Annotated in this window: 44 protein-coding genes and 1 pseudogene (1 of these 45 cut by a window edge); 24 read left to right on the top strand and 21 right to left on the bottom strand. The window is 71.0% G+C overall.

What is annotated here, in order from left to right:
- Nucleotides 1–397 carry the 3' portion of a hypothetical protein gene (locus ACH4B3_RS30415; RefSeq protein WP_398468290.1) on the top strand. It extends 23 nt beyond the left edge of the window, so only the last 397 of its 420 coding nucleotides appear in the window; the start codon falls outside the window, past its left edge; its stop codon occupies nucleotides 395–397.
- 298 nt (nucleotides 398–695) lie between these two features.
- Nucleotides 696–904, top strand: a pseudogene (locus ACH4B3_RS30420) (IS110 family transposase); the annotation flags it as partial.
- Between the two features lie 237 nt (nucleotides 905–1,141).
- Here the strand turns inward: ACH4B3_RS30420 and ACH4B3_RS30425 are convergent.
- Nucleotides 1,142–1,516 carry a VOC family protein gene (locus ACH4B3_RS30425; protein WP_398468292.1) on the bottom strand — a complete coding sequence of 125 codons (375 nt, stop codon included), beginning with the start codon at nucleotides 1,514–1,516 and terminating at the stop codon, nucleotides 1,142–1,144.
- Between the two features lie 65 nt (nucleotides 1,517–1,581).
- Between ACH4B3_RS30425 and ACH4B3_RS30430 the strand changes: the two genes are divergently transcribed.
- Nucleotides 1,582–2,532, top strand: coding sequence for a helix-turn-helix transcriptional regulator (locus tag ACH4B3_RS30430; RefSeq protein ID WP_398468294.1), 951 nt, complete (start codon nucleotides 1,582–1,584; stop codon nucleotides 2,530–2,532).
- A gap of 204 nt (nucleotides 2,533–2,736) precedes the next feature.
- Here ACH4B3_RS30430 and ACH4B3_RS30435 read toward each other — a convergent pair whose 3' ends face one another.
- On the bottom strand, nucleotides 2,737–3,324 hold the full coding sequence (locus ACH4B3_RS30435) for a TetR/AcrR family transcriptional regulator (protein WP_398468296.1): 588 nt from the start codon (nucleotides 3,322–3,324) through the stop codon (nucleotides 2,737–2,739).
- A 96-nt stretch (nucleotides 3,325–3,420) separates the two neighbouring features.
- Here ACH4B3_RS30435 and ACH4B3_RS30440 point away from each other — a divergent pair, with 96 nt between their 5' ends.
- The 3 genes from ACH4B3_RS30440 to ACH4B3_RS30450 all read left to right on the top strand — a co-directional run bounded on the left by ACH4B3_RS30440 (nucleotide 3,421) and on the right by ACH4B3_RS30450 (nucleotide 4,295).
- On the top strand, nucleotides 3,421–3,816 hold the full coding sequence (locus tag ACH4B3_RS30440) for a nuclear transport factor 2 family protein (protein ID WP_398468297.1): 396 nt from the start codon (nucleotides 3,421–3,423) through the stop codon (nucleotides 3,814–3,816).
- Between the two features lie 168 nt (nucleotides 3,817–3,984).
- Nucleotides 3,985–4,134, top strand: coding sequence for a hypothetical protein (locus tag ACH4B3_RS30445; RefSeq protein WP_398468299.1), 150 nt, complete (start codon nucleotides 3,985–3,987; stop codon nucleotides 4,132–4,134).
- Nucleotides 4,131–4,295, top strand: coding sequence for a zinc-binding dehydrogenase (locus tag ACH4B3_RS30450; RefSeq protein ID WP_398468301.1), 165 nt, complete (start codon nucleotides 4,131–4,133; stop codon nucleotides 4,293–4,295). Before ACH4B3_RS30445 ends, ACH4B3_RS30450 begins: the two co-directional genes overlap by 4 nt.
- Nucleotides 4,296–4,698: 403 nt before the next feature.
- On the opposite strand, the gene ACH4B3_RS30455 is transcribed toward ACH4B3_RS30450, so the two are convergent.
- From ACH4B3_RS30455 to ACH4B3_RS30475, 5 genes are all read right to left on the bottom strand, one after another.
- Nucleotides 4,699–5,049, bottom strand: a complete 351-nt coding sequence (locus ACH4B3_RS30455) for a dihydrofolate reductase family protein (RefSeq protein ID WP_398468303.1) — start codon at nucleotides 5,047–5,049, stop codon at nucleotides 4,699–4,701.
- A gap of 292 nt (nucleotides 5,050–5,341) precedes the next feature.
- Nucleotides 5,342–6,166, bottom strand: coding sequence for an MBL fold metallo-hydrolase (locus tag ACH4B3_RS30460; protein WP_398468305.1), 825 nt, complete (start codon nucleotides 6,164–6,166; stop codon nucleotides 5,342–5,344).
- Nucleotides 6,159–7,043 carry an NAD-dependent epimerase/dehydratase family protein gene (locus ACH4B3_RS30465; protein WP_398468307.1) on the bottom strand — a complete coding sequence of 295 codons (885 nt, stop codon included), beginning with the start codon at nucleotides 7,041–7,043 and terminating at the stop codon, nucleotides 6,159–6,161. The genes ACH4B3_RS30460 and ACH4B3_RS30465 overlap by 8 nt, the downstream gene beginning before the upstream one ends.
- Before the next feature lie 152 nt (nucleotides 7,044–7,195).
- Nucleotides 7,196–10,027 (bottom strand): AAA family ATPase, encoded by a 2,832-nt coding sequence (locus ACH4B3_RS30470; RefSeq protein ID WP_398468309.1) that lies wholly within the window; start codon nucleotides 10,025–10,027, stop codon nucleotides 7,196–7,198.
- Between the two features lie 151 nt (nucleotides 10,028–10,178).
- The gene (locus ACH4B3_RS30475) at nucleotides 10,179–10,907 is read right to left on the bottom strand and encodes an SMI1/KNR4 family protein (protein ID WP_398468311.1); all 729 of its coding nucleotides are present in this window, start codon (nucleotides 10,905–10,907) and stop codon (nucleotides 10,179–10,181) included.
- A gap of 526 nt (nucleotides 10,908–11,433) precedes the next feature.
- Between ACH4B3_RS30475 and ACH4B3_RS30480 the strand changes: the two genes are divergently transcribed.
- Nucleotides 11,434–11,832: a DUF5958 family protein gene (locus ACH4B3_RS30480; protein ID WP_398468313.1), complete on the top strand. Its 399-nt coding sequence runs from the start codon at nucleotides 11,434–11,436 to the stop codon at nucleotides 11,830–11,832.
- Nucleotides 11,833–11,855: 23 nt separating this feature from the next.
- Here the strand turns inward: ACH4B3_RS30480 and ACH4B3_RS30485 are convergent, their stop codons facing one another.
- Entirely contained in the window at nucleotides 11,856–12,692 is an 837-nt protein-coding gene (locus tag ACH4B3_RS30485; protein WP_398468314.1) for a S1 RNA-binding domain-containing protein, read from the bottom strand.
- A 506-nt stretch (nucleotides 12,693–13,198) separates the two neighbouring features.
- Between ACH4B3_RS30485 and ACH4B3_RS30490 the strand changes: the two genes are divergently transcribed.
- Nucleotides 13,199–13,453, top strand: coding sequence for a hypothetical protein (locus tag ACH4B3_RS30490; RefSeq protein ID WP_398468316.1), 255 nt, complete (start codon nucleotides 13,199–13,201; stop codon nucleotides 13,451–13,453).
- A 188-nt stretch (nucleotides 13,454–13,641) separates the two neighbouring features.
- A complete protein-coding gene (locus tag ACH4B3_RS30495) occupies nucleotides 13,642–13,809 on the top strand; it encodes a hypothetical protein (protein WP_398468318.1) in 168 nt (55 codons plus the stop codon).
- A gap of 255 nt (nucleotides 13,810–14,064) precedes the next feature.
- On the opposite strand, the gene ACH4B3_RS30500 is transcribed toward ACH4B3_RS30495, so the two are convergent.
- From ACH4B3_RS30500 to ACH4B3_RS30515, 4 genes are all read right to left on the bottom strand, one after another.
- Nucleotides 14,065–15,534 carry an oxygenase MpaB family protein gene (locus tag ACH4B3_RS30500; RefSeq protein ID WP_398468320.1) on the bottom strand — a complete coding sequence of 490 codons (1,470 nt, stop codon included), beginning with the start codon at nucleotides 15,532–15,534 and terminating at the stop codon, nucleotides 14,065–14,067.
- Complete coding sequence (gene uppS / locus ACH4B3_RS30505) at nucleotides 15,531–16,241, bottom strand: polyprenyl diphosphate synthase (RefSeq protein ID WP_398468372.1); 711 nt, start codon at nucleotides 16,239–16,241, stop codon at nucleotides 15,531–15,533. Before uppS ends, ACH4B3_RS30500 begins: the two co-directional genes overlap by 4 nt.
- A 770-nt stretch (nucleotides 16,242–17,011) precedes the next feature.
- Nucleotides 17,012–17,863 (bottom strand): DUF3592 domain-containing protein, encoded by an 852-nt coding sequence (locus tag ACH4B3_RS30510; protein ID WP_398468322.1) that lies wholly within the window; start codon nucleotides 17,861–17,863, stop codon nucleotides 17,012–17,014.
- Nucleotides 17,864–18,113: 250 nt separating this feature from the next.
- Nucleotides 18,114–18,536: a hypothetical protein gene (locus ACH4B3_RS30515; protein WP_398468324.1), complete on the bottom strand. Its 423-nt coding sequence runs from the start codon at nucleotides 18,534–18,536 to the stop codon at nucleotides 18,114–18,116.
- Between the two features lie 233 nt (nucleotides 18,537–18,769).
- On the opposite strand from ACH4B3_RS30515, the gene ACH4B3_RS30520 reads away from it, so the two are divergent.
- The 4 genes from ACH4B3_RS30520 to ACH4B3_RS30535 all read left to right on the top strand — a co-directional run bounded on the left by ACH4B3_RS30520 (nucleotide 18,770) and on the right by ACH4B3_RS30535 (nucleotide 25,178).
- Nucleotides 18,770–20,134 (top strand): hypothetical protein, encoded by a 1,365-nt coding sequence (locus tag ACH4B3_RS30520; protein ID WP_398468326.1) that lies wholly within the window; start codon nucleotides 18,770–18,772, stop codon nucleotides 20,132–20,134.
- Nucleotides 20,134–21,441, top strand: a complete 1,308-nt coding sequence (locus ACH4B3_RS30525) for a hypothetical protein (RefSeq protein ID WP_398468328.1) — start codon at nucleotides 20,134–20,136, stop codon at nucleotides 21,439–21,441. Before ACH4B3_RS30520 ends, ACH4B3_RS30525 begins: the two co-directional genes overlap by 1 nt.
- Before the next feature lie 3 nt (nucleotides 21,442–21,444).
- Nucleotides 21,445–24,372, top strand: a complete 2,928-nt coding sequence (locus tag ACH4B3_RS30530; RefSeq protein WP_398468330.1) for a hypothetical protein — start codon at nucleotides 21,445–21,447, stop codon at nucleotides 24,370–24,372.
- A 164-nt stretch (nucleotides 24,373–24,536) separates the two neighbouring features.
- Nucleotides 24,537–25,178, top strand: coding sequence for a histidine phosphatase family protein (locus ACH4B3_RS30535; RefSeq protein WP_398468332.1), 642 nt, complete (start codon nucleotides 24,537–24,539; stop codon nucleotides 25,176–25,178).
- A 153-nt stretch (nucleotides 25,179–25,331) separates the two neighbouring features.
- On the opposite strand, the gene ACH4B3_RS30540 is transcribed toward ACH4B3_RS30535, so the two are convergent.
- Nucleotides 25,332–26,192, bottom strand: a complete 861-nt coding sequence (locus ACH4B3_RS30540; protein ID WP_398468334.1) for an AAA domain-containing protein — start codon at nucleotides 26,190–26,192, stop codon at nucleotides 25,332–25,334.
- Nucleotides 26,162–26,494 carry a hypothetical protein gene (locus ACH4B3_RS30545; protein WP_398468336.1) on the bottom strand — a complete coding sequence of 111 codons (333 nt, stop codon included), beginning with the start codon at nucleotides 26,492–26,494 and terminating at the stop codon, nucleotides 26,162–26,164. The genes ACH4B3_RS30540 and ACH4B3_RS30545 overlap by 31 nt, the downstream gene beginning before the upstream one ends.
- Before the next feature lie 343 nt (nucleotides 26,495–26,837).
- Here ACH4B3_RS30545 and ACH4B3_RS30550 point away from each other — a divergent pair, with 343 nt between their 5' ends.
- The 3 genes from ACH4B3_RS30550 (at nucleotide 26,838) to ACH4B3_RS30560 (ending at nucleotide 28,630) form a co-directional block, all read left to right on the top strand.
- Entirely contained in the window at nucleotides 26,838–27,317 is a 480-nt protein-coding gene (locus ACH4B3_RS30550; protein ID WP_398468338.1) for a diadenosine tetraphosphate hydrolase, read from the top strand.
- Between the two features lie 243 nt (nucleotides 27,318–27,560).
- On the top strand, nucleotides 27,561–27,959 hold the full coding sequence (locus ACH4B3_RS30555) for a hypothetical protein (protein WP_398468340.1): 399 nt from the start codon (nucleotides 27,561–27,563) through the stop codon (nucleotides 27,957–27,959).
- On the top strand, nucleotides 27,956–28,630 hold the full coding sequence (locus ACH4B3_RS30560; RefSeq protein WP_398468341.1) for a hypothetical protein: 675 nt from the start codon (nucleotides 27,956–27,958) through the stop codon (nucleotides 28,628–28,630). The genes ACH4B3_RS30555 and ACH4B3_RS30560 overlap by 4 nt, the downstream gene beginning before the upstream one ends.
- Before the next feature lie 285 nt (nucleotides 28,631–28,915).
- Here ACH4B3_RS30560 and ACH4B3_RS30565 read toward each other — a convergent pair whose 3' ends face one another.
- Complete coding sequence (locus ACH4B3_RS30565; protein WP_398468343.1) at nucleotides 28,916–29,548, bottom strand: TetR/AcrR family transcriptional regulator; 633 nt, start codon at nucleotides 29,546–29,548, stop codon at nucleotides 28,916–28,918.
- A gap of 148 nt (nucleotides 29,549–29,696) precedes the next feature.
- Between ACH4B3_RS30565 and ACH4B3_RS30570 the strand changes: the two genes are divergently transcribed.
- The 3 genes from ACH4B3_RS30570 to ACH4B3_RS30580 all read left to right on the top strand — a co-directional run bounded on the left by ACH4B3_RS30570 (nucleotide 29,697) and on the right by ACH4B3_RS30580 (nucleotide 31,126).
- Nucleotides 29,697–30,431, top strand: coding sequence for an SDR family NAD(P)-dependent oxidoreductase (locus ACH4B3_RS30570; protein WP_398468345.1), 735 nt, complete (start codon nucleotides 29,697–29,699; stop codon nucleotides 30,429–30,431).
- Between the two features lie 184 nt (nucleotides 30,432–30,615).
- Nucleotides 30,616–30,930, top strand: coding sequence for a transposase (locus ACH4B3_RS30575; RefSeq protein WP_398468347.1), 315 nt, complete (start codon nucleotides 30,616–30,618; stop codon nucleotides 30,928–30,930).
- A 40-nt stretch (nucleotides 30,931–30,970) separates the two neighbouring features.
- Nucleotides 30,971–31,126: a transposase gene (locus ACH4B3_RS30580; protein WP_398468374.1), complete on the top strand. Its 156-nt coding sequence runs from the start codon at nucleotides 30,971–30,973 to the stop codon at nucleotides 31,124–31,126.
- A 146-nt stretch (nucleotides 31,127–31,272) separates the two neighbouring features.
- On the opposite strand, the gene ACH4B3_RS30585 is transcribed toward ACH4B3_RS30580, so the two are convergent.
- The 4 genes from ACH4B3_RS30585 to ACH4B3_RS30600 form a co-directional block, all read right to left on the bottom strand.
- Nucleotides 31,273–32,298, bottom strand: a complete 1,026-nt coding sequence (locus ACH4B3_RS30585; protein WP_398468349.1) for an SGNH/GDSL hydrolase family protein — start codon at nucleotides 32,296–32,298, stop codon at nucleotides 31,273–31,275.
- A 449-nt stretch (nucleotides 32,299–32,747) separates the two neighbouring features.
- A protein-coding gene (locus ACH4B3_RS30590; protein ID WP_398468351.1) for an IS5 family transposase occupies nucleotides 32,748–33,624 on the bottom strand; the annotation gives its coding sequence in 2 pieces (ribosomal slippage) (nucleotides 32,748–33,330 and nucleotides 33,329–33,624; 879 coding nt in all).
- Nucleotides 33,625–33,666: 42 nt separating this feature from the next.
- Nucleotides 33,667–34,536 (bottom strand): class I SAM-dependent methyltransferase, encoded by an 870-nt coding sequence (locus ACH4B3_RS30595; RefSeq protein WP_398468353.1) that lies wholly within the window; start codon nucleotides 34,534–34,536, stop codon nucleotides 33,667–33,669.
- Entirely contained in the window at nucleotides 34,533–35,585 is a 1,053-nt protein-coding gene (locus tag ACH4B3_RS30600; RefSeq protein WP_398468355.1) for a saccharopine dehydrogenase family protein, read from the bottom strand. Before ACH4B3_RS30600 ends, ACH4B3_RS30595 begins: the two co-directional genes overlap by 4 nt.
- Nucleotides 35,586–35,649: 64 nt before the next feature.
- Here ACH4B3_RS30600 and ACH4B3_RS30605 point away from each other — a divergent pair, with 64 nt between their 5' ends.
- Nucleotides 35,650–36,276, top strand: a complete 627-nt coding sequence (locus ACH4B3_RS30605) for a TetR/AcrR family transcriptional regulator (protein WP_398468357.1) — start codon at nucleotides 35,650–35,652, stop codon at nucleotides 36,274–36,276.
- A 385-nt stretch (nucleotides 36,277–36,661) separates the two neighbouring features.
- Here ACH4B3_RS30605 and ACH4B3_RS30610 read toward each other — a convergent pair whose 3' ends face one another.
- Nucleotides 36,662–37,567: an NADP-dependent oxidoreductase gene (locus ACH4B3_RS30610; RefSeq protein WP_398468359.1), complete on the bottom strand. Its 906-nt coding sequence runs from the start codon at nucleotides 37,565–37,567 to the stop codon at nucleotides 36,662–36,664.
- 663 nt (nucleotides 37,568–38,230) lie between these two features.
- Entirely contained in the window at nucleotides 38,231–38,647 is a 417-nt protein-coding gene (locus ACH4B3_RS30615; protein ID WP_398468360.1) for a hypothetical protein, read from the bottom strand.
- An 824-nt stretch (nucleotides 38,648–39,471) separates the two neighbouring features.
- On the opposite strand from ACH4B3_RS30615, the gene ACH4B3_RS30620 reads away from it, so the two are divergent.
- The 4 genes from ACH4B3_RS30620 to ACH4B3_RS30635 form a co-directional block, all read left to right on the top strand.
- On the top strand, nucleotides 39,472–43,242 hold the full coding sequence (locus ACH4B3_RS30620; RefSeq protein WP_398468362.1) for an AAA family ATPase: 3,771 nt from the start codon (nucleotides 39,472–39,474) through the stop codon (nucleotides 43,240–43,242).
- Between the two features lie 325 nt (nucleotides 43,243–43,567).
- Nucleotides 43,568–44,437: a hypothetical protein gene (locus ACH4B3_RS30625; protein ID WP_398468364.1), complete on the top strand. Its 870-nt coding sequence runs from the start codon at nucleotides 43,568–43,570 to the stop codon at nucleotides 44,435–44,437.
- 1,023 nt (nucleotides 44,438–45,460) lie between these two features.
- Nucleotides 45,461–45,991, top strand: a complete 531-nt coding sequence (locus ACH4B3_RS30630; protein WP_398468366.1) for a GNAT family N-acetyltransferase — start codon at nucleotides 45,461–45,463, stop codon at nucleotides 45,989–45,991.
- Nucleotides 45,992–46,424: 433 nt separating this feature from the next.
- Nucleotides 46,425–46,679 (top strand): transposase family protein (locus ACH4B3_RS30635; protein WP_398468368.1); only part of this gene is annotated, 255 nt, incomplete at its 3' end.

Genomic DNA, 46,679 nt, shown 5'->3' on the forward strand with positions numbered 1-46,679 from the left:
CGAATGCCAGGTGCCGCCTCAGCGTGCCGTCGACGACGACTGGAACGTCTACTACTCCTGGTTCTCCGTGCCCGTTACCTGTGGGGTCGACAAGGAGAGGAACGAGAACCCGCACAACGGCCTGCACCCCCGCTACCGGACCGCCGCGGATATCCCGCCCGCGGTGAAGAAGACCGCTCGTACGGTGACCACCCCGCTCGGCCCGGCGCGGGTGTTCACACAGAAATACTGGAGAGCGACCAACGAGTATCGCTCCTTCCGCGAACCGTTCGTGGTCATTACCCTGGACAAGCCCGCCGACCCTGAGCACCCGACCCTGGTGTTCACCTCGGAGGAGGCCGAGATCACCGAGAGCGACCTGGTCCGAGTCGTCACCAAGGACCTGGCTCCCCGCTGACGGTGGCCGCGGCCGCGAGGCGCGGGTCCACCAGGCCACAGCCCTGGCCATGGCGCCCGTGGGGCCGAAAATGACGTGGTGGCGAGCTGTGGAAGCGGCGGCCGGGTCGAGCGTGCGTGGTGAAAGCCACCGCATTCGCGGGGTCTGTGATGGTGGTAGGAAGGACACGGGACAGCCGACCGTCACGGTCCACGCCAAGGGTGCCTCCGGCACCAGGACCGCGACGTACACCCTCACGGTGGCGACGGGGGCGGCACCGAAGGGCCCAGCGCGGCTTCGACGCCCAGACGGAGCGGATGTCCTCCTGAAACGCGTGATGTTCCTCTCCGCGTTCGCCGCCCTGCACGACCGCCTCCCGCGGCTGCTACGACCGCTGCCGGGCCCGCGGAAAGACCCACACCCAAGCCCTCCTCCCGCCTGGCCCCCCACCGCATCAGCGTCCTCTTCGCCATGCTCCGCGACGGCGCCTTCTACGAATCCCGCAACCCCGGATCAGCCACAGCATGACCAGCTCGGCCTTGAGGAAGGACATGGAGGCACTCCCCGGATCACCGCGCGCCCGTTGAGGGAGCCCGCGCGGTGCGGTGCGGCCGGGTGAAGCCGGGGCCGAGGCCGCGCTACCGGCCCCGGCCCCGGGGTCCCCTGCGGAACCGTCGCTCCCGCACCCCGGGGCGGAGCGGGCCGCCCCTTCGTGCGTGCCCCGGCCTCGTCGTGGGGGGGGCCGGAGGCAGTGCGGGGACGGGCTCAGTTCGTGTGCGTCGACAGGCAGAAGGGATGACCTGCCGGATCCAGGAGCACCCGCCACACGTCGGGCCGCGGCTGGAAGGACGGCAGGACGGCACCCAGGGCGAGCATCCGCTCCTGCGCGGCGTCCAGGTCGTCGACGCCCAGTTCGAGGTGGGCCTGCTTGCTGTGGGCAGGATCGGGCCAGGCCGGGGGCTGGTAGCCCGTCTGACGGATGAAGCCGAGCCCAGGGGCTCCCGCCCGTCCCAGCAGGACGAAGTCCTCACTGCGGTACAGCACGGGAAGGTCCAGGGCATCACCGTAGAAGCGGGCCAGCTCGGCCGGGTCGGGGCAGTCGAAGTCGAAGGACAGCAGACGGATCGTCGGGCTACTCATGGAAGCGGACCGTAGGCCACGACCCTGACAGAACGTGTCCTGGTCATACGGGACACTGGCTGACTGTGATCAGGACCTCCTCCCGTCTGCTGCGCCTGGTGTCGCTGCTGTCCGCGCGCCCCGAATGGACCTGCCGTCAACTGGCCGAACGGATGGAGGTCACCGACCGCACGGTCCGCCGGGACATCGCCCGGCTGCGGGACCTCGGCTACGGAGTCGAGTCCATCCCCGGCCCCTGGGGCGGCTACCGGCTCAGCCCCGGCGTCCGGGTGCCGCCGCTGGTACTGGATGACGAGGAGGCCCTGGCCGTCGCCGTCGCCCTGCGCGAAGCCGCACTCAGCGGAGTGCTCGGCACCGGGCAAGCCGCCCTCTCCGCGCTGCTCAAACTCCGCCAGAGCCTGCCCGCACGCCTCGCGGACCGACTGAGCACACTGGACAGGGCCCTCGAACACACCCCCCGCTCCGGCGAACCGCAGATCGACACCCTGGTGCTGCTGGAACTGGCGCGAGCCTGCCACAGCGCACTGCGCACCACCCTCGCCTACCGGGACCACGCCGGCCGAGCCTCCGTGCGAGCCGTCGACCCGTACCGCCTGGTCCACACCGGCCTGCGCTGGTACCTGGTCGCCCGGGACGTCACCAAACAGCAATGGCGCACCTTCCGCGCCGACCGGGTGGTGAGCGTGCGCGCCACCACCGAACCAGCCGACCTGACCGATCCGCCCGACGCCGCGGCACTGGTCTCCAGCGGGATCGCGAGCGTCGTGTACCCGGTGTACACGACCATCCGCCTCCCGCTTCCCCTGGACCACGCCCTGCAAAAGGTCCCCTCCACCATCGGAACCCACAGCCCCGACGGCCCCGAGGCCACCGTGGTCCACATCGGCGGCAACAGCACCGAACAGCTCGCCGCCTACCTCCTCGGCCTGGCCACACCGCTCACCGTGCTGTCCCCGGACCAGGTACGGCAGGCACTCGTCCGCCACGCCCACGCTCTCCTGACGGCCCATCACTGACAGCCGTCACCTGCGCAGTGCTGCTGATGGAGGCATGACAGAGCCGAGCACGCACAGCCGCCGGGGACCTCGCCCGTTCGGGGGATCCGGTTTCGAGCTCGTGCGCTTCGGCGCGCAGCAGGTGGCCGGGGTGCTCGGTGACGATGACCTCTTCCGCGGCCGCTTCCCTTCTGTCCTCACTGCGCCTGACGTGGGGGGTTCGTGTCATTGCACTGGCTGGGGGAGCCCGGCGTCGATGATGTGCTCGGCGAGTTCGCGGGCCGCGGCGGCGGGTGGCCGGTCCTCGGGGCGGGCCGTGCCGGTGGCGAGCAGGCCGTCGACGAGGATGAGCAGTTGGTCGGCGGCGTAGTCGGGGCGCGCGTGTCCGAGAGTGGCGAGCTCGTCCGTGAACAGCCCGCGGAGGGTGCGCCGGTAGGCCCGAGTGACCTCGTGGCCGGGATGCTCCCGGTCGGTGAGTGCGAGGTCGGCGGCGAGGTAGCGGCAGCCGCGGAAGTCCGGGCCCGCGGCGATGCGGCCGAGCCGGTCGATGACCGCGAGGAGCCGGGTCCGCGGGTCGTCGCCCGCGGCGTCCATGGTGGCGCGGTACTCCGCCACGTCCTCGGCGGTGCTGCGGCGCAGTACCGCGGCGATCAGGCCGTCCTTGCCGCCGAAGTGTTCGTACAGGGAACGGCGTGCGACGCCGGCCGCCTTGAGCAGGGTGTCCACGCCGACACCGACACCGTGCGTGTAGGTCAGCTCCTGGGCGGCGAGCAGCAGGCGTTCGCGGGGGCCAGGCTTGGCGGAAGCGGTCATGGCGTGATTGTGCCAGCACTTGACGCGGTAGATCAATCGGTCTATCTACATCTCGTAGGCGATAGATCGACTGGTCTATCTGTTCGAGGAGGCGTCATGTCCGTGCGCAGCACCGCCGAAGTCATCGACCGTTTCAACCGCGCTTTCACCCATCGCGATGCAGCCCTCCTGACCGACCTGGTCGCCGAGGACTGCGTCATGGAGAGCGTCCAGCCCGCGCCCCGGGGGGAGCGGGTCGTCGGGCGCGAAGCCTGTACGGAGTGGTGGACGGCCCTCATCGACGACCTCGCCACACAGTTCACCCCACAGGAGGTGATCGTGGCGGGCGACCGCGCGACGATCGTGTGGAACTACCGCTTCGGGGACGGCCCCGACCAGTGGGTGCACGGCGTCAACGTCATGCGTGTGACGGACGGACGGATCGTGGAGGCCCTCGGCTTCAGCAAGACCGTCGGCGAGGTTCCGCTGGCCACCGAATCCGACGGCGCGTGAAGCGGCACTGAACCGTCGGAGCCGACCCGGCTCCGGCGCACCCGCATCTCCAATGACCCGCGTACCACCGACGTCATGAGAAGGGCACTCCCCAGATGCTGAGTTACCACCTGTCGCACAAGTGGTGCCGGGCTGTCCGGCCTTGCCGTCCGCGAGCACGACATGCCCGTGCCCGGTCCAGGCCAGGCCCTGGTGGCGGTGCGAGCGACGTCCCTGAGCTTCCGCGAACGCATGGTGCTCGACGGGACCTACGTGCTGCCGGTCAAGCCCGACGTCGTCCCCGTCTCGGACGGGGCCGCGCTCAGTTCACCGCGATGAACGCCTTCATCGGGACGCACGGACTGCGGCCTGTGATCGACCGTGTCTTCCCCTTCGACGCGGCCGTGGACGCCTACCGCTACTACGCGGCCGGCGGTCCCTTCGGCAAGGTCGTCGTCAGCCACTCCCAAGCCTCCCCGCCGGCCCGTATCCGGGGATGACCTTAGGTCGGAGTCTCAGGCGGTCCGGCGTGGCCGGACGGCCTGAGGCTGCGAGGAACGTGCCGACTGGAGGCGAACTCCGCCACTCCGCCGGGGTAGTGCCGCCGGAGCCGCGGGGCGAGCCCCTGGTCCCGACCTCTACAGGGCTCGGCCTACGCCTCGACGAGGCGAGGAAGCGGAGCTGTTGTACTACCTCGCGGGTCGTGCGGTGCCGGGTGGCGCCGTGAGCCGGCCTTCCCGGTGGTCACGCGGGGTGGTCGGTGGTGAGCGTGGTGATGTCCTCGACGTCGGACGGCAGGATCGTGACCCGGCCCGGCTCGGGCACAACGCACCGCGGCCGTGACGGTGTTCGGTCGGCGGTGTCGGATCGACTGCCACAGCATCGGCCCGCCCGGATGTGCCACTACTTCTCCACGCTGTAGCGCAACTGCGCGAAGCCGCCGACGTCGGCGACCGAGTCCAGGTGAAGAGGGACGTCCTCGGTCAGCTCGCCGAAGAGACGGTGACCAGCGCCGATCAGGACCGGGGCGACACTGATGATGAACGCATTGACGCGTCCGGCGCGGATGAAGCTTTGGATGAGGCGTCCACCATCGGGGTAGACATGCTTGATCCCGCGGTTGTCGAGGGCGGCGACAAGGCTGTCCATGTCGCGGTAGACGGTGATGCGCGGGTCGGCGTCCTCGGGAAGGGTGGTGCTCAGGACGCCGACATGGCGGCCGTCGTAGTGCCAGTTCTCCTCGCCGAAGCCCACGACCTTGTCGTAGGTGTTGCGACCCCGCGCGGCACGTCCGTGCCGGACGGGAACTCGCCTCTCGTGACGGCGTGGCGAGTAGCGAAGAAGAGCCAGTGCCGCTCGCCGGCCACCGTCATGCGGATGCTGCGCGAACACGACGAGCAGGCCGCCAAAGCGGCGGCGAACACGTGACCAGGTCTCGTCGAAGTGGGCGGTCCGTTCGTCCGGGTCGTCGCGCGCGATCTCATGACGGGGATCGGCGCGGCGTCGGCGGCCAGTGCCGACGCCGCGCCGACGGCCGGCACCCGTATCAGTCGCCCGGGACCGTGCCCTGTTCGAAGCGGAGGTAGCGTTCGACGGACCGGGCCAGAACCTCGTTGCCGTGAGAGGTGACGACCCGGTGCCACCAGGCGCCGTAGATCCGCTCGAAGCGGTAGCCGGCGAGCAGGTCCGCGGCGGCGCGGACTGCGTGGGGGCGCTCCGGGATGTGGTTGGCGTAGCTGTACATGAGGGTGACCCAGCGGTTGTCCGGGCAGACATTGACCACGTCGCCGGTGAACAGGGCCCCGTCGCCCGCGCTCCAGTGCAGGACCGCGCTGCCGGGGAAGTGCACGCCCGGGTTGATCAGGGTGAGCTCGTCGGTGAGCTGGAGTGCGCGGCCGTTCCAGAAGCGCACGGCCGGGTCCGGGCGGCCCACCCACTGACGGTCGGCCTCGTGGAGGTGGACCGGGGCGTCGAAGGCGTGGGCCCACTCCACCATCGAGGAGTAGAAATGGGGGTGGCTGATGGCGATGTGGTCGATGCCGCCGAGTTCCTCGACGGCCCGAACCATGGTGTCGTCGAGGTAGGGAACGCAGTCCCAGAGGACGTTGCCGGCGGCGGTGCGGACGAGCAGGGCTCGCTGGCCGATGGCGAACTGCGGGGTGACGCCGACACCGAGCACACCGGGACCCTGCTCCTCGAAGAGGCCGGTGTGGCCCTCTTCGCGCAACTCGGCCAGTGTCGTCCACCGTTGGCCGGCCGGGCTCACGTACTGCCGCTCGTCCAGGCAGACCGGGCAGTCCGGGCGCGGGGCGGCGTACTGGGTGCCGCAGGTGCGGCAGATCGGGGGCGTCAGATCGGCGGTGTCAGCCACGGGTGCCTCCAGCGAGTTCGGTCAGGACGTACGGGCGGCTCGGCCGCCACCCCAGCTCTTCGACGGCGCGCCGCCCCGACACCACCTGGTCGAGCGCGAGCGCCTCGGCGAACGGCGCCCCGAGCACCTCGGCGGCTTCCGCGAGCGGCCACGGCTCGGCCCGGCCGGTGCCGCCCGCGGCGACGTCGGCGGCCGCCGCGACCGCGGCCGCCGGGACGGACTCCCACGCCACGCCGTGCACGAGGTCACCCGCGCGGCCCTTGGTCAGCGCGAGGGCGTACAGCTCGGCGAGGTCGTCGACGTGCACCATCGGCCAGCGGGTCGCGACCGGACCCACGTAGCGACCCGTGCCGTGGTCCCGGGCCCAGCCCGTCATCAGGGCAGGAATGCCGCCGTCCCGGCCGTACACGATGCCCGGGCGGATCACCAGGGCCCGCACGTCGTCCCCGGCGGTGGCCAGCACTTGCTGCTCGATCCGGGGCCGGTAGCCGACGATCGCGATCGGGTCGGTGCCGACGTCCTCGGTCAGTGGGGCGTCCCCGGAGGCGCCGAGCACCCAGACGCCACTGGTGTAGACGAAGGTCCGGCCCGTGCCGCGCAGCGGCGCGAGCAGTGCCTCCATGGCTGCGGTGTCCACCGCCTCGTCACCCGTCGGCGTGGCCAGGTTCACCACCGCGTCCACCTCGTCCGTCACCGCCGCGCGGAGTGACGCCGGGTCGGCCAGATCGCCGACCCGCGCCGGCACGTCGGGATGCAGCGCGGTTGCGTTCTTCACCAGGGGCACCACGTCGTGGCCCTCCAGTGTCAGTCGCGACACCACCGCGGAGCCGATGTAACCGGTGGCACCCAGCACCAGGACCTTCATGAACCCTCCCACACGGACGTTCCTCGAACAGGACAACCGTAGGAAGCGCGCCCGGACCTGCGGATCCGTCGAATGACCGGGTGTCGTACCGGCGTGCATACCGATGAGGCCGAAGGGGTGAGCAGGTCGACTGGGGTGACGGGAGTGCCGGGGTGAGGCGGATGTCATCCCAGGTTGAGCGCTCCCAGTGCGGCCCGCGACGTCACCCCGAGCTTCGGGTAGGCGTTGGACAGGTGGTAGCCGACCGTGCGCGGGCTCAGGAACAGGCGGGCGCCGATGTCCCGGTTGCTCAGGCCCGTCGCCGCGAGCCGGACGACCCGTAGCTCCTGCGCGGTCAGCCGGTCGACGATGTCCGCGGCCGCCGCCGGCGTGGCCGGGGCGGCGCCGACGGCCCGCAGCTCCGTGCGGGCCCGGTCAGCCCACGCGGCCGCCGGCATCCGCTCGAACGACTCCAGTGCCACGGTCAGCGCCTCCCGGGCGGCGGCCCGGCGCTTGGCCCGGCGCAGCCACTCCCCGTACAGCAGCCGGGTGCGCGCCTCCTCGAACGGGCGGCCGTCCCCCTCGTGGGCGGCGAGCGCCCGCGCGTACAACTCCTCCGCCCGCGCGTTGTCGGCGGCGAGCAGGGCGCGGCACCGCAGCTCCACCGCCCCTGCCCACGCGGTCCCGGTGGCCCCGGCCCAGTGCGTGAACCGCTCGGCGGCCGCCCCGGCGTCGGCGGCCCGGTCGATCCGGACGGCGGCCTCCACCTGGTCGGGCAGGCTGTGTACGGAGACCATGAGGTGCCGGTGCGGCCCGCCGGTCAGTACGGCGAAACGCTGCAGCGCCCGGTCGTAGCGGCCGAGCCCGAGGTCGAGCAGGCCCTGCGCCCTGGTCAGCCAGACCGGGAACGGCGGGACACCGGGGCTCAGGTACCGCCCCGTCCGCCCGGCGGGACCCTGCCGGTCCCCGCTGCCCGGCCCTGCGGTCCCTCCCGGCCCCGCCATGCCGCCCGGCTCCTCCCCGTCGAGCGCGGCCAGCACCACCAGGACGCCATGGAACATCGCCGCGAGATGGCGCTGACCGGTGTCGCAAGCGATCTCCAGGCCCTCGACCGCCGTCGTGTACGCGTCCCGGTGGCGGCCCAGGAACAGCCGCAGCCGCGCCAGCCGCAGCAGCACCCGCGGCAGCACGCCGACGGCACCCTCCGCACGGCACTCCTGCTCCAGGGCCACGGCCTCTTCGTGCACCGTGCGGTACTCGCCGAGCAGCATGTCCCAGCCGTGCAGCCGCACCTGATCGGTCAGGCTGCGCTCCCGCCGGGTCCGCACGACGTAACCGGCGAACTCCCGTATCGCCGCCGCCCCGCCTGCCGGATCACCCGCCATCGTGTCGAGCACCCCGGCCGCGCCCCGGTGCACGGGATGCTCGCCGAAGTCCAGACCGGCCACCCGCGCCCGGGTGTCGCGGGCCGCCGCGACCGGGTCCGGCGCGTCCCAGGCCATCGCGGCCGACTCGAACAGCAGCCATGCCCCCGTGGCGGGACGGTGTGCCGTCACCTCGGATATCGCCTCGACGAGCAGCAGCCGGGCCGACTCCGCGCGGCCCTGCCCGTGTTCGAGCGCCGCCCGGACGCTGGCGAGCCGGGCGACCGCCGACGGGCTGCTCACCGGCCCCGCCTCGTCGGCGAGTGTCCCCGCGAGCCCCGCCTGTCCGGCCTCGGCCGCGGCGGCGGACGCGGCCGCCAGCCGCAGGGACCGGGCTTCCTGGTCCTCGGTCAGCCGTGCGGCCCGCCGATAGGCGGCGGCGACCGCGGCCCGGCCACCCCGCGAGCGGAACAGCTCGGCGCTGCGCTCCAGTTCGGCGGCTACCTCCTCGTCGTAGCCGACGGTAGCCGCGGCCAGGTGCCAGGCCCGGCGGCCCATGTCCCCGGCGGCCGGCGCCGCTTCGGCGAGCGCCCGGTGCGCGGCCGTCCGCTCGACCAGCACCGCCCCCTGGTATGCGGCGGCCCGTGCCAGCGGATGCCGGAACACCAGCCGGCGCCCGGACACCCTCACCAGGTCCGCCGCCTCCGCCGGCCCGAGGTCCCCGGCGGCCGCGCCCACCCGTTCCCCCGCCGCCACCAGCAGCGCCACGTCACCGGTGTCGTCCGCCGCGGCGACCGTCAGCAGCAGACGGGTCGGGGCGGGTAGCGCCCGGATCCGCTCGTCGAAGATCCGCCGCACCCGCCACGAGGCCGGCAACACGGCGATCTCCCGCGCGTCCAGCGGCTCGCTCCCGTCCCGCTGGGCCGCCGTCAGAGCCCCCGCCAGTTCGATCAGGGCCAGCGGGTTGCCCCGCGCGAGCCCGAGGATGCGGCTGCTCACGGTGGCATGCAGATCGGGCGCCCGGCCGGCCAGCAGCGCGGCCCCCTCGTCGTCGGTCAGCGGCCCGAGGTGCAGCGTCGGAAGGCCCGGCGCGCCGTCGAAGGCCGCCGAATCCTCATGCGCGGCGAACACCATGGCCACCCGCCCCCTGCCGAGCCGACGGGCCGCGAACAGCAGCGCGTCCACGGTCTCCAGATCCAGCCAATGCGCGTCGTCGACCAGGACCACGACCGGACGTTCCTCGGCCAGCTCGTCGAGCAGGCCCAGCGTCGCGGCTCCCACCAGGAAGCGGTCCCCGGCGGGCGCGTCATCCAGCGCGATCGCCCCGCGCAACGCCCGCAACCGTCGCTCCGGCAGGCTCCTGACCCGGTCCAGGGCTCCCCGGAGGAGCACCTGCAGACCGGCGTACGGCAGCGCCGCCTCCGACTGGACTCCCGTGCACCGCAGCAGCCGGGCTCCGCCTGCTGCCGCCGAGGCACACCGGTCAAGCAGTGCTGTCTTGCCCGACCCCGCCTCCCCGAGGAGCACCACGGCCCCGCCCCGGTGCTCCCGGGCTCCCGTCAAGAGCCCGTCGAGGACTTCCCGTTCGCGGTCCCGGCCGCTGAGACCGGCGGGTCCCCAGTCGGCGGCACCTGCCAGGGCCGCGTCGGTCATCGGCGATCTTCCCCTCTTCCGGACGCCTCACCCTCAAGGTGAGCGTGGCTGACGATGTCATGGGTCCCACAGTCGTGGACCCCGCTCCGGCAAGCAGGTCAGAGTGCCTCGCCGAGCGGACCCTGTTCGGCTTCCAAGGCCTGGGACGGGGTCAGCGATCGTCGTTGATCCAGTCTCCCGGGAGCAGGTCGCGAACGCGGTCGAGGTCTTCTGCTGTCCGGCCGCGGGCCAGAATGGCCATGCCGCCGTCGTCACGGAGGAGGACGTCCTGGCCCAGGAACCACCGGATGGTGTGCTCCTCTTGGCCGATGGGATAGGCGGGGAAGGGCAGCTGGACGGTGTTCGCCTCCAGCAGGTCGATGCTGTCGCCGTCCGGGTCGAGGAAGTCGCACAGCTCCTCATCGGCCTGTACGGACTCCGACAGCACGATCTCGACGAAGCACAGGGAAAGGCGCTCCAGCCACTCCTCCCACCGCTCGGCGCTCTTGTCGGCAAGGTCAGGCCGGATGACCACTGCGGGGTCGTCGTCCTGGATGCTGTCGAGGAGGATGCCCCAGGATGCGGCTCCCTGGTTCTCGTGGCGGAAGACCAGCGCCTCCTTGGCACCATCCACATACAGCTCGGCCGGGCCGAGCAGCACATCGTGGTTGCTGGTGAGATCGTGACGGCGCCCGAACAGCAGATACGCCTCGCGCAACGCCGTCGGCAGCCGGATGCCCAGCCTCTCCTCGGCATCGACCAGATCAGCCTCCGCCCACCCGTCACCGCTCTCCAGGGCACCAGCCCAGTGGGCAGTGAAGCCCTGGATGAAGCTCCAGGCACCACTGCGGCCTGTGACGCCTGCGCCCAAGGAGGCAGCAAGTTCGAACTCTTGTGTCATGTTGGGACGATATCCGCCCCGCTCAACAGGCTTCTCCACGGCCGCACGCCGACCGAGGTCCGAGAGATCGGCTTCCGCGAGCACGAACGTGTGGGCTGCCGAGCGAGGTCGAGGCGTAGTCGCCTCGGGCTTCTCGGGCCGAGGTCACGTTGTAGGGCAGGCGGAGAAGAGCCCATTCCAGCTTGGCCCAGGACTCCTGACTGAAGCACCGGGCAAGGACCAAGGATGATGAAGGACCGTCGGTACGGGGTAGGTAGTGCGCCGGTCCGGCCGGTGACGTCAGGGTGGGGCTGTTCACGGGTACCGCTGACCAGGGCACTCCCGAGACGGGTGGTGATCGGTTCCCGTCGGCTGGAGATCGTTCCCTGGTACTGCGCCGATGCCGCTCGTCATGGGTTGGTGTTCGAGCGGCTGCGCACGGCAGAGTGGCGTGGTCAGTGAGCTGTGGGTATGCGCCCTGACGAGGGCTGATGTGGATCCGCGCCGACACCGCGGCCGAGTGCCGCCTGATCTCCCGGGGGCAGTCGTGAACGAACGGGACGTCCTGCTCAACGAACTCGCTCAAGGGCTGCGCCCCATGTCCGAAGGCATCGAGTGGTTCGACGACCTCGGCTCGAAGGAACAGTCCGAGGTGCTGCTGTTCCTACGTCATCACTGCGTTCAAGCGCGCGTTGTCCCTGAGGATGCCCCGGAGAGCATCCGCCGTTCCGGGCTGCGGCTGACCCATACGCCCGTGGTGTTGATCTCACGGGGCCGGATCGACATGCAACTGGGGAAGATCGCGGGCCTCACGCCTGTCAACGAACGCCGCAAGGCGTTCAAGCTGCTGATCGCAGTGCTTGCGGTCGCCGACGGACGGCGCCGCGAACGCTTCTGCTCCCACGGATGTGGCCACTGGTGGCACCATCTGTCTGCCGCTGACTGACCACGCACAGCCGGTCTCGTTCCTCAGAAGGGCCGTTGCCCCTCCGGTGGCAGGTTCCTGGCGGACAGGGTGAGGCGGCGGCGCGTGAGGTCGACTTCGAGGATCCGTACGGTCATCTCGTCGCCCTCGCTCGCGATCTGGCCGGGGTCTTCGACGGGCTCGTCACGGAACTCGGTGTTGTGCACGAGCCCCTCGACTCCGTCGGCGATGCGGACGAAGGCTCCGAAGGGGATCAGCTTGGTGACCGTGCCGGTCGTGACAAGGCCTGCCTGGTTCGCGAAGGGGACGAGCGGGTCCTCCTGGAGAGCCTTCAGTGACAGCTGGGCCTGTCCACGCCGGGTGTCCACGTCGATGATCTCTCCCACGACCGGCTGGCCGGCGGTGACGGCGTCCGCGGGATGGTCGATCCGCAGCCAGCTCAGTTCGGGTCCTCTGATGAACCCGGTGCACAGACCGGCCGGTTCGCCTTCGAGGTTCACGAACACACCGAAGTTGTGGACGCTCCGCACCTGACCTCGGTGTGTTGCTCCACACCGAAGGCCGAGAAGGAATGCCCGCAGAGCCGGGTCCTCACACGCTGCAGCGGAGGCCCAGACGCACTCTTGTTTCAAGTCGACGGCTATCACTTCGAAGGTCAGCCGCTGCCCGTTGCTTACGGCTTCGGACGGATGGTCGATCGCCTTGCGGGTCAGATCGCCGCGAGGAATGCGGCCCACCGCCTTCCCGGGGCCGGAGAACCCGTCCAGTTCGACGAGTACCTCCCTGCCTTCGACGCTGGTGATTCGGCCGGTTCGGACTTCGCCGACCCGCAGCGTGTTCAGAAAGTTCTTCAACGCCTCACTCGAGTGCTGTTCAATCACGGCGTGACCCTACAACGCCGGCACCGTTCAGGAGCAAGGACGTTGCGGGCGCGAGTGGTCCCGCGTCGAAGGAGTGCAGACGCGAGGCGGGCGAGCTTGGCCGTTTGGCGCCATCTGCGGTCACCGCCTGCGCTCTTGTTGCGGATCGCCCTGCGTTTGGCCGGGGCTTCCACCGTCGTGAGGTCCGAGCATCGGCTGGGTGGAGGCAGGGCCGCGACGATGTCGCTGTTCGGGCGTCGGGACATGGAGGAAGCCCTCGTGCGGGACGAGTTGTCCATGCTTCGCGAGAAGACCGCGGCGGCCGAGGAACGGCTGGTTCACCTGACGAACACACGCGAGATCCTGCTTCTCTCATATGCGAGGCCCTGGCCGATGACGGCACCGCCGAAACTCAGCCGCGGGAGCACAGCCCAATGGGCGCCAACGGGCCCACCGATGGGTCGGCGTCTGAGGACCCGCCCGTCGCTGTCGCGGTCCGGGGTGGCCCGTCGGTCTCCTCGGGTCCGTTGACGTTGTCGGTCGCCTGTGAGCGGATGCTCGTGCTGCTGGCAGGCGCCGGGCAGACGATGAAGGTGCAGGACATCGCTGCAGCGATCGGCGAGGACGTCTCGGACACCTCAAACGGGCGGAGCGCCGAGACCCACCCGGTCCGGCTGAAACCACTGGCCGAGGAGGGGCAGGTCGTCGAGGGGCCGACGGCCTGGTGCGTGATGGCCCCGGCCGCCGGCAGTGACGAGAGGGAAGGGGCCGCTGTGGTGTGAGCGCTGCCGCGAGCAGGGGGTATTCGTCTCGGCTGAGCGGGATCTCGTGTCGACTCTTGACAGCTACTCAAGAGCCGTCGGGGCGGGCGCGGGTGTGGTGCAGCGGGCCGTGTTCGGCGTGAGGGGCCGAGACCCTGGGCCGCCTCGTCCACTACCGCCAGGTCCCGGTCGCCGACTTCCAGGCCACGATGGTGCAGCATGGCGCGAGCCCGGCACTGGCGCAGGACATGGCGGACATGGTCGAGGCGCAGAACAACGGGATCTACGACGCCGAACCCCGCGACCCGGGCTCCACCACCGCCACCGGGTTCCGCCAGTGGTGCCAGGACAGCCTCAAGCCGGCCGCCCAGACCTGACACCACGCCGATCAATGGTCCACGTGATGCCCGACGCTCCGGACCGCGCGCCCGCTGGCCGACGAACCCACCATCATCCCGCTCGAACATCGGGGGCCGGGAACCGGCTCAAGATGCTCAAGCGCCGGATGTTCGGCCGCGCAGGGTTCCGTCTTCTCCGCAAACGAGTCCTCCTCGCGTAACGGATAGTGGTCGCTGCACGGAGAGTCAGAACCGTATCTCGTGCAGCCGTGGGCGCCAACGTGCACGAGTCCGTCAGGCGTCGGCGAGCAGGGGGTCGTACGGGGCATGCGTACGGCGGCCTGACATGAAGGAAAGGAAGTCGCCCACGAAGGCACTGCGGCCGTAGGTGCCGTCGGTGGTGGTGAGGTCGCGGTGGAAGGCGGTGCGGAAGAGTGCCCGGTACTCGTCCGCGTCGATGGTCCCGCTGCCGTCCTTGTCGGTGGCGTCGAAGAGCACCTCGGCGACGCGGATGAGTGCGGGACCGGCGAGGGAGGGTACGGCGGCGGCGTACTCGTCGGCGCTGACACGGCCGTCGCCGTCCGTGTCGAGGGCCGCCTGGAGCTCGCGCCACCAGGCGGCGAAGGCCTCGTAGAGCCGGGTCTCCTCGGGTTCGTCCAGGTCCAGGCGGGTGGCCAGTTCACGTGCCATGGCGGCGAGGTCAGGCCAGTCGAGGTGGCCGTCGCCGGTCTGGTCCAGCACCTGACGGAAGAACTCCTCGGCCGAGCGCCGGCTCTCTCCCGTGGCCGCCGAGGCGGCCGGGACCGGGTCGGGGCCGGTGTCACCGCTCAGTGGTGTGAGGAGGCGGAGCAGGGCCGATGCCCGCTTCATGCGGGCGCGCAGCGCGGTCACGGTCCGGGCGCGGGGGTCGTCGCTGTCGGGGGAGAGGGAGAGGGTTTCGATGATGGTTTCGGCATTGATCCAGCCCTCGGGCAGGAAGCGGGTGAGCCCGGCGGCGAGGTAGGCGCCCTGCATGAGGGTCAGGGCGCCGGGCATCTCGGTCAGGCCGGCCCTGCGCCGGTAGGCCTCGGGAAGCGAGGCGACGGTGATCGCGCCGAGGAGCGGACCGACGACGGCCCTGCCGGCCGCCCACAGTGTCGGCGCGCCGTCGAGCAGTGCCGGGGCGGGCAGGTGGTCGAAGAGCCGGTAGAGGATGACGCGGGCTGCCTCGGTGTTCTCCAGCTTGTCCTCGACGACCTTGTCGAAGTACCGCCAGAAGTCGTTCAGGTCTTCAGGGAGTTCCCCGGCGTCACCGTCGAGCGCGGCGAGGAACGCGCGGTACTCGACGTACATGCGCTCCATGGTGTCCTGGTCGAGCGGCTGCCCGCTCAGTCGGCACATGGTGACGGCACTCTCGAAGAGGGTGGCCACCACCCATGCGCGGGTCGCGCGGTCCATGGCGTCGTAGGCGCGGCCGCGGGAGTCGGAGCCGCTCATGCGGGCGTGCAGCCTGTTGAGCCGGGCGGCCTCTCGTTCGCGTACCGCCGGGTCGGCGTCGAACATGCGCCGCATGCTGAGGAAGGTGTTGCGCAGCCGGCGCCAGGGGTGGGCGACGAAGGTGGAGTTGTCGGCGAGGGCGGCGCCGATCTGCGGGTGGGCGGCCTCCAGCACGGTGGCGCGAATCATGGCCAGTGCCCAGCGCGGGTCGTCGAAGAAGGCGCGGAACTGCGATTCCGGGCCGAACAGGGGTGCCTCGTCGGCCGTTCCCGTTGTTCCGGTCGTCATGGCGGGTCTCCGTTCGTCTGGGGCGGTACGCCGCCGAAGCGGCGGTCACGGCACCGGTAGGTGTGCAGGCAGGCGAGGAAGTCGGGGGCCCGGAAGTCCGGCCAGAGCGCCTCGGGGAAGACCCACTCGGCGTAGGCGACCTGCCAGAGCATGAAGTTGGAGATGCGCTGCTCGCCGGAGGTGCGGATGACGAGGTCCACGTCGGGGGTGTCGGGGAACGGCAGGTGGTCCGCGAAGAGCCGCTCGGTCACCTCGTCGGCGGGTGTCCCGTTGCGGATCAGCGACCTGGCGGCCTCGACGATGTCCCGGCGTCCGCCGTGGTCGAAGGCGACGGTCAGCGTCATCCCCTGGTTCTCGGCGGTCAGCGTCGCCAGATCGTCGAAGTCCTGGGCCAGTTCACGGGGGATGCGCGGGTCCGCGGCCCCGAGGAAGCGGCAGCGGATGCCGCGGGCGAGTAGCAGCGGCGCGTGCTTGCGCACAACCCGGCGGACCAGGCGCATCAGGTAGTCGACCTCGGTGCCGGGGCGGTTCCAGTTCTCGGTGGAGAAGGCGTACAGGCTGAGCCATTCGACGCCGGCCGCCCGGGCCGCCTCGATGATGTCGATGACGGTGGTCTCCGCGGCCCGGTGGCCCGCCGTTCGGGGAAGCGAACGCCGCTGGGCCCAGCGGCCGTTGCCGTCCATCACGCACGCCACATGGCGAGGCACCGCACGCGCCGGCCCCTCGTCCCGCCGCTGCTCGTCGCCGTACTGCCGCCCACCCCGCCGGTCCTCGGTCGCCGCGCTTGCGGGCCGGACGCCGTGGTCCGTCACCCCCAGCCCCGTCGCGCCCGGAGCGGCACGGTCGGCCCTACCGCGCTCTGTCACACCCACCCCGTATCGCCCATACGGACGCCCCACCCGTGCGTCTCTCCTCAGGAGTCTGACGGCGAGAAGGGGGTCCGTCCGGCCAAACGGGGGGCCGTCACCCTTGGCTCATATGTCCGATACTTTTCGGTGTCGGCTGCTTTCTCCGGTGACCACGATCGACAACCTCATCCGCCTCCGCCGCCCCGTCGGCAGCCGCACCCCGGGCTCGCTATCGTGCCCGCACCCCGGGCTGCTTCGGCTCGGCCCGGCGCGTCCGTCAGGGCGGTGACACAGGCATTCAGCCCGCTCCGCCACGGATCGCGTCGTCAGTTCTGTCCTCCCCGCATTCCGCCATGGCTGCGCCACCTGCCGCACTTCTTCCGAGCACGCCAGCGCGTCCCGTGCCCGCCGGTACGGGCTGCTCGCTCGCGGCGGCCTTCGGGCTCGTGCTCGAAGAGGCGGCGCTCACCGAGCCCGGCTCCCACGATGCCGGGGAGGGCCGAACGCCCGCCGCAGGCCGTCCGCGTCCGAGGGCGGGGGAGCCGTCGTCCCGGGCGACGGAGGTCGAGCAGGGCGAAGACGCCGGGGCCGCCCACCGCGTTCGCCGGGGCGCATGGTGGCCGGTGCCGTCACAGGGTGACCGCACCGGCCACGACTGCCGCTGTGCCGACGATCAGCAGGATGAGGATCAGACCGACGGACTTCTGGTTGTCACGACGGTCGGCTTCGGGGTCGGGCGTGTAGACGGCCGGGTCGGAGGGGGCGTAGTGGATGGTGAGCTCGCGGCCCAGGGAAAGCCTCGGCTCGGGGATGCCGTCGCGGGACAGGACGGTGACGTGGACACCGTCGACGGTGGTGAAGGTGACGACCGGGGCGTGGTTGACGATCTCGGAGCCCTCCCCGTCGGTATAGACGTCCTTGGTGACGGCCACGACACGCGCCGGGACGGCGACGGCCGAGGCCAGCAGGGCGTCGCGGGTGCGCGCCAGGCGAATGTCCGGACTGGCCGCCGCGGACGCGGTGAGCAGGGCGCCGAAGCCGAGCAGCGCCCACGGATAGCCCCGGACGACGGTCGCATGGATCACCAGCCCGACGAGGAGCAGGGCGACCGTGCAGTTCGGACCGGACCGGCCCTTCCTGTCCCCGGCGTGAAGCACGATGCGGAACAGGTGCGGCCGTCCGGGCGGGTAACGCACCGAGAACTCGCGGCCCACCCAGGCCTCCTCGATCGCGTCGCCGTGCTTGCCGGCGTTCGGCAGGATGTGCTTCTGCCCGGTGGCGGGATCCTGGAACTCGACCGTCACCGGTATCCCGGGCGTCTTGGAGGCGCCGTGCTCCGGCTGCCCCACCGTCACGATCCGTGCCGTCACCCAGACCGCTCGCTGGGCCCGGGTCAGCCCGGCCAGCGAGAGCCCGTAGCCGAGCAGCGCCAGCCCGGCGGGTACCGCCCACCACAGCCGCAGCAGGTCGTAACCGCCCATTCGGAACCCCGCCTTTCTCCTCGGAAGTCAGTCCGCGGGCCATCGTGGCCGCGCGCCCTGGATTGGCGTCCGCCGCTGTCGACGGTGATCGTCAGTCCGTGGAACCGGCCGGAGCCACGGGCCCCTGCCGAGGTGGCTCCCGGACGTGGGATCGGGCGGTGCCGACGTAGCCGGACACCTCCGGCACACCGGCCGTCGGAGCAGAGCAGGACCGGATCGGTTGCCGGCGCCTCGTACGACGGTGCCGGAGTCACCGTTGTACGCCGTCCCCTGCGTACAGGTAGTGTCCGGGCCGACCGGGGTCCGCGACCAGCAGTACCTGGTCGCCGGCGCGGGGGATCCGCAGCTTGGACACGATGGTGCGGAGGGTGACCCGGCCGGCCGCGCCGGACGGCTGGAGGACCAGGTCGACGACCGGGTCGAAGTTGACCAGCCGGCCGGTGTCGCTGATGGACACGACCACGGCCTGAGTGGTCGGCGCCCCCGCGGCGAGCAACCGCCGTACGTCGACGGCGGAGTTGTACGCGCCTATCGACTGCTGGACCCCGGCGAAGTCCGCCTCGCCGAGGAACGCACGCGCGGCGCGGCCGTGGAAGCCCTTGCCACTGGCCACCTTGCCGGCGATCTCGGCGGCCCGCTCCTCGCGGCTCTTGCGCCTTCCGAAGATTCCCATGGTGTTCTTCCCTTCTGGCGATGTCCGGCGCAGGGCCGGCCGGCGGCCGACCGACCTCGACCTGATCCGCGCGGCCGCGAGTACGGCCCGGCCGCGCGAGCGGTCCTCCGGTGACGGGCTGCCCCCGTCGGTGCGCCCTGTCGTGCTTCCTGACGGGGTGAAAGCTAAGTGGCCGCGGGCGCCTACCGATCCCAGGTTCGCCCGCCCGTTGCCGGTCGGCGTAGTCTCCTCACATGCCGCCCTCGACCCCGCCGACCGGCGAGCGCCGACCGCGCACCCTGGTCATCGACCACGCCTGGCGTGGACTTGGGCCCGGGCTGGGATCACTGAGCGGCCCCGGTGGGGCACCGCTGACCCGGACGGTCAAGCTGATCGTGCTGCCGCTGGTCGTCAGGCCGACGCTGCGGCCCGAACTCGCGGTGGACTTCCTGGGTCCGGTGCAGGCCGCGACCCTCGACGGGCTGATCCGGGAGTCCGGTACGCGTCTTGTGGCGACGGCACAGTGGTTCACACTGCTCAAGAGGGTCCGCCGGGCGCTGGGCATCGTGGCGGGCAACCCCCAGGACCTCTACTTCCAGCGCTGCTTCGAGCTGGCCACCGAGCACGGAGCTCCCTCGGCCGGCGCGGAGGCGATCGCCAGGGCCGTGGTCGAGGACGTGGCGGGCATCACCGGCGGACGCACGGTGGAGGCGCTGAAGGTCTGTCTGGCTGACGCCGCCCGCCGCTCCCGGCTCGACGAGGAACTGGACACCGCGTGGAAGAACCGTCTCCCGGCGTCGGCCCCGGCCGCCGCCGCGGCGGTCGCCCTGGCGGCCGAGGTCCTGGAACGCTGCGGCGCGCCGGGCGGGACGGGGAACCCGGCGGAGTACACGTCCATGGTCGAATCCGGACACGGGGGCCTGTTCGGCCGGGCCTTGTGGGGGCACACGAGTGCTGTCTGGGGACGCGAAAACCTGCCGGCCCCCCTGGGACTGACCGCGCGGCAGGCGCCACCGCGTCCGGAGATCGGCCGGGGCGCCTCGACGGCCACGCTTCCGGCCCCGCTGGACCGCACGCTCTTCGAGCGGGTCTTCGTCGTCCTGCAGTCGTCGGCCCGCCGGGAGGAACTGCCGACGGTGCCGGAGCTCGTCGGTCGGGAGGCCGGCCGCAGTTGTGCTCCGCTCGGCCTGCACGACGAGAGCCTGCGTGTCGCCGTGGTCCTCGGCGGCCGACTCGCGGTCGGTCTCGACCCGTTGGGCACGGGGGAATCCGCGTCGGGGCGGACCACGGCGCACCGTGCCGTCAACAGCCGCTGGCGGCGGGAGGCCTCGGTGCTCCGTGCCCGCAGGATGGCCGTTTCTCCCGACCCGGACGGCGGAGTCCTGGACGCCCTCGCCCGGGACCTCCGGGCACCATGGGCCGCCTATATGCGGCGGCTGTGGGCGCGGCTGCACGGGCGGGACGTCCGTGACGCACCGCTGGTGGACCTCGCGTCGACCTGGGCGGTGCTCGACGGCGTCGCCCGCTCCGTGATGATGGACCACCGCGCCCGCGTCCGGTCGGCACTGCGCACCCTGTCGGCGCCCCCCGCGCCCGAGGCCGGACGGAGGAACGCCTGATGGCGCGCGGCGACGTCGACGTCCATGTCGAGCGGGGCGAGGACGGCACGATCCGCATCGCCGCCGACCCCGCTCCCGGCCACGCCAGGACCTACGACGAGGCGATCACGGTGGATTCCGGCTTCACCCGTGCCGTCCTCGATGTCGCGGGCGCCGTTCTGACCTGGCCCGTGCTCGGCGACCCCGGCCCGCCGTCGGCGGAGATCCATGACGAGGGACGGGCCCAGCAGTGGCTGTGGGCGCTCTACGGCGAGCGCGTCGCCGCGGCCGTCCACGACCGTGCGACCGGGCGGCCGGCCCGGGCACCGGTGGCGGCGGACATGACCGCCCTCGCGGGCAGCGCCGCCCGGCTCGGCCTCGGGCACTGGGCGGCCCGGTGGTGGCCGGCGTCCTCCATGGACGGGATACCGGTGCTCGACCCGGACCTGCTCGGCCTGGAGCTGGCCGCGCTCACCCACCGGTGTCAGCAGTTGTTCGACGACGACGGCGATCAGCCCGACGACTGCGTGGCGGAACTGATCGAGGAGCACCAGCCGGCCCTCGCCCCGCTCATCCGGTGGTGGCGCGCGGCCCCGCGGACGACGGACACGGCACACCACGTGGAGAGCACCCTGCGGCTGATCGACGACGCGGCGGACGCCGCCGGAACGGACACGCCGGCCGTGCGCCACCTCCGCCGGTCCCTGGGCCAGGGCCGTTCGGCGACTGTGCCGATCGACCTCGGCGGGCTGTTCGCACGGCTCGACGGCTACGCCCTCTCGGCGGGCCGACCGCTCGCCGGGGGCGGGCGGGTGATCGCCCGGGGCGAGGGGACCAACGACTGGCGCCGCTACCCGCCCGGCTTCGTCGACGCGGCCGAGAACGCGGTGTCCTGGACCGCTCGCGCGCTCGGCGCGCGACGGCAGATCGAGGTCGAGGTCGTCGCGCACAGCGAGGCGCCCGCCGCCGGCGCGCCCCTGGTCGCGGAGGTCCGCGTGAACAGCGGCCGCCCGAGCCGGGTGCCCCTCGCCAGGTGGGAGGACGTGTGGACCGGCCGGGCCGATGCGGACCTGCCGGACGGGGCGGTGGCGCCGCATGTCGAGGTCGGTGTCCTGCTGCCCGGCTTCGGGCCGGGCTTCGGCCCCGCCCGCTCCGGTACGTCCGGCGAAGCCGAGGATCGCGTCGACCGAGACGCCATCCGCGCCCTGGTCCGCCGACGGCTGACGGTCGCGGCACGGCCTTCGCCGTACGGGGAGTCCCCGCACGAGGCCCCCGCGGTCCCGTTCCTCGCCGAGGTCGCCGCGGCCGCTGCGGGTGAGGACTACTGACCGATGCCGGACGAGGAGGACACCGTGGCGACGCCGCTGTACGGGGAGCCGTTCGACAGCGGCTTCGCCGTGGCCGAGGAACGTCAGCTGGCGGCCGATCTCACGACCGCGTGCGCTGTCTACGAGGAGTTGCTCACCGTCGCCGAGTCCCTCGAGGACTCTCCCGACGTGCGGTTCCTGCGGGCACACCTGCTGTCCGACCTCGCCGTCGTCCGGCTCACCGCCACGGACCTGGCCGGGGCGGAGGATGCCGTCGAGCGGTCCCGCCATCTGCTCGACGGCATCGCGTCGGCGCCGATGGGGCCGCGGGGCCGGCAACTGTGGCTGGAGGTGCTGCTGAAGACGCTGATCGCCCGGGCCGACCTGCTGCGCAGGACCGGGCACCTGGCCGAGGCACTGGCGTGTCTCGACGAGGCGGCGGACAGGCTGCCCGAGTTCGACGATCCGGAGGGACTGCGTACCGCCGAAGTCGGGCTGAACCGTGTGCATCTGCTGATGGAGCGAGGGGAGTGGGGAGCGGCCGAGGAACTGGCCGCGGTGCTGCTGACCACCGTGCAGGCGACCGTGCTGGAGACGGTGCCGCGGCTCCTGGTCGCCCTCGGCGTGATCTGCGCCTCGACCGGGCGGTTCGACCCGGCCGAGGACTACTTCGTCCGCGCGCAGGACGGCTTCCGGGCGATGGGGGACACCGGTGAGCAGCAGTCGCTGCTCACGCACCGGGCGTATGTCGCGATGCACCGGGGCGACCTCGACGTCGCGGAGCGATTGTTCGCCGAGGCGTCCGCGTTCTTCGAGCAGCAGCGGAGGTTCGGTGACCTGGCGGTCTGTGAACAGGCCCGCGGGTTCCTCGCCGGTCGGCGCGGTGATGCCGACCGCGCGGGTGACCTGATGGCGGCGAGCCTGACCCGGTTCGAACAACTCGGCGCCGCGATCGCCGCCGCCGACACCATGCTGCTGAGCGCCCAGCACGCCTATGACCGGGGCGACATCACCGAGATGAAGCGGCTGGCCCAGGAGGCCCGCGAGGTGTACCTGGCGCGCGAGGTGTACGAGCGGTGCGCACAGGTGGACCTCATGCTCGCGAGAACCCTCGAGGACAACCTCGACCGGACGGACCACGGCGACCACGAGAGGGAGTCCATCGACACCGCGCTCTCCCTCGCCCTCCCCGCCGCGCTGGCCCTGGAGGCGGCCCGCTACGACTTCGTCACCGCCCATGCGCGCAGTCAATGGCTGGAGCTGGCGGACGACGCCATGCAGGTGGTGTTCCGTCTGGCCATGCGCCGGCAGGACCAGGGGCTGCTCTTCGAACTGGTGGAGCACCGCTGCGCGGGCGCCTCCCTGGCGCTGGACCGTACGCCGTCGTCGGCGCCGACGCCCGCGGAGCCCACGGGGCCCGCCGAAGACGCCGTGTCGGTCTTCCCGAGTACGGCCATGAAGACGTACGGCCACGTCGACGGCCCGATGACGCTCGGCACCGTGGCGGCGGACGCCGCCGCCTCCGTCGGCCTGCGCGTCGCGCCGCCGCCGAAGGTGCGGATGTCACCGGAATCCGGCCGCGTCGCGCTCCAGGACTACATCGAGGCGGCCGAGACCCGCTATCACCGACGGATCGTGAACGAGGAAGAGGTGCCGTTCTGGGTCACCGACGATCTGACCAGGCGCCCGGTGGTCCAGGTCCGGCTGGCCGACGCCGGCGACCTGTTCATGACCTGGACGTGGGCCGGCGGCGCCCGGGGGTACGGCACCGGTCACGGGCCCGGTGACGAAGTCGACCGGGCGGTGCGGGAGCTGGCCGCCGCGCTGCCGGCCGCGGGCGGTGGGGCGGAGGGGATGCGGCGCGCGTTCGACTCCGGAGCGATGGCCGATCCGCGGACCGAGCACCGGCTCGCGAGAACACTGGCCGAGGCGCTGTGGCCGGAGGCGCTGACGGAGCAGATACGCCAGGTGTCCGCGCGCGCGGGCCGCCCGCTGGTGCGGATCCAGCCGTCACCCCGCGTCGCCCAGGTCCCGTGGGAGCTGATCGCCGTCGACGCGGAGGTCCGGCTCATCGACCTGGCGGACGTCGTGACCACCGCCCCGGCGTCGTTGCGGCGGCAGGATCCCGCCGGACGCCCGGCACCGGACGTGGGCCGCTGTGAGAACGACGGCAGCGACGCCGTCGTTCTCGTCCTCGACCCCCGGATCCCCGGATTCCGGGCCGACTCCCCGCTCGGCTCGGTCCTGGGGCCGCCCGGCTCGGACCCGAAGATGCTGTCGTTCGTCCGGAGCCGTCTCGACGCGGGCCCCGTCGTGCCGTCCGTCGCCACCCCGGCGGACGCCTTCCGCCGCACCGACCTGGACCGGGACTGGCTGAGCGGCGCGCTCCGCAAGGGGCCACGCAGACTCATGTACGTCGGGCACGTGAGCGGCGCGCCGGTCGAGGGTGGGCAGAGCGAGGACGGCACGCTCCATCTGTGCTGTGGGCCGGGAACCGCCGGCCTGGCCGATCCGGTCCGTACCCATCGACCGCTGTCGGCCAAGGACCTGCTGCTGGGCACCCTGCCCCTGCGCGCCGACGGAGAGCCGGGTGCGCGGATCTGGCCCGCGCCGCCCCGGGTCGCCCTCATCGGCTGCGAGAGCGGTGGCGATCTCCGGTTCGCGGAGTCCTTCGGCCTGGCGACCGCGATGATCCACAACGGTGCCGAGCTGGTCACCGCCACCCGCTGGGTGCTGCCGACCAGCTTCGCGTTCCACCGCCTGACCGGCCTGCCCGAGGCCGTACGCCCGCTGTCCCAGGCGGTCATCGCCGTCGACACCGCCCACGACCACCGCGATCCGGTGAGCCGGCTCGGCGGCTGGCAGCGTGAGCAACTCGCCCACTGGCGCGCCGGTGGCCGGATCGAGCATTCGCCCCTGTTGTGGGCGGCCATGACCTGCATCGTCGTGTGACCGTCCCGCAGGCAGGTGGGCGGCCGAGACCGGAACCGACGTGTACCGCCTTGCGAGCACCCGAGCCCGAGGGGGAAGAACCCGCTTTGATGGCTCGGAACGGTCTCATCCATCGTTGCGGACCGCAATCACGCAGGCCGCTGCCTACCGGAGGACACGTACTCATGCGTACGCTTCACGTCGTCACCCACCCCGAGGCGACGCACCACCTCGAAGGGGTCGTCGGCGGATGGCACGACTCGAAATTGACGCCCGCCGGCGTACGTGCGGCGGCCTCCGTCGCCCAGGCGTTGCGGGCTCGGATCCCGGAGGATGCCGAGGTGGAGCTGTTCTCCTCGGATCTGCAGCGCGCCTCACGGACGGCTGAGGCAGTAGCCGAACTGTTCGGGGTAGAGCTGATCCTGGATCGCAGGCTGCGGGAGAAGTCCTACGGTGAGGCGGGCGGAATGCCCCAGGAGTGGCTGGACCGGCGCTTCGTCCCACCACCGGCTGTCGGAGAGCGGATGGACCACGACGAGGGCGTTGCGGGTTCCGAGACCAAGGCTGCGTGGGCGCAGCGTATCTACGCGGCCATGGACGAGGTCCTGCAGAGCGCATGCGAACACCAGATCATGGTGACGCACGGCGGCTCCCTGACGTTCGTCGTTGCCTCCTGGATCAAGATGCCGATCGAGTCGGCCGGATATGTCAGTTTCCGGGCCCCCTCGGGCAGCATCACCACGCTGAGCGAGGACGACTTCTTCCACAACCGCCAAGTCGTCAGCCTCGGTGACACTCTTCATCTCCACTCGGCCCAGGCCGGCTGACCTCATCCTGGCCTGCTGCGCGGTCGCGGTGGCCCGGGCCTCCTGCGCTGCCACACGGGCGTCGGTGGCTGCCCGCCGGGCGTTCGCCGGCTCCTTTGAACACCTGTGATCGTGTCGCGCCGGCGCCGCCATCTGCCGACGACGCCCTTCGCTTCAAGCTCCCTCAGCCTCAGCTCCAGGGAGCGGCGGTAGTCGTCCGCGAGTAGGGCGTCGGCCTCGCTGTTCTCCGCCCCTTCCCGCACACGGGTGATCCCCTCTGAGAGGTCGCCGACTTCGCGCCGTCGGTCCTTCACTGCCTCGTCGGCCCTCTGGCGTGCTTGTGCTGTCCCGATGGCCTCTCCGAGGTGGCGCAGGCGTCGGGCCGCTTGACTGAGCCGCCCTTTCGCCTCGATCACCCGGGCTTGCGTCGCCGCCACGTCCTGTACGGGCGACCGTATGAGCTTCAGCGCCGCGTAGTACGACGGGGCGTCGAACCCCGCAAGTCTGCTTGCCAACCCTCGACTGCTGGGACCGGTCTCTGATGGAGACGAGTTCGGCCTCGAGTTCCGCACGCCAGGCCGCTGCCTCCGTCAGCCGGGCCCGGACCATCAGGGGCAGGGACACGGAAGGGTCCTCGGCCACCTCGCGTAGGTGTGGCGGCCCTACCCGAACGATGTCACCGAACTCGTGGCGCTTCTCCCGCACCACCCCCAACAGGGCGTTGTCCACAGCGATGTTCGTCGCTGATACCAGCAGCACACGCTGGCCCTGGGCGATCAGGTCGCCGATGGCCCGCTTGAGGACGGTGGTCTTCCCTGTACCCGGTGACCCCCACACCAGCTGGATGCCTTCGCCAAGGCACGCTCGGTAGGAGTCTGCCTGGGCAGGATGAAAGCCCGGCGGGGCGACGGCGTGCGCCGAGGTGCCGCCGATCGTCGCGGTCGCGAGAGCAGTGGCGAGGGGATGTTCACCCAGCCTCGCGATGCCGTCACGCAGAGCCTCGATCAGGAGGTGGGCGGCTGCTTGAGCATCCACAGGCGAGGGTCGGCGATCTCGGCGAACTCCGGTACCGACAGTGTGAACAGGGAGCCGTTCCGTACTGCTTCGGAGACAGCGAAGCCCATGGTCTCGATGCCGTCATTGTCCGGTCCGGCCAGCCTCAGGGAGTCCGGTTGCTCCGGTCCGATGCCGGAGCCTCGTAGATCGACGACATACCGGCCCGGATCACCGCTCCGGACCGCCCGCCCGACGAGCTGCCAGCGTGGCGGCTTGCCCGCGCCTCCCTCGATGGCGATCCACTCGCCGAGTGCCGAGGCGATCTCCTGGCGCCATCCCACCTACCACCCCCCGATCTGCTCGGTCCGGTCGCCTGCCCACTGGTGTGCCGTACCCCTCCACCTGAGGGTTGTCACACACAGTGAATGGTCGATGACCGGAAGGCTCAACATGGACGTGAGCCGACCGTCCGGCGAGATCCAGCCAGCTTCAGCGGCACGCAGCGTGGTCCGAGCAAGCCTCTCTGTCCAGCCGCGATGGCCCTCACCACCGACACGGTAGTGAAGCTTCACGGGACGAGGATGACGCAGGAGACGTCGACGAGGCCGACGTCATCGAGGCGGCGCACAATCGCCTCATGCAGACGGCCCCAGACGCAGGCCCACCGGAATGTAGGTTCTGGCCATGACTGGTGACTGGCGGATGGACCGGATCGGGACGGCGTTGAGGGGCGAGAACCCGACTGTGCTGCGACGGTTGACGGCGGGTTTCGCGGTGATCGGGGACGTTCAGTTCCTGCCGGGCTATTCGGTTCTGCTCGTGGACGAGCCGGATGTGCAGCGGCTGTCGGACCTGCCGAGGGCCAAGCGGCTGTCGTTCCTGTCTGACATGGACCAGCTTGGTGAAGCGGTCGAGCGTGTCTGTCGGCGGCTGGACCCAGCCTTCCGGCGGGTCAACCTGGAGATCCTGGGGAACACGGACCCGTTCTTGCATGTGCATGTCTGGCCGCGGTTCGCGTGGGAGCCAGCCGATGTGGTGGGTGCCCCGGTGTGGCTCCATCCGCGTGAGCGGTGGAGTGACGAGCAGTCCAGGCTCGGTCCGCAGCATGACGCGCTGCGGGAAGCGATCAGCAGTGAACTGGACCGGCTGCGGTCGGTGGCCTGACGCTTCGGGCCCACTGACCGCCGGGTCGGCGGGCCCGGTGATGCGGCCAAGATGACGGTGTCGGCGCGGGTGGCTGGCAGTGGCTGGGTCACGCTGCACGTCCCTGCCACTGCCGTGGTTCACCGCCGTACCAGGATGTGCAGAAGGGTCGCCACGGCGGTGGCGACCATGACGATGGGGGCGACATCCGGGTGCTGGTAGGCGACGTGGTCGGCGCCGATCCCAGCGCCGAGGATGACGACTGTGCGCGCGTCTCACGCCGCGCCCTCCTGGAACAAGACGGTGAAGTGCGAAGCCAAGGACGAACAGGACAGGAAGATCCCGACGCGAACCGGTAATTCCGAACTCGGGTGGAACCACTTTTCCGGGAAGCACAACATCAAGAAGTGCAAGGTTGTTAACAACGTCATTAAGGACAACAAGCCAGACCCTCGCGAAAGCGATGGCAACGGCAGGCTCGTATACAAAACCAAGCCTCTACAAGCCCGGAAAGGCACCGTGCAGTTCAAGGTAATAGCCCAATACTCACGCAAGATCAAGGATGGAGAGTACGACGCAGGTAGGAGGAATAAAATCGGCGTCATCACCGCATTCTGTGAGAGGGTGCCCAGGAGCGAGTGCCCCAACTGGGTGAACGAGTGATACTTGCGCATGAAGACGTTGCGGATCAGCAGGCGGCCATCGCCCGCCTCCTGATCCACCACATCCACGCTCCGCTTATTGGCGGCCAGTACATCCGGGGCATCCTTCCGGTGCCGCCGCCTGCCGCCGCCATCCGAGTCGTCACCGGTATCGATTCCGCCCATACACCTGAGGGTCTGGTCGCCTACGAAATCCCTCTCGGACAGGAGGACGATCTGCTCACCGCAGGGCGTGTCACCGGCATCCTCCGCACTCTGCTCACCGGCACGCAGACCTATCCCATCGGCAGCACCAGCAGCATGATGGGCATGGCTCTCGTCCATGTGGACCCCGAGACGTTGGATGTGTCCGCTCCTACGCAGGACGACAAGGCACTCAGAATCCTGCGCAGCTTCGCGCAGCCGTTGACCGATGAGGATCCGGACCCACGCCTACGTGGATTCCTCTTCCTGGAACAGGACCGGTTGCGTCTTTACCTGGACTCCGAGAGGCAGCTGCTCTACCCGGACTCCAAGAGAGCCCCTGGCGTGGTCGCGGCAGATGTGCGACCGTCCGGCGCCATCACTGCTGTTGTCGCCGCCCTGCCATCCCTGCTCACAGAGAAAGAGCGCACGAAGCAGGACAATACTGATCCGCACTGTTCCGTCGTGGTCGACCTCACCGACTGGTGAGCCAACTCGAACGATCACACAGTTCAGGTGACCGGCCGGCAGACCTACCGCCGACGCAACACCACCGAACGCCGCCTCAACCAGCGGAGGCTGGTCGGCGGCCTCTTCTCCGGGCGCTGCCGCTGAAATTGATCAAGACCGTCGCCGGCCCTCGACGCACCTAAAGAGGTCGTCTCACGTGGTTGTGGCTGAGCACTTCAGTTGGCCGCTCCGGTGCTCAACGCCGGGCCGCTTCGGCGCTCCTGGTTGCGGTGTCGAGTACTTCCAGGGCGACGTCCGCGCCTGCTACGACGTGCCGGCGAGCCTGCCCATCACTTCGTACATCTGCGGCGGGGTCAGCGGGGCGACGGAAAGCGGTTCTTGCGCTGGTTCCGTGCTCAGTCCGGTGAGCAGGAAGGCGACTTGGCGGCGCCAGGCATCGGGCGCGGTGTCCGCGACCGCGCGAGCGAGGAGAGCGTTGGTGCCGAAGAAGAGCATGAGGTCTTCGCCGGTGAAGTCCGGGCGGACAGCGCCGGCGAGCTGGGCTCGCTCGATGATCCGTGTGGCGGCGTCCTTCGTCTGGCTGCAGATGGCCATCAGGCACTCGGCGGCGGGAAAGCGTCCGCTGACGACGTCGGCGACTGCGGGGTCGGTGGCCTGCAGTTCACAGACCCTCTCGATGTAGTACGCGAACCCCTTCCCGGCCTCCTCGAAGGACAGGGCGTGTTCGGCGGCTTCGCCGAGGCGGTCTGCGGCCAGCCCTGCCACGACTTCGTCGATGAGTGCCTCGCGGGTGCCGAAGAGGTTGTAGAGCGTGCCGTGGCTGACTCCGGCCCGGCGGGCGATCTCCTTGAGGGGCACCTTGAGGCCGCGCTCCTGGAAGAGTTCGGCGGCGGCTGCCCGCAGTTTCTCCGCGTTCCGTTGCGCGTCGGCCCGCATCAGGTCGTTCCTCCTGGTTCCGGCGCTGCGGCCACCCTGGCCGCATTCCCCCTCAGACTAACTTGACCCCCGGGTCAAGCCGCGTGCTACCGTCGGCGAACAAGTTGACCCAGGGGTCAAGAACACTGTCGTGGCAAGGGGTAGTCCTATGTCCAAAGTGATCGCCGTCTTCGGTGCCGGTACCGGTCTGGGGGTGTCCGTCGCCCGCCGCTTCGGGCGCGAAGGCTTCCGGGTCGCCCTGGTGGCCCGCCGCAAGGACCGGCTGGACGCCCTCGTCGAGGTGCTCGCCGGTGAAGGCATCGAAGCGGTCGCATTCCCCGCCGATCTTTCCCAGCCGGCCGGGGTGCCCGCCCTCGTCGAGGCGATCCATGACCGCTTCGGCCGGATCGACGTGGTCGAGTATGGGCCGATCAGCCGCGACCAGGGCTTCACCCCCGCCGCCGAGCTGGACGCGGCCACCCTGGAGGGCCTGACCCCGCTGCTGCTGCTCACCCCGGTCGAGGTGGTCCGGGCCGTGCTGCCGGAGTGGACCGAGCGCGGCGAGGGCACCTTCCTGCTGGCTCAGGGCTACTCGGCGGCGCAGCCCATGCCCCACCTCAGCGGCCTGGGACCGGTGATGGCCGCCACGCGCAATTACCTGTACTCCCTCAACGCCGAGCTGGCGGACAAGGGGATCTACGCCGGTGCTCTGACCATCGCGTCCCTGATCGCCCGCAGTGAGGTGTCCGCCGCGGCCCAGGCCGCCTTCGAGTCGGCCGACGGCCCGCATTTCCCGGTCGCCGACCCGGACGACCTCGCGGAGCTCTGCTGGGACATGCACGCCAAGCGCGACCGCGTCGAGCAGTTCCACCCCGAGTCGCCGACTCTGCATGCCCCCGCGTAGTACCTGCGACCCCGAGCAGGGAGCCCCGGAGCAAGTGCCTGCCAGGCGGCCAATGCGACTTCGCGGAACACGGCCTCACCATGCCAAAGCAATCCATACCCCGAGGCCAACCATGAAGCTCAAGGTGGCCAACTGGAGCGCTCAGTCACAGTGGTGTGGGTTCGGTCCGGCATGATGTCACGTCATGGGTGTTGACCTGTCACAGAGGTTGGTTCCTGACGAACTCTGGTCGCTCGTCACGCCGTTGCTGCCGCCGTTTACCTCGCGTCCGCAGGGAGGCGGGACGGCTCCGGTGGATGAGCGGGCTGTGTTCACGGCTGTGGTGCACGTGCTGACCAGCGGATGTGCCTGGCGACACCTGCCGGAGACGTTCGGGTCTCGCCGGCGACTGCGCATCGCCGGTTCTCTGCGTGGACCGAGGACGGGATGTGGAGGCGGCTGCACCGGGGTGTCCTGGACGAATTGGGGGCGCGCGGTGAGGTCGACTGGACCTCGGTGATCGTGGACGCGGCCTCGGTCCGCGCGAAAAAGGGGGATCGCTGACCGGTCGCAATCCGGTCGACCGGGGCAAGAGGGGCAGTAAATTCCACGTCCTGTCCGACGCACAGGGCTTGCCCCTGGCCCTGAGTGTCTCCGGCGCGAACGTCCACGACAGCCCGGCACTCCTGCCGTTGGTCCTAGGCCGTGTTTTATGAGGTGGATCATTGGCTGTGGCCGGGTGCGCCACGCTGCGGGAGGGTCAGGCCGGGGCGATTGCCCTGGAGTGCGCCGGGTGACGAAGCCCCAGGCCGTTGTTGGGTCCTGGGGCTTCGTTCACAGTGAAGGGCGGTTGTGCCGCTGGTCAGCGGTTGAGGACTTCTTCGATCTTGGCGGCCACGTGCTGGGCCTGGAGGTCGCGGCCCTTCTCGTTGGGGTGTCCGTACCAGGGGAGGGGCTGGCCGACTTCGAGCTTGGAGTTCTCCAGCAGGCCGCCGATGCCGCGGTCGGCGCCGTCGCACGCCGTGTTGGTGCCGGTCTGGGCGTAGAGGTCCACGAAGTCGGCGCCGTCATCGGCGGCGGCCTTCTTCATGACGTCGTTCAGCCGCTTCTGAACCTGGTCCAGGACCGGCAGGGCGTCCTGGGGGATGTCGGCGAAAGGCAGTTCCGTCTGTCCCGGGGCCGCGGTCGAGCACTTGGTGGTGTCCTGGGGGACGAGCCGGGGGTAGCCGACGAGGACACGCTCGGCGTCCGGCGCGCGGTAGCTCATGCGCAGGAGCATTTCCTCCAGGTCCCCTCCGACTCGCTCGAACTGGTAGTCCAGCCATTCCTTTCCGTCTCCCGACTCGAAGAAGGTCTTGCACTCGGCCGCCGGCGACTCCGGGTCCACCGGCGAGCCGGGCAGCAGCGCCCCCTCGTCGCCCCGGAGCTTGGCGGAGCACTGCTTGATGACGCTGGTGAAGCCCACCGTGTTGCCGCCCACACCGCCCACAACCAGCTGGGTGTCCTCCTTCAGCGCGTCCTGCTGCGCCGGGACCTTTCCGATGCCGCCGAAGAGCTCCTGCTCCTTCCAGAAGTGTTCGACGAGCGCGCCTCCGCAGGAGATGTCGGACTGGACGTCGAAGGTGATGCCGTTGTCGGCCAGGCGCTTGGTGGCGACGGCGGGGTAGTTCTGCGTTGCCTGGAAGCAGAAGAGCTTCTCGTTGTCCTGGTTGTTGACGGGGGCGATGCCGTAGTTGGCGGTGTAGGAGTCGCCGAAGAAGACGGTCTTCACCGGGTCCGCGGGTGCCGCCCCGGCGGCTGCCGTCGGGCCGACGAGCGCCAGGAAGCTGCCCAGCGCGACGGCTGCGACGGCCAGCCGCCGCGCCGTGGGAGTGGTCGTCTTACGCATGGCCGAAGACATGGCTGTGCCTTTCGTCGGGTTCCGCGGGAAGAGGGAAACGAACAAACGCTGTAACCCTGCGTATTCATTCATAAGCGGATCGTGATGTGCCAGTGACGGTGAGGCGCAACCGGGCGATCTTGGCCAGCTTCTTCGTGCCGGCTCCTCCACACCTGCTCAGCCGGGGTGCCCGAGGCGAAGGGGTCGCCGGGATCGAGAACGATCGCGACCCGAACGAGGAAGAGCGGGGCGGCCTCAGGGCGAGCCGGGCGGCAAGCCCGCCCCCGGCAAGGCGACGGACCTCGACTCGCCGCCGCAGGTGTCGCGCGCGTGAGCGGCCATCGCAGACACGTCCAGGCAAGGACGTGGTTGTGCGTGTCGAACCGGCCAGAACTCCGCCCGCGCCGGGGCGCAGGCCGTCTCACCCTGAGGGCCGGATAGGGAGAGGCGCGGGAACCTCACAGCCATTGCTGGATCGCCGCTACACGGACGACCGCCTCGAAGCGAACCGCGAGCTTGTCGTAGCGCGTCGCCACCGCGCGATGCTTCTTGAGGCGACTGATCCCGCACTCGACGGCGTGGCGGGCCTTGTAGTCCTGGGAGTCGAAGGCGGGTGGGCGGCCACCTGCGCGGCCATGACGCTTGCGGTTGCGGACCTGATCGGCCGGTTCCGGGATGGTGCACCCGATCCCCCGTTTGCGCAGGTAGGCACGGTTCGCGCGAGAGGAGTACGCCTTGTCGCCCCGCACCCGCAGTGGGCGGGTCCTCGGCCGGCCCCGACGGGGCCTGGGCACCCGGATCGCGTTCAGAACCGGCTCGAACTGCGGACTGTCACCCCGCTGCCCGGCGGTGACCAGCAAAGACAGGGGCTTTTGGCCCTCGCACGCCAGATGGATCTTCATGGTGAACCCGCCCCGCGACCTCCCCAGACCGTGGTCGTCCGGCTCGATGGTGATCCCACCAGGTGGTTCCTTCTGCCCGGCGCCGTCCCGGCGGGCACCGGCTGCATGCTGATGCGCCCGGCAGATGGTGGAGTCGATTCACCTCCCAGATGATCAACCCGTCCGCATCGGCTCTGGCCTGCAACAACGTCAGCAGCCGGGCCCACACTCCCCGCTGCTGCCATCGCCGGAACAGGCCGTACACCGTTTGCCATGGCCCGTACTCACGCGGCAGATCACGCCACGGAGCACCGGTTCGCACCCGCCACCGCACGCCGTCCACGACCCGCCGCCGGCCTGGCGACCTGCGGCTCACCCCTGCCGCAGGCAACAACGCCTCCAGCACCGACCACTGCTCATCGGAAAGATCCCCACGCCCCACCCCTGTGATCATTCCGGTGCAGGACGACAGTCAGAAGACGAACTCAAAACACGGCTAGCCAGGGCCGGGCAGCGTCTGTTTCGTTATTCCGCTGCCCGGCTCCTGGCTAGGGCGACGGGCTACTCGCCCGAGGAGCAGCAGGTAGGGGGCGTGCAGGAGGAGGCTGCCGTCGGTGGCGCGGTTGTGCGTGTGGAAGAGGTCGGTGAGGGCGGTGCGGGCGCGATCCCAGCGTCCGGCCGCCTCCAGGGCTGTGCGGTGCTCACGCAGTGGTCCGGGTTTGTTCTGGAAGACACTGACGGCGTGTGCCACCGAGGTGTAACCGACGCGGACGTGTTCGACCTCGGTCCGCACCGCCACGGGGAGGGGTGCGAACCAGGTGCGGACGTGGCCCGGGTCGCCCCATCGCGTCGGCGGCGACGGCGTGTCCGTCGGGTGGTCGAGGTGCCGCAGGACCGTTGGGGCGATCCGGCCCATGACTCCGTCGGGCGTCCAGGAGGCGATCGCCAGCAGCCCTCCGGGGCGGCAGACCCGGACCAGTTCGGCGGCGGCCCGGCCGGGCTCGGGGGCGAACATCACACCGAAGGTGGACAACACGAGGTCGAAGCTGTCTGCCGCGAACGGCAGGGCCAGCGCGTCCCCGGCGACGAACCGGGCCGTCTCCGCGAGCCCGCCCGCTCGACGCGCGCGGTCCGAGGCGATGTGCAGCAGCCCTGGCTCCCGGTCCAGGCCAACGACGCGGGCCCCGGCCCGCGCTGCGGCGAGGGCGGCCGGTCCGGAGCCGGTGCCCACGTCGAGGACCCGGGGCGCGGGCGGGTCTGGTGAGCTGTCCAGTTCGGCCAGGGCGGAGGCAGTCACGTCGTCCGCGGCGTGGGCCCAGGCGTCGCCGGCCGCGGTGTAGTCGCCGCCCTGCCAGCCGCCGCTCACCGCCCGGTCCGCCCTTCGTAGCGCAGGAACGTGACGTCATGTGAGGTCAGGACTTCCGGCAGCGCGGATAGGGCGGACACCTGTTCGATGTGGTGGACGCCGGGCGGCAGGGCTCCGCCGAGGAGTTCGCGCGTGGCGTGCGCGGCCACCAGACCGGTGACGCGGCTCTGTTCGCGGCCGGTGACGGCGTAGGCCGCGTGCCGGTCGCCGTTTCGGGCGTCCACGCGTACCGCGAAGCCGTCCTCGCCGAGGTGGACACGACCGCAGACGTCGGCGATCACCCTCCCGGCACCGGGCCTGCGGGCCATGCGCAGCAGCCCGGAGCGTCGTAGCGCGAAGAGCGCGGCGGTCAGCGGCCGGGAGTCCAGGCACAACCGGGTGGTGACCTGGGGGACGCCGAGGGTGCGGGCCAGGGTGAACTGGTCGGAGAAGGGGAAGGGGTACGCGGTTCTGGTGCCGTATCCCGGCAGTTCGGTCCGCCAAGGGCGTGCCTGTACCGGTTCGCCGAGGGCGGCGATGGTCCAGCGCAAGGCGTCGGCGCCATGGCGTTCGCCGGTGCCGAACAGCAGTGTCAGGTCCAGGCGTTCCGCACCATCGACGGCCTGATGGGCCCGGTGGGCGAGCAGGTTGGTCAGGCCCGGCGCGACTCCCACGCTGAGCAGTGCCGTGGCTTGGCCCTCCGTGGCCAGGTCGTCCAGTTCCTCCGTGGCGTCGAGCAGCCGCCTGGTGGCGCCGATGTCGACCACGTGGATGCCGCGGTCCAGGCACATCCGCGTGACGCCCGCGTCCGGGGGTTCCACGCACAGCACCACCGCGGCGACGTCGCCCACATCGTCCAGCGTCTTCCGGAAGCCACCGAGGTCGGTGACGTCGATCCGCACGCCGCCGATCCGGCGGGCCTTGGCTTCGTCACGCCCGCCGGGGATTACCCGGCCGGGGAACCAGGCGCCGAGTGTCGCCGCCACGGTCGCGCCGACGGCGCCGTAGCCGCCCACGACGAGGATCCGCCCAGCGATGCGTCCGGCTGCACCCGATTTCACTGTAGTCATACTCCAGTGAACTACACTGTAGTATCACTACAGTCAAATCCGTGCCGCGAGCAGAGGAGCCCGTGTGCCCGAGCCCGTCACCCGCGCCGAGAAGGCCCGCCGTACCCGGCAGAGGATGCTCGACGCCGCGTCCCGGCTCTTCGCCGAACGCGGGTGGGCCCGTACGACCGTCGGGGACATCGCCGGCACTGCCGAGGTCGGCGTGCAGACCGTGTACTTCACCTTCGGCAACAAGCGCGCCCTACTGAAGGAACTCCTGGACACCGCGATCGCGGGAGACCCGGACCCGGTCGCCACGCTCGACCGCCCCTGGGCCCGCGCGGTCCTCGCCGAACCCGAGCCGTCCGCCCAGCTCGCTCTCCAGGCCGCCGGAGCCCGCCGCATCCTGGAGCGTGCCGCTCCCGTCCTGCGCGTCGTACGGGACGCCGCCTCCGCCGACCCGGAGCTCGCCGAGCTGTGGCGGATCAACCAACAACAGCGGCACACCGTGCAACTGCGGTTCACGCAAGCCCTGACAGCCAAGGCCGGCGGCCGGCTGCGGGACGGGCACGACGCGGCGTCCGCCGCCGATGTCGCCCTGACCGTGCTCGGCCCCGAGACCTATGACCTCCTGGTGACCGACCGCGGCTGGCCGCCCGCCCGCTGGGAACGCTGGGCCACGGACGCACTCGTACGCCAACTCCTGCCGTAGCCCCCTCCGGGGCGGTTACGGGCCAGACTGCTCCACGGCATCCGGTCCCGCCGAGGAGCCCTCACGTCCGCCGCGCTGGCGCCGGTGCCCGACCACCACAGCCAGAACCGGCATGTTCACCCGCCGCACGGCAGCCGCTCCACGACCAGGCGGATGACGGTGCCCTCGATGATAGGCAGCGGTCCGTTGTGCTCGTCGGCTGATCCGGTCCGTGTGCGGCTGTGGGCTGATCACCGTCGCACTCTTGCGCGGCCTGGCCATGCGAACAGACAGGCTCGCAGTCGCCTACCAAGCCGCACTCCACCTCGCCGCCCTTCTCATCTGGGTTCGGCGACAGCTCACCGGCCCTCCGGCCGGCGCGAGCGCCGGAGGGCCAGGGCACGGCTCAGAAGGTCACGACGATCTTTCCGACCAAGCCGCCACCAAGGAAGCGTTCGTGTGCGGCGTGGATCTCGTGGAGACCGAAAACAGAGTGCGTACGCAGCTGCAAGGAACCGCAGTCGACGAGTTTGGTCAGCTCGCTCAGCCCCGTACCGTCCTCACGCACTTGGTTGACGGTGGTACGGACTCCGCGTGAGGACAGGTCAGGGACCGGACCGGCCTGAGTGGCGATCGACGCGTACCGGCCGCCGTCCGCCACGGCCTCGGTCAGGAAAGCCCCGAAGGTGTCGAAGACCGCGTCGTAACCGCGGTCTTCGAAACCCTCACGGTCGCTGGTGACGAAGTCGGCACCGTGGTCACGGGCGAAGGCGATCTGCGCGTCCCGTGAGACCAGAGCATCGACTCTGACGCCTCGTGCGCGAGCTATCTGCAGCGCCAACCCGCGGACCGCGCCAGCGGCACCGGCAATCAGCAGCCGCTGGCCAGCAGATACCGCGAGCCAGTCCAGTGTCTGCAAGGCCGTCAGGCCGGGAAGAGGCAACGTGGCAGCTTCCACCAGGCTGACCGCCTGCGGTGCGGCGGCCACTGCCTGCGCCGGAAGCGCGACCAGATCGGCCCAGGTTCCGCGGCCGGAGCTGAGCTGGTGCGACATCGCGATGACACGCTCCCCCGTGCCAAGTCCACTGTCTCCTCCGTCGACCACGGTGCCGGCCAGGTCCCACCCGAGCCTCATCGGCAGCGGTGGCGTCCCCTCACCAATGGCTCCCTCCCGCGTCTTGTCGTCGACGGGATTGATGCTGGTCGCAACGGTCCGGATCAGAACCTCCCCAGGCCCCAGCTCAGGCTGGGGAACCTCGACGAGGTCGAGGACGTCGGGTGTGCCGAAGCGATCGATCTGTATGGCGCGCACGGAGAGCCCTTCACACGACTACTGCTGACGCGTGGTGCAACCCGCGTGATGATCACGAGATTCCCACCCCCTGACGGCCCCGTGTGGTCTCGGAACCGCGGCCCACACCCGCCGCCTGACCAGCCGAGCCACATCGGTTCAGTCCTCACGGCGGCACAGGCACCAGGGGCAGGCCCAGGACGGGTACGGTGCGAGATCAGCGGCAGCAGGCCGTCACGCCCCTGGGCCGCACCCAGCCGTCCTGGGAGACCCGGTGCCAGGCCACCGTTGTCGAGCGCTCCGAGCAGGTCGATGACCGGCGACGCCGGGCGGTTTCGGCGAACGCCGTCCCGCTGTCGATCCCACCATGTACGAGCACGGCCAGCACTCGGAGTCCGTGATCACCTGGGCTGCGATCACGCTCATGCCCAGGCGAACCACCCGCCGAAGCTCCCGCAGAAGCGGGCAACCGGCATCTCGCGAAGCGCACCGGGGCTGATCCAGTCGGCAGTGGCGGTCACCACCGCCACCCAGAGGCCACCCGATCCGGGGCCTGGCCGCATTCCTCTCATCACTACTCTCCTCAGCGGCGGCGGAACATGCAGATCAGGTTGGCGACGTCGGCATGACTGCCGGGCGCGGCCGTCATGTGCGTGAGGAACCAGCCCGCCGCTTCGATCGCGGCTATCTGGGAACCTGTGCCCCCTCCTCCGAGGAACGGCTGTGCCGAAACGACTCCGTGACCTTGTACACGAACACCTGCCGGCCTTGGCGGTAAGCAGCTCTTGTCCGAGCTCCGCTCTGCCCGGTCACGTGGAGGGATCGCCGAGTTGACTGCCCGGGCGAAGGGGTGGCCGCCTCCGCACTGCCGGAGCGGAGCGCGTAGACCGTGCCGGCGGCGGGGGAGGACGAGGTGAGCACGATCTCGGTGTCACGGTCCCTCGGGCCCTTGACCCGTACGGTTTCGATGGCCTGAAGCGGTATGCGCAGCCGGGTACCCGCCCAGTCCAGCAGCACCGCTTCGCTACGGAAGCGTGCCGTGGCCCTACGGCCGTACAGCACCGGCTCGGGGACGGCGGGCGGCTCCAGTCGGTTGCTCACCGGAGCACCGTAGGACACCGGACGGGCCCTGGACCTGGGCCGTTGACGGCGCGCGGACACCCCTGGCGGCGGGCGGACGGGCAACGAGGGCCGCCCTGGGCCATGGGCGGACGGCGGACCCAAGGCCCGGCCCCCTGGCGGCGGGCAGGGCGCGAACCGACCGGCCCGCCGGTGGAGTAAGCCCACCGCGCCGGCGCGCCTCCGTCCTGGTTGGATCTGAGAGGCCGATGTCGCGCTGGTCCTCCAGCGACCAGCAACGTACGTGCCGCAACCGCCCATCGCGCCTCGCCGTGCCCCCGTTCGGTCACCGACTTCGTCTGCCTAGGCCAGTGTGCCCCGGCCTGCTGACGTCCGCAGCGTGGTCTAGGAGTGCCAGGTGCCGCCGATCCGCGAGAAGCGGCCGCTGACTGCGGCGGGGCGGTGACCCTTTCCAGTGGACCTCGGTGGCCCGGGGTGTCCGGCGCCACCCCTGAGCAGCCCGCCGGAGCGGGCCGGGAGCCCGGCCACCGGCCCGTCACACGGGCGGCTTCCCGCCGCGTCCGGGGCGTGACCACTCGCTCCCGCATGACGGGGCGCGCAGGGCGTCCGGCAGGTGACCACGCATCCGGTACGGCGCCACCGGCCCGGGGTGCCCGGTGCTGGCAAGCGGAATCCGGGGGCCGCCGGCGGGCCGCTCCCGCGATCGGCTCGACCACAACCGTGCGCGCCACTTGCGATGCTGACTGTTGGTCACCACCCGTTCTCTGATAGTTGTTTCAGCGGGGTACGGGCGCAGGCCCGTAGCGGCGTTCCCGGGCGCGCCGCAGGGAGGGACGCACGGAGACATGGGCACCACCACGCATGACGAGGTCATCGCCACCGAGCAGAAGGCCGTGGACCACGCCTACCGCTGCTATGAGGGGCGGCTGGCCGAGATGAACGCGGCGTCGGCGGCCACCGCTTCGGCCAGTGGCAAGGACGGCATAGCGAACCGGAAGGAGGCGGAGGCGCGCGCCGCGGCATATGGCGGGCTCGGCGACGAGGCGCTGGTCTTTGCCCGGGTCGACGCGCCGGAGGAGCCGGGTGCCCGGCCCCGCCCCTGGTACGTCGGCCGGCGGGTGGTGCACGACGCCGACAAGGAGCTGGTGGTCCTGCCCTGGACCAGCCCGCTGGCCAAGCGGTGGTCCGAGGCGCTGCCGGAGGCGCCGGGGGAGGTGGTCCTGCGGCGGCAGCTGCGCTGTGTGCGGCGGATCGTGGAGGGGTACTTCGACGAGATCGCCGCGGCGAGCCCTGCCGCCCCGGCCCCGGTGGCTGTTCCGGCCCCGGTCCCGGGTCCCCGCCGGGCCCCGGGGGACACCCCCGAAGACACTGGGGAGACCGGAGGCGCCGGGGAAGCCGAGGACGCCCCGGGCTCCGAGGCCCCCCGCGAGACCGGGGAGGCAGGGGAGCCCGGAGCGGCGGGGGACAGCGGCGTCGGCGTACCGCCGGACACCTCCGCCGGGCCCGCCGGCACCCCGCGGCCCGCCCCGGCCCGGCGCGGCGAGCACCGGCCGGACCGCACCCCCGGGGACGTCGCCCGCGCCCAGCGCCGCAAGCCGCTCCCGCCGGACGACTTCCTCCTGCGTGAACTCCAGCGCTCCCGCAGCGGCCGGATGCGGGATATCGTCGAGACCATCCGCCGCGACCAGATGGACCTGGTCACCGGCTCGCCGTCCGACATCCTGGTGGTGCAGGGCGGCCCGGGCACGGGCAAGTCGGCGGTCGGCCTGCACCGGGTGACCTGGCTGGTCGGCAACGAGCACTTCGCGGCACAGGACATCCTGGTCATCGGCCCACACCAGCGGTTCCTCGACTACGTCGGCCAGGTCCTGCCCACCCTCGGCACACGGGACGTCAACGCCGTCCAGCTCGCCCGGCTGTGGGACGGCGAGATCCGCGGCACCGACACCCCCGGGGCGGCGCGGCGGGTGAAGTCCGACGAGCGGATGGCGGCGGTACTGCGGCGCCGCGTCGAGCACGAGTGCCGGCCGGAGGCGCTGGACGACCTGACCACAGCCCCCTCCTTCGAGGGGGACGAGCCCGCCGTCGTGGTCACCGCCGGCAGCACCACGCTCCGCGTGCCACGCGCGGAGGTGCTCGCCCTCCTCGACCGTGCCCGCGCCGGCGAAGGCCCCTACCGGCAGCGGCGCGACCACTTCCGCAGCCTGTTCGTGGACCGCCTGCTCCAGGAGCTCGCCGCCGTCGCCCCGCGCCGCGGCCAGGGCGGCGCCATCCGCCGTGACCTGGAGCGCAACCGCCGGGTCGAGCGGCTGGTGGAGCGCGTCTGGCCCTCGCCCGGTGCCCGGGAGGCCCTGCGCACCCTCTACGACTCCCCAGAGCTGCTGCGGACCTGCGCGGACGGCCTTTTGGACGACGAGGAGCAGGCAGCGCTGCACCGGCCCCGGGCGGCCACCGCGGACGCCGACCCATGGACGCTGGAGGACCACGTCTGCCTGGAGGAGCTGCGCTTCCTCATCTCCGGGGAGATACCCCGGCGCTACGGGCACATCGTGATCGACGAGGCGCAGGACCTCACCCCCATGCAGGCCCGCGCGCTGCGGCGGCGCTGCGCCGCCGGCGGTTCCATGACCGTCCTCGGCGACCTCGCCCAGGCGACCGGCCCGCACACCCCCGCCGACTGGGACCGGCTCGGCGCGCTGCTGTCGGACCACGGGGACTGGCGGGTCGCCGAGCTGAACACCAGCTACCGGGTGCCGGCCGAGATCATGGAGTTCGTCGCGCCGCTGGCCCGGGCCGTCGCCCCGGCCCTGCCCCGGCCGCGGGCGGTACGGGCGGCCGGCCCGGAGGCCGTACGGGTCCTGGCGTCCGAACCGTGGAAGCTCCTCGACGACATCGTCACCCAGGTGACCCGTCTGGTGGGCACCAGTGACGGGCGCACCCTGCGCTCGGTGGCCGTCCTGGTACCCGACGACTCGGAGTGGATCACGGAGATCAGCCGGCTGCTGGACGGTGCCGAGGTCACCGGCCCGCGCCGGGAGACCGTCTCGGTGCTGCCCGCCGCCCAGGCCAAGGGCATGGAGTACGACCACGTCCTGGTGGTCGAACCCACGACCCTCGCGGACCGGGGGCCGGTCGGGCTGCGCCAGCTCTACATCGCGCTGACCCGCAGCACCCAGACCCTGACCGTGCTGCACACCGCGCCGCTCCCGGCGGCCTTGACCGAGCGTGCCGCCGAGCCGCCCGCCCCGGAAGGCGCACCGGTCCCCGGCGACGGGACGGGACCGGACGCGGCCCCGGGGCCGGACGGCGGGTTCGGCCGGGCGCCCGGGGCCGCGCCGGACGGCGGCCCGGAGATCGGCACCGACATCCGGGTACGGGTCCTCGGCCCCGGCCCGGGCGGCCGATACAAGGTGAAGGCGCTCGCCCCCACCATCGACCGCCCGCTGGTCCTCACCGTCCGGCACGGCTCCACGCCGCCGCGCCCGGGCGAGGAGCTGGACTGCTGGGTCTTCGCCAACGAGACCGGTCACAGCGTGCTCACCGCCGACCAGCGCGGCCGGCGGCCCATCTCGCCCGCCATGGCCGAACGCTACGTGGCGGCGCTCGGCGTGCTCGACGAGATCGTCAACGGGGACGGGGAGATCCCGGGGGACACCCGTGCCCGGCTCTCCGAGCTCCAGGGCATGGCCAACCGCGTCCTGCGCCGGGACCAGGCGGACTGGGTGGACGTACGGCGGGTGCTCGGCTCCCCCGACCGGCACCGGGTGGGCGTCCTGCGCACCCTCGCGGCGGGCGTGCACCGCGCCCTGAAGGACCACACGCTGGACATCCCCGCCGTCCGGCAAGAACTGGCCGAGTCCGGCTGGGCCGATGCCCTGCCGGCGGCGCGGGAGGTGCTCCTCGCCCGTCTGGCCGCCGTGCCGGCCCGGCAGCCGGCTCCCGAGCCGGACAGGCAGGACGGGCCGGACACGGGCCCGGGCGCCCCGGCAGACCCGGCCACCGGCCCGGCGCCGGAGGCCCCGGCCCGGGACGGCACCGTGACCTTGGCCCCCGACTCCGCAGTCGCGCCGGCTCGCGACGACGAGCGCGCCCTGACCGCCTCTCGGCCCGCACGGCGGGAGCACCAGTCCGAACAGAAGGAAACCGAGCCCGTGACCACTGTCGAGGAAGACCCCGTCGCACCCGCCCCGACCGCCGAGGACGGTTTCCTCCGCGCGCTGGAGAACTCGGCGTCCGCCGATCGAACCTGCAAGAAGCACGAGGCGGTGCGCCACGCCCTGAAGTCCGCCCTGCTGTGGGCGGACATCGAGCCGTCCGACTCCCCGGTGGTGGACGTCAGCTGCGTCACCGACCGGGGCGTGCGCCTGTACGAGGTGCTGGGCGCCGGCCACTCCACCTACCGGCATCTCCGGTCGGGGGCGACCCGCCTGCTCGAGATCGACCACACCCTCCCGACCCGGGCCGCCGTCCGCTATCTGGTGCTGTGCGAACCGCCCGCCGAGGACTGGTCGGCCGACACCACCCGCGATGTCTTCGGCGTGCATGTCCTGTGGCGCACCCCCGAGGGCTGGGGCGGCCAGGAGGCCGGGAACGCGCTGGGCTCCGCCGGGGCATGAGACGAGGCGGGGGTGGGCCCCCGCGCCCGAGGGCCCACCCCGGCAGAACGCCCGCCCGCAGCCACACGGGCGGCAAGATCGCCCCACCGCGCACTGGCCGGCCAGCTACAACGCCCCCACGGCACACGCCATGTCCGTGGAAGGGTGCGGGAGGGGATGAAGCGTGGGAGCGCGTGGCGGAGCCAGCGGATCAGGCCGACGGAGTGGACACTGTTCTGGTGAGTCGAGCAGTGCCGCCGACTGTCCGAGAACGTGCTCGCAGCCGGTTATCACTAGCTCAGGCCATCCGACTTGCGTTGCTTCCGGGGTGCGCCAGGCTCGCAGTATGGACACGATCCCATTTGAGCCGACTGTTCGTCGCGCCGAGGGCACTCAACGGCTGTCTGCCCGCCATCTGGAAGAAATCAGCCGGTTGATCGACGCTCGGGCACAGTCTGTGGCAGAGCTTCCTTTGCGGAGGATCAAAGAGGAGTCGAGAGCGCTCGCTCCTCTCGCCAAACTGGTTCAACAGGATGCGGAAGCTGCGACGGCAGTCAACAACCTTCAAGCACTGAGCCTGGACAAGAGGTCTGCGGCCGTGGGTGGAACTCACGTCTCCATGGATCTCAGGGAGGCGGTGCATCCGGCAAGGCCCGGCCTCAACATCTTCGGCCCGCCATACGACTGGGAGGTCCTCCAGCCCACGCAAGGGACGGCCGCCACGGCGTCTAGTGACAAGGCCTCCGGGAAGTTCGCGATGTGGCACGGGTACGGAGGAAGCATCGAGGGCTACCGCATCGCAACGGCGGGCGTGAGTACGGCGCTGCGGGCTGAGAAGGGTGGGTTTGCTCGCATCGCGCCTTCACTGAATTACCACTATGAGTGGTCGCTGAGATGTTTCTTTGGACTTTCAGCCTTCACTGAGGGCTGGTGCGAAATGATCGTCCAGGATGGGTCCGGATCGGTGCTGCCTCAAGGACGGCGGACTGTAAAGCTGTGGAACCACACGTCTGAGACGAGTGCCGACGGCGAAGGTGGCGATCTGATCTACACGCCTGATATCGAGACAACAGTTGCCTTGGCCGAAGGTCAGATCTTCCACGTGACACTGACAGGCACAGCTGTCGTGGTCGATTCGGGGCCAGAGACGTTCGGTTACTCCCATGCAACTGCCCTGATGCGGAACATCGGCATTTATTTCACCGTGACGCTCTGATGCCCCCTCCCACGTACGACACGGGCCAGCAGCAACCGGAGGATTTGCGTTGTTTCGGTGACTTAGTTCCATTCCAGTTGATGCCTGGAACCGTACATGCGCAATGTGCCTGAATAGCTCGGAGCGTAAGGCGCGTCACTCGCCTCCAACCGCACGTCCCCACGGACCCGAGCAGTCGTGCGGGGAGGGCATCCCGGCCGCCCGTACTGACTCCGGCCCAGCGCTCAGCAGCGCACTTGGTCCTCGCCGGACAACGCAGCCATGCTGGCGGACTCGAGCGCGGGGACGACAGTTGGCGACATCACGGTCCGGCCCTGCCCCCCGAGCGACCCCCGCGGGCGCGGGGACGACCCGCTGGGCGCAGCCGGGTGCCGAAGAGGTCTGTACGCAGGTCCTGGACTGCCAGTCCCTCGCCCGCGGCCAGCACGGTGCGGGCGACGCTGCTGGTGATCCCTTCGCGGTTGTTCTGGAAGTCCGAGAGGAAGTCGGGGGAGTATTCGTGCAGGTGGGAGCGGAGTATGTTGCCGGCCTGGGTGCGGTCCCAGACCGAGTCCTGCTGGGCGCGGGCCAGGACGGCGACCGCTTGGGCAAGCTCGCTGTGGCCAGGCAGCGGCCGATGGGCGCCGCTTCGGCCATCCGGCTGGGAGCGGCCACCGGAACCGCCCTCGCCGGCCCCGCGGGCGGCCACTTTGCCTTGCCCCTGCTGGCCGCCGCCGCGTGCATCCTCCTGCTGGCCCTTCCCTCACCCCACCCCTGCCACACGCCCCTGACCAGCAGCCCGGCACCCGCCCCACGACCAAAGGTCGTACGCGTATTGACTGGAAACCTTCGGATTCGGCCCCCCTGCGGGCCGCGCCCCTGATTACGGCTCGGTCCGCGATTGATGATGGTGTAGCTCCATCTCGGGGGCAGCTGATCTGGGATGTCGCGAGGGCCGTTGACCAGCCCGGGGCGTTGTGATGGGCGGTGCTGGGTCGGGATATTCGCTGGGCGCTGCTTGCTGGTGGTGGTCATACTGCCGCGATGGATCCAGTGACGCTTGAGACCGACCGGCTGGTGCTGCGGGCCTTCACACCTGCCGACGTGGATGCGGTGTACGAAGCCTGCCAGGACGAGGACATCCAGTCCTACACCCCGGTGCCGGTGCCGTACCGGCGTGCCGACGCGGAGAGGCTCGTCGGCGAGAAGCTGCCCGCTCATTGGGCCGAGGACAGGGACTACACCCTCGGCGCCTTCCGCAAGGACACCGGCGCCCTGGTCGGCTCGTACTGCCTGACCCTCATCAGCCGCGGCGTCTGGGAGCTCGGTTACTGGGCGGTCAAGGAACAGCGCGGACGCGGGTACTCGGTGGAGGCCGCTCGGGCCCTGTGCGACTGGGGCTGGACCACCCTCGACGTCCACCGCATCGAGTGGTGGGCCATGGTCGGGAACACCGGCTCGCGTGCCGTCGCCGAGACACTCGGTTTCACCGTCGAAGGGACACTGCGCAATCGCGGCATCGCCAACGACGGCAAGCCACACGACTGGTGGGTGGGCGGACTGCTGAGGCCCTGATGCCCGGGCCGGTGCTTGGCCAGCTACGTTTGCTCTTCTGCGGCTACGGTCGGCCACGGGAGCGGGTCGGACCGCGGGGCGGCTGCCACCCCTGCAGGCGAGCGCTGCCATTACGGCAGTCCTGCTGGGGCTACGGGCCAGGACGGGGGCGCGGTCCCGGGGGGCAGTGACGGCGGACCGGGCGGCAGCCGTCATGGCCGCAGCATGGGTGGTAAGCCCGCCCGGTGGCGCAGGGGGCCGCGCGGGGCGCGGGCGGCACCACGGGAAGGGAACGCACCGTCGGCCTGGTTGTGATCCATGGCGCGCGTGGTGCGGTCGCACACCGGGCATTCCCGGCGGCAGACCGCGCACAGGTGATCGGAAGGGTGGGGGAGGGCCAGCACCCGGTGCTAAAGGGTGTTGCATAAGGCTTGGTGGTGGGCATTTTGCTTGTATGGGTGGGGTGTTGCGGGCTGAGCCGGTGTGGGTGGAGACGTTCACGGGCTTGCGGATGGACCGGTTCGCGAGGCTGGTGAAGGTGGTGCGGGAGCGGGGCGGGAACGGGCCCGGTGGTGGCCGGCCGTGGTGCCTGCCGCTGGGGGACCGGGTTCTGCTGGTGGCGGTGTACTACCGCACGAACCTCACGATGCGGCAGCTCGCCCCGCTGTTCGGGATCTCGTCGGCGACGGTCTGCCGGGTCATCCAGCGC

Source organism: Streptomyces sp. NPDC018031 (assembly GCF_044327625.1).
GTDB lineage: Bacteria > Actinomycetota > Actinomycetes > Streptomycetales > Streptomycetaceae > Streptomyces.

What these genes read in the sequence shown, in the direction of transcription:
- ACH4B3_RS30630 (WP_398468366.1), top strand. Translation starts at nt 45,461, where the DNA reads ATGGATCCAGTGACGCTTGAGACCGACCGGCTGGTGCTGCGGGCCTTC.
- ACH4B3_RS30475 (WP_398468311.1), bottom strand. Translation starts at nt 10,907, where the DNA reads ATGACACAAGAGTTCGAACTTGCTGCCTCCTTGGGCGCAGGCGTCACA.
- ACH4B3_RS30530 (WP_398468330.1), top strand. Translation starts at nt 21,445, where the DNA reads ATGCCGGACGAGGAGGACACCGTGGCGACGCCGCTGTACGGGGAGCCG.
- ACH4B3_RS30425 (WP_398468292.1), bottom strand. Translation starts at nt 1,516, where the DNA reads ATGAGTAGCCCGACGATCCGTCTGCTGTCCTTCGACTTCGACTGCCCC.
- ACH4B3_RS30515 (WP_398468324.1), bottom strand. Translation starts at nt 18,536, where the DNA reads ATGGGAATCTTCGGAAGGCGCAAGAGCCGCGAGGAGCGGGCCGCCGAG.
- ACH4B3_RS30525 (WP_398468328.1), top strand. Translation starts at nt 20,134, where the DNA reads ATGGCGCGCGGCGACGTCGACGTCCATGTCGAGCGGGGCGAGGACGGC.
- ACH4B3_RS30565 (WP_398468343.1), bottom strand. Translation starts at nt 29,548, where the DNA reads ATGCGGGCCGACGCGCAACGGAACGCGGAGAAACTGCGGGCAGCCGCC.
- ACH4B3_RS30625 (WP_398468364.1), top strand. Translation starts at nt 43,568, where the DNA reads ATGGACACGATCCCATTTGAGCCGACTGTTCGTCGCGCCGAGGGCACT.
- ACH4B3_RS30435 (WP_398468296.1), bottom strand. Translation starts at nt 3,324, where the DNA reads ATGACCGCTTCCGCCAAGCCTGGCCCCCGCGAACGCCTGCTGCTCGCC.
- ACH4B3_RS30570 (WP_398468345.1), top strand. Translation starts at nt 29,697, where the DNA reads ATGTCCAAAGTGATCGCCGTCTTCGGTGCCGGTACCGGTCTGGGGGTG.
- ACH4B3_RS30510 (WP_398468322.1), bottom strand. Translation starts at nt 17,863, where the DNA reads ATGGGCGGTTACGACCTGCTGCGGCTGTGGTGGGCGGTACCCGCCGGG.
- ACH4B3_RS30495 (WP_398468318.1), top strand. Translation starts at nt 13,642, where the DNA reads ATGGTGCAGCATGGCGCGAGCCCGGCACTGGCGCAGGACATGGCGGAC.
- ACH4B3_RS30550 (WP_398468338.1), top strand. Translation starts at nt 26,838, where the DNA reads ATGACTGGTGACTGGCGGATGGACCGGATCGGGACGGCGTTGAGGGGC.
- ACH4B3_RS30470 (WP_398468309.1), bottom strand. Translation starts at nt 10,027, where the DNA reads ATGACCGACGCGGCCCTGGCAGGTGCCGCCGACTGGGGACCCGCCGGT.
- ACH4B3_RS30585 (WP_398468349.1), bottom strand. Translation starts at nt 32,298, where the DNA reads ATGCGTAAGACGACCACTCCCACGGCGCGGCGGCTGGCCGTCGCAGCC.
- ACH4B3_RS30450 (WP_398468301.1), top strand. Translation starts at nt 4,131, where the DNA reads ATGAACGCCTTCATCGGGACGCACGGACTGCGGCCTGTGATCGACCGT.
- ACH4B3_RS30575 (WP_398468347.1), top strand. Translation starts at nt 30,616, where the DNA reads ATGGGTGTTGACCTGTCACAGAGGTTGGTTCCTGACGAACTCTGGTCG.
- ACH4B3_RS30535 (WP_398468332.1), top strand. Translation starts at nt 24,537, where the DNA reads ATGCGTACGCTTCACGTCGTCACCCACCCCGAGGCGACGCACCACCTC.
- ACH4B3_RS30600 (WP_398468355.1), bottom strand. Translation starts at nt 35,585, where the DNA reads ATGACTACAGTGAAATCGGGTGCAGCCGGACGCATCGCTGGGCGGATC.
- ACH4B3_RS30440 (WP_398468297.1), top strand. Translation starts at nt 3,421, where the DNA reads ATGTCCGTGCGCAGCACCGCCGAAGTCATCGACCGTTTCAACCGCGCT.
- ACH4B3_RS30500 (WP_398468320.1), bottom strand. Translation starts at nt 15,534, where the DNA reads ATGACGACCGGAACAACGGGAACGGCCGACGAGGCACCCCTGTTCGGC.
- ACH4B3_RS30520 (WP_398468326.1), top strand. Translation starts at nt 18,770, where the DNA reads ATGCCGCCCTCGACCCCGCCGACCGGCGAGCGCCGACCGCGCACCCTG.
- ACH4B3_RS30620 (WP_398468362.1), top strand. Translation starts at nt 39,472, where the DNA reads ATGGGCACCACCACGCATGACGAGGTCATCGCCACCGAGCAGAAGGCC.